The organism is Limnothrix sp. FACHB-1083 (genome assembly GCF_014696485.1).
Classification (GTDB): Bacteria; Cyanobacteriota; Cyanobacteriia; order CACIAM-69d; family CACIAM-69d; genus CACIAM-69d.
This window is the reverse complement of the sequence record NZ_JACJQD010000007.1, coordinates 172,861-230,531: the sequence shown is the minus strand read 5'-3', so window position 1 is coordinate 230,531 and position 57,671 is coordinate 172,861. Positions and strand designations below refer to the sequence as shown.

The following is a 57,671-nucleotide window of genomic DNA, read 5'->3' as shown; positions in this document are numbered from 1 at the left end:
CGTTAATAGCTGGTATAGCGTCGCACCCAAAGCGTAGTAATCAGCTCGATAGTCAATGCCACGATTCATGCGCCCAGTTTGTTCGGGAGCCAGGTAGGCTAAAGTTCCCTCTAGAATGTTGGGATTTTGAATTTCTTGAGTTTCCTTGGGTAGCAAAGAAGCAATACTAAAGTCAATTAACTTTACTTCTTTCGATGCGGAATCAATCAGAATATTGGCGGGTTTAATATCTTTATGAATAACACGCTGCTGATGCAGATCGTGCAAAATGGTGGTCAATTGTAATGCAATCTTGAGCACTTCGACCCAATTAAGCCTGTGCTGCTGTAGGTATTGATTGAGAGACAATCCTCCCCAATCTTCCATCACGAGTACATAGCCATTACCGAAAGGCTGAAGAGTTAGGGGATGAATAATGCCAGACAGATTGAGGTTTTTGGCGATCGCGTATTGATTCCGAAATTGCACCAGTTCACCAAAGGTGGGATAGTCCGACAGCAGGATTTTCAACACCACCGATCGCTGATCACCATCCTGGACAGCTCGATAGACGGCCGTTCGCGATCCTCTGTAGAGCTGCTCGGTGATTGTGTAGCCCGGAATATTGGGTATTGACTGTTCGGATACTCGAGTGGCAGTGGTCATAAGTGATACCAGGAGATCGGCTCAATCCATTCAAGACGCACGACAAATCCTCAAGCACTCGGCACTGCCAGGATATTGATTTAGTGTCTTAGGGCACTTAAGAGATCACTCAACGATCACTCAGCAATGCGGCTCTATAAATTTTGCGTAAAATCAGGAAAATCTCGGGAATAGCAGAAAAGTGCTGCGCAGAAACTTTCCCAGCACTCAGCACTGACAAGGCACTGATCCAATGTCATGGGGTACCAAGGAGATTACCCAGCAGTATAGCTCTACAAATTTTGCGTAAAATCGGGAAAATCTAGGAAATTACAGGAAAATTCCGAAAAAAAATCCAACTTGTTGGAGCAGGGAAGCGCTAATTGCTCAACACTGAGGCGAGAGGCTGAGGCTGCTGCTCAAAGAAGCGAATGCTGGTGGGCGTGCGGTTTTTGAGATCGGGGGCGTAGCGGGCTAGGTGGCGCACTACCCGATCGTTGACCCACAAAATGATGGGAAATCGAAACTGATGAGTAAAGGCGTTGAAGGCCCGATTGGTGGCCACCAACAGATCATCCAGTTCTTCTAGGGTTTCCAGCCCGGTAACCACCAGAGCTTGAGGTGGGTGTTGGCGACAGAGATTCTGGATGGGTGACAAGAGCGATCGGGCGGAGGTGGGCAACTGCAAGCACCCGACCTCCAAGGACAGCATCTCGCGTAAGCGATTAGTGGCACAACGCTGAACCGTTGGATCGTTGCAGTGCGCCAGAATCAGGGCAAATTCTCCCTGCTGGTGCAACAGAGTTCTGGCCAAAATGGCAACAGATCGCTCATTGGCGTTGGCGAGACCGCCTGGAACTTTGGGGCCCATGGCTTAACGCTCCTCTTTGGGAACAGTCGCATGACTGCTACGTATTGCGCCTGGGTGGATGGGTTAGGCCCAGGCGGCGATCATCTGGGAGTTAGCGGTTTTGTTGCTGCCAAGCTTGAAACCAATCGGTTTCTTCAAGGGAAGGGTTGATGCCAAACCACCGTCCCTGGGCATCGCGGTACTCGTAAACAATTTGAGTCCGCAGCAGCATTTGGTAGCTGTCCTCGCCACGCACACTTTGTTCGCGGACAACCTGGAAAAGGCGCTCTCGCTCAATGTCATCGATCGACAGGGTGAGATCGTCCCGACTGTCGCGAATGGCGCGCTCCAAGTTCGCCCGAGCAAAGGGAGGGTCTTCCTGCTGTAGGCAGCGATAGAGTAATCCTAACAGGCTTCGGGGGTGACCACCACTGACCCGACAAAGACGATTTAGGGTTTCCAAGTCTTCAAAAACTTCGCTGACATGGCTGAGTGCTTCGGTGGGAGAAAGGTTTGGAAAAGCCCTCGCCAAAACAGCCGATCGCAAGGCTTCCATGCCTGGTTCAAAGGGTTCCCCATTCCGAGTCCGCACCGGAATCATTGACAATACTTTGGGAGCCAAACCGCCGCCTAAGCGGTTTTTCATCGCTTCGTATTCGTCAGCAAACATTAACGAAAGGGGAACGGTGTAGACCAAATGGCAATTAATTCGCCGGAGCTGAGCACCGCGATCGATAAATAAATATTCCGGTTGCCGTCGCCCGATCGAGGGTAAGGTGCGGCTATCCACCCGATCAAGGTTATCCACAATCACCACTAGGCCCTTCTTGCCGCGCCGCAGCAATTCTTGGGTGGCCCGCTGAATAATTTCCTCGTTAATGGCCCGCAGAATTCCCTCCGTTCGCGGTTCCAGATATTGCCGCAATTGGCTGCGTAGTTTGGGATTGTCCTGGGTTTTGGCGGTAATTTTGGCAATTCCTAGGGAAACCTCCGCCTGAGCACCCAGTTCGATCGGGGTTTGCAGAAAATCTGAAACCTCTTGGAACAAATTGGCAAAATAGCTGGGTTTCAACTTAATGCCGACGGCATCTAAGTTTTCGCTGACCTGGCGAGTAATGGCCAACAAAATATCACTAATATCCACATCGGCCATGTCTAAGTCTTGGGTAGACTCGAAATAGACCACATGGAAATTCTCTTGCTCCAGTTCAGCTTTCAACCGCAAGAGTTCCGTGGATTTTCCACAGCCAATGTGTCCCGTAAAAAGCTGACAAGTGGGCACATCGGGAGAAATTCGGACGATCGTCCGTTTCAGCTCACCGATGATATTGCCACCGCGCACATTCGAGAAATCAATATAGTATTTTCGATCTTCCGGCTTGGCGAGATCGAGCGTATAGGAAGGATTACAGGCCTTAAAGAAGCGGGATATATCGTCAATTGCCATGGTACTGAGAAATATCGGCCAAAGAAAACAGCAACAATCGACTTGGACTAGGGCTACGATGCAACCATCATGACCAACCTAGCGATCAAAGTACAGGGACACCGGCATTCACCCTGAAATCTATTCCTGAAATCTTGTCCTGAAATCTTGAAATTGATTGAAGTTGTGCAGTTTGTCCTGGGTTGCTGCTGCGGTGGGCATGGCGAGCAGCGGCAACTATTCTAAAGGGCCCCATTTTGAATTGGGGTTGGGGGTCTTGGCCACTGAAGCTCAGGAGAAATCAGCAATCCCTTGCAGGAAGCCATTATTCAGGACACTATTCCAGACGCTATTACATAAAACAGATCAGTTAAATGGGCCAGATGTTTAACGGGCCAGATGACGGGCCGGATCCAGACCTGGATCCGCTTGTTCCCTTGTCTCGCCGCCACTTGGATCTGCGGCGATCGCACCTTCGCCGTCGTCGCCACTGGAAAATTGCGCGGCGGAGTTGGCGCTTGGTGGCGGTGGGGTTGGTGGCGATCGCGACGGCCAGCTTGGTTACGTCTGCCCCTTGGGTGATTCGGGGGCCCGAACAGGTGGACGTGCTGGGCAATCGGATGCTGAGCGATGACCACGTGCGATCGCTCCTGGGTATCAGCTATCCCCAATCTTTGTGGAAACTCCAGCCCCAAGTGATTGCCGCCAGTTTGCGGGCCAGGGGCCCCGTGGCCCATGCGGAAGTCACTCGCCAACTGTTGCCGCCCAAGTTGGTGGTGCAGGTCACGGAGCTGTTTCCGGTGGCTGTGATTGAGTCCACGGTTCCGGTGCAACGGGCTGGCGGCAACCCACGCGCCCAAATCGGTCTGATGGACAGCCAGGGCACTTGGATTGAGCTAGAGCGCTACCAAGCCATGCGCCCTGTTCCCCAATTGCCCGTGCTCAAGGCGATCGGGGACTATGGCACGATCCAACGGGAATGGGCTTTTATCTACCGTTGGCTGAGTCTGTCGCCCGTGGCCGTGCAGGTGGTGGATTGGCGCAACCCCCGATCGATCCGTTTGCAAACGGAATTGGGGCCCGTGGAATTGGGAACCTATGGGCGCGATCGCTGGGCCCAGCAAATGGCCCTCCTGGCGCGGATGCGATCGCTCCCGCAACAACTTGATCCCAGGCAAATTGATCACATTGATTTTCGGGATTTGGAGCGACCCGCCATCCAAATGCGATCCACCACTCTGGACAAGGGAGCACAACAACAGCTAAAACCACCCTAGTAACACTGTTGTTGCCTGAGCACATTGCCTGAGCACATTGCCTGAGCATTCCACCCGTTGATCGGATTTCCGCCTCAGCAACTTCCCCACACTCGTTTACGCCCCGGCCCCCTTGATCCAACAGCCGCCAGATTGCTGAGATAACTTTTTTCCAGCAACTTTCAGCAACTTACCCTATAGTTGTCTACAAATTCTGTAAATTCTGTCGGTTGGACAATCTAACCTTCGACCCTTTTAGCTTGCCAATCCCATGACGCTTAATGACCGCCTGGGGCCTGCCCAAGACAACCCAACCGCCTACGACTCCGCCGAGTACCCCCGTGGAGCCAGCGGAGCCTATGGAAGTGCTGGCCTGCCCCTCAGCAATATCGGTAGCGGCTTTAAGAATAATGGAGATGGCGGGATGCAGCCCGGTGAAACTGCCAAAGGAAGCGAGATCGTGCCAGGAAGCATCGCCCGTATTAAGGTCATTGGCGTAGGTGGTGGCGGCGGCAACGCTGTGAACCGCATGATTGCCAGCCAAATTTCCGGCATCGAGTTTTGGTCCATCAACACCGATGCCCAGGCCCTGACCCAATCGGCGGCCCAAAACCGCTTGCAAATTGGTCAAAAGCTAACCAAGGGGCTGGGGGCTGGCGGCAACCGCACCATTGGCAAAAGCGCCGCTGAAGAGTCCCGGGAAGAAATTGCCAACCTGGTGCAAAACACAGAATTGGTCTTCATTACGGCCGGCATGGGCGGCGGCACTGGAACCGGGGCCGCCCCGATCGTGGCGGAAATGGCGAAAGAAGCCGGTGCGCTGACGGTGGCAGTGGTGACCCGGCCCTTTAAGTTTGAAGGGCGGCGGCGGATGGCCCAAGCCGAAGAAGGCATTGCGGAACTGCAAGCCCAGGTGGACACCACGATCATCATCCCTAACGATCGCCTGCTGGCCGCCATTCCAGAACAAACCCCCGTCCAAGAAGCCTTCCAGTTTGCCGATGACGTGTTGCGGCAAGGGGTTCAGGGAATCTCTGATATCATCACCATTCCCGGTTTGGTGAATGTGGACTTTGCCGATGTGCGGGCGGTGATGGCCGATGCCGGTTCGGCGCTGATGGGCATTGGTATTGGTTCCGGTAAATCCCGGGCCCGCGATGCGGCCAATGCGGCTATTTCCTCCCCGCTGCTCGAAGCCAGCATTGAAGGGGCCAAGGGCGTGGTCTTGAATATTACGGGTGGTCGCGATCTAACCCTCCATGAGGTGAATGCGGCCGCTGAAGCGATCTATGAAGTGGTTGACCCGAACGCCAACATCATCTTCGGCGCGGTGATTGATGAGCGACTGCAAGGGGAAATTTGCGTCACGGTCATTGCAACGGGCTTTTCGGCAGATTTGCCCCCCAGTCCGGCGGCGGGCCGCTTGGGCACTGGTTTACCGCGATCGACCCCCAAGCCCCTCCCAAACCCCACGGGCGACCAAAAGGGCAACAGCATGTTGGGTGGGCTAGATATTCCCGAGTTCCTGCAACGGCGGCGGAATCCCTAGGCTCCCCGATCCCACCCGATCTTGATCGTCCTAGATCATCTAGACCATGAGCCAGGGATTGCAGCCCCCGATCGCCTTGACCATTGCCGGTTCCGATAGCGGCGGTGGCGCGGGAATTCAAGCCGATTTAAAAACCTTCGCCATGCACTGTGTTCACGGTGCTTGTGCTTTAACCTGCGTGACAGCCCAAAACACCTTGGGGGTCACCAGGGTTGACCCATTGGCTCCGGCGGCGGTGGTGGCCCAAATTAATGCGGTGGCGATCGATTTAGGCATCGCAGCGGCCAAAACGGGCATGTTGCTGAATCGAGATATTATTTCGGCCGTGGTCGATCGGCTCACGGCCGACCCGTTACCGGCCTTGGTTGTGGATCCGGTGATGGTGTCCCGCACGGGGGCGCAGTTGATTGATGATGACGCGGTGGCACTGATGCGCGATCGGCTGTTGCCCTTGGCAACGGTGGCCACGCCCAATTGCTATGAGGCGCAATTGTTGGCCGGACGGGCGATCGAGTCCTTGGCGGATTTGATCGCGGCGGCGAAAACCATTTGGCAGTTGGGGCCCCAGGCGGTGGTGGTGAAGGGGGGCGGTTTGCCGGGAGATTTACGGGGCGTGGATGTGTGGTTTGCGGGCGATGAACCGGTGGTGTTGCGAACGGAAACCGTGGACACCCCCCACACCCACGGCACGGGCTGTAGTTTGTCTGCGGCGATCGCGGCGAACTTGGCCTTGGGACAAGCCCCCTTGGCGGCAACCCAGGCAGCCAAAACCTACGTCACGCAAGCATTGCGCCATGCTCTGGCGATCGGGCAAGGCCAGGGGCCGATCGGGCACTTTTTCCCATTGTTAAACGGTTGATTGAACGGTTGATCGCCCCTGCATCGCACCCCGTGAATTCCTGACTACCGATCTCCAACCACCAATCCCCCACCGCGATCGCACCCTCATTCCCCAATCCTGGAAGTTTTGAGCAGTAAATTGCCCGAACGCGCTGAATTTTCACCAATCTCAGCACCCTAGCGGGCGTGGGCAGATTTGACGACCGATCATCGGCCAGTTTCGCAGGCGACAATCAGCCCCTCCCCAGTCCGGAAGTCTGCTGCTTCGGTAGGAAGAGGAAAAAAGATGGTGACGATCGCTACGACCGGTGGTGAAAACACGGAAATTGGGCGATCGGGGACAGGCTGCTGCATGACTGAGATCGGTCTCCGTTTGCGATCGCCGTCGCCATCTGTGATTGCTAACCGAGTGAAACTAGAGATATCACAAGCATGATGGGCGATCGAGCAATGATGAGCACGCATTCCCCCAAATCTGGCCAGCGTCCAGAGGACAACGTGCGGGCGATCGCCGACGCGTTGGCCGTCTATCTCGCTTGGTCGTTTCGCAACAGTGTGACGCAGGTCAAAAAAACAACAACCGCTACCCCGGAAGTGCCCGCTGCGGGGCGGTCAGCTTCGGATTCCCAACCATCAACCACGGTCGAAGCCATGGCCAACCAACCGCCAGCCGACTTGGCCGACTCTGGGGCCTTGCCGGCCACTCCGGAGAAGGCTGAGGATGACTCAGTGAATTTACGGAGATTGACCCAGTTCGCGCAACCGGGCCCGGACGCGATCGAGCCGATCCTTTCCTCTGAGTCATCTTCTGAGTCACGGCCGACGGCTGAACTGCGGGCGGAAACGGAACCCTCCCGTCAATTGCCAGGGTTGACTGCGGCCATGACCACCACGGAAACCATGACCAGCGGCGTGAATTTCCAAAGTGAGCGATCGAGCACTACCGCTCCGACTCAAGGATCGCCAGACTCCGATTGGGTAGATTTTTGGGCCGATCCTTGGGATACGGCTCTGGAACCGGGCATGGGTTAAACCGGTTCTCACTCGATCGCCTAGCGACAACCTTCACGGCTGACCTTCACAGCCAAACCATTCTGACCAACTAGTAGCATGACAGGCTGAATACATTGGGTCAAAGTTGCGGAGCCAGTCGTGGTAACAAGGGGCTTAAGCCCCTTGCTAATTAACGATCAGGCGACGGTAACAGCCATGTGATTTAACCCAGCGAATTAAGGCAGCCATGCTAATAGGGCGAATTTTCTGAACCGACCGCCCTAAACCAGCCAGCCCGTTTCGTCATCATTACTCTTGCGCGGGTCGATCGGGCCCGAGACCGAACGGCGCGGCGGCAATCGGCGCGGGGTCGGTGCATTGGGACGAGTCAGGGGCTTCGGCAGGTTGCGATCGTTCATCGGGTCGATCGGGGCGGGGGCAACCGGCGGAGCCAAATTCAAAATGCGGGGCTTGCTGCGGCGCTCCGGCACAATCGGGGCTGCCAACTTAGCCGGCAATTGTGGTGGTGTGCTGGCGGGGAGGCTACGGCTAGCGATCGCCGGGGCCGCAGGTTCCGCTTGTTGGGCTAACCACAACCGCAACCCATCCTCGATCGCATTTCCAGGTGCATCGGTCAGTTCCAACACCCGATTGATCAAGGTCGGATCCAAGAAAACCGTATATTGCTCGCGATGTTGGCTGGACTGACCGGATGGGGCGGATGGTGCAGACATGGAAAGCGTAGCGATCGGGTGGGCAAATAACTAAATCCATTGTCGCCTGTTTTGGGGCCGATCGCCCATTGACCTGGGGCCCAACCAATCCCGAGTGGACGATCAGCGGGTCAACCTCGCTCGGGCAGACGACAGCCACCGATCGGCCGCTAGCAGGCAGGCAACCAACAAGCCATGGGGCGGAAATTGGCTTAGCCAATTGGCCTGGCAGGATTCGGCAAAAAATTGACAAAAAAAAGGAGAGTCGTTGCGGACTCTCCCAGTCATCAGGGTGCATCTACTTAGCACAGTATAACAGCAGAAGGGCGAGGGGTGTCACCCCCTTTTTTGAAATTTTGATGAACTCTTGGAAATCCAGCCGGCCGATCGCCTAGCCATTCAGCAACTCCTCCAGCAATTGGTTCGTGAGCTTCGGATCCACGCGGCCGCCGCTCTTCTTCATCAGTTGCCCCACAAAGAAGCCCTTCAGCTTGGTTTTTCCAGCGCGATATTGTTCCAGTTCCGCCGGATGGGCCGCCAAAACCTCTTCGATCAGGGTCTTGATCGCCCCTTGGTCAGAAATTTGCACCAACCCTTTGCGATCGACCAGGGCCTTGGGCGAGCCACCTTCCGTTAGCAGCTCCGGCAGAATGTCCTTGGCGATTTTGCCGCTGATGGTTCCATTCACAATTAACCCCACCAACTCCGCCAACTCCGCCGGTTTCAGGGCCAAGTTTTCGATCGACTGTTTTTCGTTCTTCAGCCAAGCGGCAATATCGCCCATGATCCAGTTCGCCGCCTGTTTCACATCACCCCCAGCGGTCACCGTGGCTTCAAAATATTCCGCCACCGCCCGCTCATCGGTCAGCACCTGGGCATCGTAGGCCGACAGCCCCAGCTCCGTTTCATAGCGATGGCGCTTTTGGGCAGGTAACTCCGGTAACTCCTCACGCCAAGATTCCCGTTGCTCTTCCGACACCACGATCGGGGTGAGATCCGGCTCTGGGAAATAGCGATAGTCGCTGGAGCCTTCCTTAGAGCGCATGGAAATGGTGCGTTGGCTGCCCTCTTCCCAAAGACGGGTTTCTTGGACGATCGGCTCGCCGGTTTCGATCGCCTCAATTTGGCGCTCAATTTCGTACTCGATCGCCCGCTGAATCGCGTTGAACGAGTTCATATTTTTGATTTCAACCTTCGTGCCAAAGGCCTTTTGGCCCACCGGCCGCACCGACACATTCACATCACAGCGCAGGGAACCCTCCTGCATGTTGCCGTCACTGATGCCCAAATAGCGCACAATTCGGCGCAGTTCCTTGGCATATTCCGCCGCCTCTTGGCCCGTGCGAATATCCGGCTCCGAAACGATTTCCACCAGCGGCACACCGGCTCGGTTGTAGTCCACCAGGGAATAGGCTGACCCGGCCAGGCGATCGGCCCCCGCATGAACCAACTTGCCCGCGTCTTCTTCCATGTGCAAACGGGTGATGCCAATCCGTTTGCGGGTGGCGTTTCCTTGCTTGTCCACAATTTCAATTTCCAGCCAGCCATGCTCCGCGATCGGCAGGTCGTATTGGGAAATTTGATAATTTTTGGGCAAGTCGGGATAGAAATATTGCTTGCGATCGAACTTGCTGTAGGGGGCGATCTGACAATTGAGCGCCAAGCCCGCCTTCACCGCATATTCCAACACCTTTTGATTCAGCACCGGCAGCGTGCCCGGCAACCCCAAGCACACCGGATCCACATGGGTGTTGGGATCGGCTCCAAACTCCGTGGAACTGCTACAGAAAATTTTGCTTTCCGTGCTCAGTTGGCAGTGGGTCTCGAGACCAATGACGGCTTCGTATTCGGTCTTGGCAGGCGCGGCAACGGTCATATGCTTGGCTGAACTTGCTGTGAGTGACGGATGAGAAGTTAATAAACCGAAAGTGCATGAACCAGAGTTGAATGAACCCAGAGGAACTGAGTCCGGCTGAATCAGAAGACCGATTCAGTAGACCGATTCAGTGTCCATGGCCCATGGCCCGTCCAGTATTCCTACTGTGGGTCTTTGAGCGCGATCGGCCTAGAATCCCGAAAGGGCCCCAGTTGGCATGATTGAAAGGGTGAATCAACCGTTGAGCCAGTGGCCAAATCAACTAGCCAGACCATCACCCGATCAAAAACCCGATCAGAGCGCTCGGACTTCATTCTATCGCTAGCGATCGCCCGGCCCCGGTTGGAAGCAAAACTTTTGACGGTTGCCCGGGCCATCGACCGGGCGCTTGACCTAGCAATTTTGACTGGCTTTTTGACTGGAATTCATTTCCAGGATTCAACAACTCAAGGATTCAATAACGGAAGGTGGCCGTGCAACGCAAGGGGCAAATCCTGATTGGGCTGTTGGGGGTGTTGGCGGTTGCGGGGCTGGGTCTGGAGTGGTGGCTGCGTAGTGACCCGATTTTGAGGGCAGCGCGATCGGCCTATGACCAAGCCAACTGTGCTGCCGCAATCCCTCGGTTTCAGCAGGTGGCTGATCGATCCGCTCCGGACGATCGAGACCCAACGGCTGTGGAAAGTCGCTATCGGCTAGCGGAATGTCAGCTTTATCAAACCGCTGAACAGGCCCAAAAGGCTCGCCAATTGAACAAGGCGTTTGGAGCCTATGTGCAATTTGCCAAGATTTATCCCCACAGTGCGCTGATTGGCGCGGTGCGGGCTAATGTGCGCCGAATTTTGGATCGCACCAGTCCGGGCAGCCTGGCCAGTCCGGAAGCTTGCCGAGGGTTAACCATTCTGCTCGATCGGGCCGTGGTCAGTGCCGAACACCCCAGCGCACCGCTGTTGTTGTTGACCTGTGGGCGGCTGTTTACCCAACGGGCTGAATATGCCCGGGCTGTCCATACCTATGTGGCTCTGGAAATTCACTATCCCGATCATCCCGTGATGGAACTGTTTCCGGAGGAGCTGGCCCAATTGCTGCGGTTGGGGCAATTTTCGGAATCTTCGGTGCGCAATATCTATCAGGTGATTGAGCAACGGGATTTGGATCGACTGAATTGGACAGCCCGCCCGGAACCGGATACGGACTGGATGATGGCGAATCCGCGCTCTTGGGAATTGGTGCAACAGTGGCTGGCCAATCCGGAATCTTGGCTGATTCTGGGAGGCGGGGCGGTGGGTTTGGGGTTAGGGCTGGCGGCCAGTCGCTGGTGGCGGCACCGATCGCCCCGGCCCCGGCGATCGGTTTCCCGGCGATCGCCCGTGCGAGTCACCCAAGAACGGCCTACGGGGTTTCGATTTGATGGGGGTCAATATCGCCTGACCCGGCAACAGCTCAACCAAATCAAGGCGGAACCCAGCCAGACCATTCCCAAAACCCAACCTCAGCAGGCCGATCGCCCTACGCCCTCCCCGTCTACCTCGTCCACCGCTTCCTCGTCGCGATCCACGTCCTCTCGATCAACTCCACCCCCATCAGCCCCATCCCGATCGCGGCGCGATCGCCCGGCGGCCAAGCGGCCGCCCCGCCCAGACCCCAAGCCCAAGCCCCCCAAAAGTCGCGGCCCCAGCCGGGCCCTGGAAGCGCAACTGTTGCTGTTAGTGCAAAACCAGCGATCGACCGCTGAACGCTTGGTGGCCTTTGAGCGATCGCGGATGCCGGGTAAGTCGGAGGATTGGTACTGGCAAGCGGCGATCGATCGGCTCATTCGCGATCGGCGCTAATCAATTGCTGCTAATCAGTTGTTCCTAACCAATCGTTGCTAACCCAACCAGGAATCTTCAGGGTTGAACCGGGCGATCGCGATTGGCCAACCACCAACCCAGCCCAATGCCCAGAAAGCTACAAACCAAATCCACCCCGCTAAAGGTGCGATTGGGGGACAGGCTTTGTAACCATTCTTCCGCCGCCGTCCAAATTGCAAAGCCCAAGGGAAACAGAGGCCAAGCGCGACCGCCCAGGCGGATGGTTTTCCAGCGGCTGAAGCGGTGGCCCAGGTAGCTGCCCATGGCATAGAGGATGATGTGGCCGGGGATGTCGTAGTGGGGAATTTTGCCTAAAAAACTGGGTAGATTTCCCGTGTAGGCCAGCCAAAGAATGCCGCAAAACAACAGGCCATAGAAGGGAGCCAGCCATCGCATCCAATCCACATGGGGCGATCGGGCGGCGGGCGTGGGGTCGGGTTCGCTGGGGCGATCGAGCGGTGACATAGATGGAGTTAAGGGTCTGGAATAGGCGGCAAAGGATCCGGCAGCGATCGCACCCGCAGGTCTTGATAAAACTCCGTTTGATCCAATTCCACCTTCGATTGGGATGCCAGCAGCAGCAACGCCCAAAAGGCCCCTGCCCGATCGCTCTTGGTGGGTTGGTCACTGAGCAGCTCACCTTGACCCATTGACCCATGATGCGCGATCGTCAGCGGAATTGCCTGGGGGCCCGTGCGGGGGACTTGAGCGACCAATTCATCAAAACTCAGCCATCGATCGCCAAAGGGGCGCAAAAATGCCGCCAAGGCCTCCGAAACTTCCCCCAGATTTTCTTGGTGCGCCAACTGCTGCACCGCGCGCATTTTTTGGCGGCGGTTGGGGCGGCGGGTTTTGCGGGGGCGGGCCGGTTGGGTGGCCAACAGGCTGGCCACCTGCTGCAATTGCTCAATCATGTCGCCCAAGGACACGCGCCGCTGGCCGGTTTGGGGAGCCACGCCGCGCCGCTTCAGGCATTGTTCCAAATGCAGGGGCAACCGACCACGGGCGATCGCCTCAATGGCAGATTCCGCTTCTTCTTCCCAATCATCGCCCTCCGTCAGCGGTGGAAATTCGGCCAGGGTCAACCGGTTCGCCTTAATCAACACCAACAGGGCCGCCGAAACAAAGGCCTGAGCCGATCGAGACAGATGCACATCGTAGGCCGCCTTACCCATTTGGCCCGCCACCGGTTCGATCGCCCGTTGCAGTTGATCCAAGTACCGATCCAACACCTCCACGGCCCGCACATCCCACGGGTCGATCGACCCCTGTTCCGCCATTTCAATCAATGAGGCGATCGTTTCTTGGATGACTAAGCCAGCCATAGGCGACGGTAAAGAAGGGGCGTGGAAATAGTTGGGTTAGCGTGCTGGGGTTGGGAACCCTAGTGGCATGACAGGCTCAATTCGTTAGGGCAATGTTGCGGAGTCAGTTGCAATAACAAGGGGCTTAAGCCCCTTGCTGCCTAACGATTCGGTAACAGTAACAGTCCACTCACGTTAACAGTCATTTGACTTCACCTGTGAAAATAAACTTGCCGTGCTACTAGGCTAAAAAAAACGAGTTGCAAAACTAGTGATGACCCAGGGATTCCCGATTGGATTGTTGCAACCACTCGATCGTTCGGCGACAGCCTTCCTCAAAGGACACCGGAGCACGATAACCCAAGCGGGTTTCCGCCTCTGTTAAGGGTAAATGCCATTGGCAGCGGTAGAGAGCCGAAAGCTCCTGATTCAAAGGCGACAACACCGGGCGCGGCCGCTGGCCGCTGGCTCGTTTGCGTTGGGCTTGCAAACCCGATAGCAGTGTCCCCACCAGGCGCATTCCCCGCAGTGTTTCCCGCAACTCTTCCTTCACACTGGGGCGAAAGGCTTCGATGTTGACGTTGGGCAGTTGATCAAAGGATTGACCGAGGGCGGCCGCGATCGGGCGGTAAAGGTCAGCCCAGGTCACCACTTCCTGATCCCCAATGAAAAAGGCCGCGCGATCGACCTTGGCCGCTTCGGCCGCCAGCGCAATCCCATGAACTAAGTTATCCACATAGACACTGTTGCAAATGCCGCGCCCATAGTCCGCTTGGTAAGCCACGCCATCGGTGACCGCATTGGCGAAAGCCTCGATCCAAGTGGACTTGGGGCCCCAAACAATCCCGGGGCGGATGATGACTAATTCGGTTTTGGTCTGTGCTCGATCGGCCTGTAAGCGCCACTCTGCCCTCACCTTGGCGTTGTTGTAGGCGATCGGGTAGTTGTCCCGCAGGGGGCTTTTTTCCGTGGTGCCGGGGGCCGGCGCTTGGCCATGCACCACGGCACTGCTGAGATAGATAAATCGTTTCACCTCAGCATCGGCGGCCGCCTGGTAAACCACGGGCGCGTTTTTGCGCACAAAACTGGGACTACCGGCCAGGCAATAGACCGCCGCTTGGCAACCCGTCAGGGCTTGGGCCAGGGAAGTCGGTTTGGTGGCATCAGCGATCCGGGCGATCGCCCCTTCCGGCACGCGCTTGGGCACCGATCGCCCGATCGCCACCACCGTGAAGTTCGGATCCTGCGCCAGCATCTCCACGACCCGCTGGCCAATAAACCCGCTGGCCCCAATTACGCCCAAGGTTACGGTCATCGTTGCCCACTCACTCCATAGCTCGGAAAATTTGGATTGGGAAATGGGGACAGTGATCGAAAATCTCGAAATCGAAAGTATCAAAATCGAAAATATCGAAAATGATGTTCTAGTCCCGCTCCGTGCGTACCCATTCCGTCTGTCGCCGCTTCAGGAATCCCAAATAAATCGGCACTTTTTGCAGCACATAGATCGGAATCATCAGCAACATTCGGGCTGACAGAAACGGCCGCCCCACTCGCCACCAAGCCAGGCCGATCGCCCCAAACAAGACCAACCCCAACACCCCCATCCCGATTGCAGGTTGCCAACGCCCCACCAGGGCCCCCACACCGGTCACCGCGATCGCCGCACCCACCCAAATCATCACCAAAAACGACAGGGGCGGCACTAGCAAATCCAACCCCATCACCAGCAGGGGGCCATTACCGGTGCGAATGGCACGCCCCAACAACGGCGGCACAACGGAAGTCATCGTTTGCAAGTGACCATGCTCCCAACGGGTGCGTTGGCTGGTGGCGGCGCTTTCGGCCTGGGGCAACCGACCGGTCACGGGCGCGTCGGGACAAAACAACGGCGGCGAGCCGGCCACCGTCAGATCAATGCCCATTTGCATATCCTCCACCAGATTGCCGCTGGCCAGGGGCAGTTGGGCGATCGTCTGCCAAGGAAATGCCATCCCCGTTCCATTTAACAGACAGGGCAACCCCAACCGCCGCAATCCCTCCGATCGGGCAAAATTTTTGACCGCAAAGGCAAAGGCCGAAACCCGCCGCGCCGCGCTGGGCGATGGCGGCAGTTCCATCAAATAGCGTCCTTGCACCGGGCGATTGTGCTTCAGCGCCCACTGCCCCAAGCGATCTAGGCTGCCCGGCTCCAGGGTGCAATCCGCATCCACAATCACCACCACCTCCGGCGGCTCCTGGGCCAACACCCGCACCCCAAAATCGAGAGCATAGCCCTTGCCCCGCTGCTCGGTGTTGAAGCGCTCCGCCACATCTGCACCGGCCGATCGAGCCAGTTCCGCCGTGGCATCGGTGCAGTTATCCGCCACCACCAGGAGCCGATCGCCCGGTTGCAACTGGGGCTGAATGGCTTGGATGGTTGTCCCGATCGAGGCCGCCTCATTGTGAGCCGGAATCAGCACCGCCACCCTGGGCCGTCGCCAGCCCGCCGTGGAGGGCGATCGGCCAAAACCCGGCAACAGCCCTCCCACCAAACACTCGATCGCCAACATCGCGATCGGCAACGACACCAGACCCGTCACCCCCCACAGGGCCCACTCCACCCCCAAGGCGACCTCAACCACCCCAGATTCAAGCAGCAGCGGCGGCATCGGTTGCCAGATTGAGAAGCAGTTAGCCATAGGTCGATCGCCTGAGAAATAAAGAGTCTTGTGGTGATTAGTTGAGCGAATCGCCTTCGCCACCCCCAAGGGCCAACTCAGAGCCTCATGAGCGCCAGATTCGCGCCAAATCTGCGCCAAATAGGTCAATCACCATCACTTTACCTAGCTGAAATATCAGTCGCAATACTCGTCAAAACACCCTTAATCGGCTCCATTCTGCCTAAAACCACAGGGCTTGCAAAGGGCTGCAGTCAAGAATTGCCAGATTAGGAGAACTTCCCCATTATCTCCAATTGGCTTAATTCAACCCCAATTCAGACTCGATTCAGCTGGGGAAATTCACTAGTCAGTTTTTTAAAGACTTTTTGAATGATTGATCGAAAAACGATGGTCTTGATGCCCTCAATCACGGTGGGCATTATGATAGCTTCATAAGGATCCGGGGTGCAAGCCAACATTGGGCAAGGCCATTACAGCTATTAATTGGGCATCGCGATTAGGCCCTGGATGAAACAGGCAAATTGGATCGTTCAACTGAGCCATTGAATTCGGCCATTAGACCAATTTTGACCTAATGGGGAAATTAACCCTGAGGCTGTTCCCCAAGGGTGGATGAATATCACGAGTGCAGCGAGTGTATTTGACCAGATATCTGGAGCGATCAGCATTTTTGTCTTTCGAGCCACTGATTATCCATCTCTCATCACTGCACAATCACTCTGAGTGTCACATCTCAATAACTACCTATTTTGGAGAGGCTGCCATGACCTCGATCGCACCCAAGGTTCCGATTCTGAACATTACGCTCGACAACATTTCCCAACAGAAGTTGTTGGCAAATTTGAAACGGGGCGGTTGGGTAACCACGCCCAATATTGATCATTTGGTTAAAACTCGGAGAGATGAGGTTTTTGACACGATCTATCACAAAGCCGATTACTTGGTTTGTGATAGCCAGGTTTTGATTTTTGTAGCCAAGCTGATGGGCCACCACATCACTGACAAAATCTCGGGATCCGATTTCTTTCCGGTTTTTTATGAATACTATGCCTATGACCCAGAGATGACTATTTTTCTGCTGGGGGCCATGGAGGGAGTGGCCGAAAAGGCTCGCCATTTAATCAATGAAAAGGTGGGCCGCGAAATGGTCACGGGGGTTTATTCACCACCTTTTGGCTTTGAGCGCGACCCGGTGGAATGCGCCAAGATTGTTGACTTGATTAATCAATCACGGGCTAATGTTCTGCTGGTGGGAGTTGGCGCACCCAAGCAAGAAAAGTGGTTTTATCGCCATCGCCATTTGCTGAAACATGTGACGGTGGCCTTTGGCTTCGGGGCGACGATCGACTTTGAGGCGGGCAATGTGCCCCGATCGCCCCGCTGGATGAGCCATGTGGGTTTGGAGTGGCTATTTCGGTTGTCCTGTGAGCCAAAGCGTCTTTGGCGGCGTTATTTGGTGGAGAGTTTGCCGTTTTTTATGGATTTGGGGGCGGCCCTGTTGGGTCGCTACCGACTGCACCGACCGATCGGGATCTTGCTGCAAGAGGCGGGATTTTTAACCGAAGGGCAATTGCAGGAGCTAATTGAGTGGTATGAACTACGCCAGCCACTACCCCTAGAACAAATTCTGTTAGCCAAGGGCGTGGTGCAGCCACCGGTTTTGCAGTTTTTTGAAACGGTTTTGCCACGGTTGGGCGAGCGATCGGGGGTGGATCTCCAGTCGCGATCGGCGATCGTCCAGCTCTGCGAACAGGCTGGATTGTTGACCCCTCAACAACTCCGGGAGTTGGAAGCCGGTGACAGCCCATCACCAGAATTAGTGGCGATCCAGCGAGGGTGGTTGAGCGCCCAAATGGTGCGGCTGTTGCAATTGGCAATCCCGTCCGGCGGCCTGACCCTGAAGCCCGAGGCGGCCCTTTACCGAGCTGGGTTGATTGATTTTGATTGGATTGCGGCGGCTCGGGCCTATCAACGCAATCCCCAGTGGCTAACGTTGGGCGAGTTGGCGGTGGCTCGGGGCTTAATTTCCCATCGTCTCCTGGTGTTTATGCAGGAACACCAAGCAGAACTGTCAGCCTTACCTGATCCCCAGGCCCTGCGCGATCGGTTGGCGGTGGCGGGACTGGCCGCCCCCAATGGTTTGAAGAGGACAGCTTAGCGGCCAGGGCCGTTGAGATATTCGATCGTCCCTCGGGCGATCGCCCAGGCCATTTGCGATCGCCAAGTGGGATTGGTCAGCAGGGCCGCATCTTGTCGGCCCGTCACAAAACCGGTTTCCACCAAAATTGAGGGCATTCGACTGTTACGCAGCACATAGAACCGAGCCGTGCGCACCCCGCGATTGCGCATGAACGGAAAGGCGCGCATGATGCTTTGTTGCACCGCCTGGGCCAACTGGCCACCGGACTGGTGGTAGTAGGTTTCCACGCCACTCACGTCCGGGCGATTAATACCCGCTGAGTTGGCATGGACACTAATAAACACGGTGGCATTAATGCGGTTAGCCAACTGGGTGCGCCCATCCAAGCTGATGAAGGTGTCGTCATCGCGGGTCAAAACCACGTCGGCCCCTTGGCGACGCAGCAGAGCCGCCAGTTGCAGACCAATATCCAAAACCGCTTGCTTTTCTTGTAGCCCCCCAATCCCGATCGCCCCGGGATCGCGACCGCCATGGCCCGGATCCACCACAATGCGCACCCGCCGATTCAACATCGGCAAACCGCCCAGGCGAGGATCGGGGTAATCGTTCACCCAGCCAGGCGATTGGCCAGAGTTGTCCGGTTGACGGGGCCAAGGCCGCGGCGGCAAAGGGTTGGCCGTGGGCGGGTTGGCAGCGGGGGGATTCACGGCGGTGGTGCTGCCGATCGGTTGGGCAATCACCAAGCTCTCTTCGGCGCGAGCCTGCCAATCGGGGCTGCTCGGATCCACCACCAACAAAATTCTTACCCGAGGCGGATACCCACCTCGTTGGGGAGTGACGATCAGACGGGTTACGCCCGCTCGGCCGCCCACGAGTCGATCGACCCCATTGGCGATCGAAGCGTTATCTAACCAAATTTCGATCTGTCGGCGATCGGGGCTGCGGTTCACCGTAATACCAGGAGTTCCGCCGCTCACCCGCAGGGCCAATCCGCCCTCAGACAGTTCCACCCCCTCCACTTGAGCGATCGGGGAATTGCCGCCCGATCGTTCCAAAACCTCTCGCAATGCGCCGGGAATCCAAGGACGATCGGAACCGTTGGAATTATTGGGGCTATTGGGAGGCGTGGGTTGTGGGCGATTCCGCTGGCCAGGAAGCACAAGCTGCTGGGGAGGCTGCTGGGCAAGTGGTTCTCCGCCCAGTTCCACCGTCCATTGGGTCGGAGACAAGCTGCGCACCCGCACCCGATCGGGATCAATGCGATAGCCCGGTTGGAATTCGATCGCGATGCGGGTGGTGTTCCGATCGGGCTGGCCCACGCGCACCGCTCGCACCATACCCCCAAACCGCTGTTCCTGAACCGGTTGGGCCAAGGTGGTGTCTGGCAGGTCAATGGCCAGGCGATCGGGCCCCGACACAATTTGGGCCCGGGGCTGCACCCCTTCATCGGTCGTGAAGCTCAATTGATTGCGTGCCGGATCAAACCGCCAATTCAGCAGTTGCCCGGCCTGGGCTGGCAACGCTGCCACCAACGATCCCAGCAGCCCCAACAGCCCGACGGCTGCCATTTGCTTTCCGGGGGCCGACTTCCGGCCATCGCCAAACAAACGCAAAGCAACCAAAATTGATCTCCAACAAACCAAAACTGCCGGGCTGATTGGGCGATCGACATTGGCCCGTCTTGGGTGTCACTTCAGACCCATGCGATCGCGCCCCCTTGCCGAATGCAGTTTAGCGCCCAGGCGAAATTTTGACCAAATTTGCTCGTTAGAGATCTACAAACGCAGCAGCAAATTCGGCCCGTGGGTGTCTGTCCCGCAAGTCATCAGCAGCCCAAATCGTTCCGCCAACTCTTTTACTCGGGCGGTTTGATCGGGGCTAGGAGTCCAAGGATTGGGATTGTTATAGGCATAGTAAGCCTCTACCCCATCAATCCCTAGGGTTGCCGCCGCCATAACCAGGGGCTTGGCATCCAGGCGATAGCGAGCGGGGTGAGCCAGCACGGCAATGCCCCCCGCTTGTTGGATGGCATGAATCACTCGATCGGCGTAGTAATACTCATCGCGCACGGGTCGCCCTTGCAAATAGGGCTGAATCACATCAGCGCTGATATCAAAGGCATAGCCCAGGATATGCACCTCGGTTCCCAGCAACCCTGCATTAATTTCAACCCCCGTCCACAAATGGGGAACCACCAGCTCAGGGTTCACCGACTTAGCCAATTGCAGCGCCTTCGCCGCAGCGAGATAGCCATTCACACTGTGGTGATCGGTAATGGCAAAGCCTTTGAGACCAATTTGCAGGGCCTGGTTAATCAAATCGGTGGGGCTGAGGCGGCCATCGGAGGCCGTTGTGTGCATGTGAAAGTTGTAGTGACGCGGGCAACTCGTCGGAGTCAAAGATTGGAATACGTCCCGCAGCAGCGCCTGGTCTTCAGCCGTCACCGAAGCTGTCACCGACAGCGGACTCAAGCCACGGGTAACGCGAGCTGTCATAGCGACACTCCCAAAGAATGGAGAAAAATGGCTTCACCAATCTTAAACAATTTTTAAAGACTTTCTGTTGCAATTCGTCCTGTGCCATGCATTCGTCATAAATGGTCTTTGGTCAAAAAAGAAACCCTCTAGAATTTTGATGGTTTTAAATGCAAATCAAACTACTTTTTGATGATCCCAAACTTTTAGAAAGTTTTTAAAAAGTTTGAGAAAAAGGCAAAAAAATTCCCGGCCAATCCTCACGCCTACCGTGGGTCTGTTTGAGGTGGGGATCGGCCGGGCCAAAACTGCCTCAACTCTGGGATCAGGAGAGTTGGCAGAGTTAGCAAAAATCAATCATCAATTGATGGCAGTTTGGGTGATGGCGGTTTGGATGATGGCGGTTTGGGTCGCCACTTCACCCGATCGGGTGCTGAGGGAGCTGAGATTGGTGCGCGGCTGCAAGAGACGGGGAGCGCGATCGAGCATCAATTCTCGGCTGAGACCCTCGCGAGCATCATCCCGGTTCAGCAAACTGCAAATCAGCTCGCCGGGCCCATGGGGGTCGAACACATGGCGGATGCCATCCAGCCCGACCCAAATTCGGCGGCGGCAGTTGTAGGCCGATCGGGGCCGTTCCACCCCATCCACCGCCACCGTGGCCCGAAACTCCCAGTGTTTCTTGGCACTGCGCTGAATTTTCAGAATGCAAATTTGCTGACCATGCCAGGGCCGACAAAAATCCGCCGCTTGGGCTGCCGGAGTTTCCAGCCCCCAAATCAGCCCCCCCAGCAAGCCCCCCAACAGCAGGAACCCAGCCAGCACCAAACCGACCCGCCAGTTTTCAAGCCAACGCTTTTGGATCAATCGCCCCTTTGCCACTAGAGCACACCCTTGGAACTGGGAATTTTGCCAGCACGACGCGGATCCACCTCGATCGCCATGCGCATCGCTCGGGCAAAGGCCTTGAACGTGGCTTCGATGATGTGGTGCGAGTTGATGCCATCCAGTTGGCGAATGTGCAAGGTCATTTGCGAGTGATTCACCACCGCCACGAAGAATTCCCGCACCAATTGGGTGTCGTAGGTTCCCACCCGTTCCGTGGGGATTTGCAGCCCATAGCTCAAGTGGGGCCGGCCGGAAAAGTCCAACGCCACCTGCACCAAGGCCTCGTCCAAGGGGGCGACAAAGTGCCCAAACCGGACGATGCCCTTGCGATCGCCCAAGGCCTGATGCAGCGCTTGGCCGAGGGTAATGCCCACATCTTCGTTGGTGTGGTGATCATCAATATGCACATCCCCAGTGGCTTGGATATCCAAATCAATCAGCCCATGGGAGGCAATTTGATCAAGCATGTGATCCAAAAAAGGCACGCCGGTTTGGGCAGAGCAACGGCCCGTTCCATCCAAATTCAAACCGACATGAACATCGGTTTCGCCGGTTTTGCGGCTGACGCGGGCGGTGCGATCGGGCGTGAGGATAACGGGGCGATCGAGCATCGGCTCGGTGATTGGCTCGGCAATTGGCTCGGTGGTTTGCATGATTTGAGGAACGATCGGAGGGCAAACGGCAACAGGGGCGATCGGGCAAAGGGGGGGCAGACAAGGGCGATCGCCCGTCTAGCCCCCATGGGTTATGGGTTACGAATCCCAGGATGAATCTCAGGCTGTGGAGAATGGGGGCCAGCAGCTACATTCCACAGCTACATTCCAACGATGTTGTAGCCCGCGTCCACGTAAATCACCTGGCCCGTAATCCCGCTAGACAAATCGCTGCACAAAAAGGCCGCCGTATTGCCCACTTCCACTTGGGTGACTGTGCGGCGCAGAGGGGCCGTTTCTTCCACGTGGTGAATCATGTCCAAAATGCCGCCCACCGCCGAAGAAGCCAGCGTCCGAATGGGGCCCGCCGAAATGGCATTCACCCGAATTCCCTTTTCACCCAATTCCGTGGACAAGTAGCGCACGCTGGCTTCCAAGGCCGCCTTGGCCACGCCCATCACGTTGTAGTTCGGCACGGCCCGCACGCTGCCCAGGTAGCTGAGGGTGATGATGCTGCCGTTGTCGTTCAGCAGGGGCTTGGCTGCTGCTGCCAACTTGGTCAGGGAATAGGCGCTGATGTCTAAAGCGCGGGCAAAGCCTTCGCGGGACGTGTTGCTGAAATCTCCGGTCAGTTCTTCCTTGCCAGCAAAGGCCAGGCAGTGGATCAAGATGTCAAAGTTGCTCCACTTGCTCTGGATGGTGGTGAAGGTTTCGGCCACCTGGGCATCGTCCTGCACATTGCAGGGCACCAGGAAGGTGGGGTTGAGGGGTTCAATCAACTCGGCCACTTTCTTTTCGGCCTTGCCCTTGTCATCGGGGAGATAGGTGGCGGCAATTTCGGCCCCGGCCGCGTGGAGCTGTTGGGCAATGCCCCAGGCGATCGAGCGGTTGTTGGCAATCCCCGTAACGAGGGCTTTTTTTCCAGAGAGGTTGAGCAGCATAGGTGTTCTAAATTTCAGCAACAGAATCTCAAATCACAAAATCCCAACACCAACTCAAGATCCCAACACCAACTCAAAATCCCAATCACCGAGTCCCGAGGGCGTTTCCCTTGGCGATCGGGTCAGCGATCGGGCGCGCGGGGCTTGATGGGGCAGTGGTGGGTTGCAAAGTTGCCATTCAATGGGGATTGGCAGCCCGTTGTTGACTCAAACCGTATCAGAGGCTACAACGAGCGAATTACAATGTTCGAGATTGTAGTGCTGCGAAGGTGACCTGAATCAGTTTAGACCGGTCAGGGGCTTCTGAAAGACCTTCGCGGGTTTTGAGTTTTGGGCTTGGCGATCGCGAACCTAATCGATTGAGATCGGGTTTTGTATCCACCTCTCAAAAAATCAAATCCGAAAAAAATGCGCGAATCGATCGCGCTTGGTATAACGTTTCTCAGTAGTTCGGCAGTTCGGCGCAGCGAGATGCCCTTATCAGTAGACAAGCCTTTAGCCGTTGTTTTCCGCCAACTGAGCGGAGATTCTTTCTCACCGCCCACTGAGCGGTTTGATCGGGGCAAAACGATTTTTTTCCCGGGTGATCCGGCTGAACGGGTTTACTTTTTGGTGAAAGGGGCCGTGAAACTCTCCCGTGTCTACGAGGCCGGCGAGGAAATTACTGTGGCCCTGCTGCGCGAAAACACGGTTTTTGGGGTGTTGTCGCTCCTGACGGGCAATCGATCAGATCGCTTCTATCACGCCGTGGCCTTCACGCCCGTGGAGTTGCTGTCGGTGCCGATCGATCGGGTGGAAAAGGCCCTCAAGGATGATCCCGACTTGGCCATGGTGATGCTCCAGGGATTATCATCGCGAATTTTGCAAACGGAGATGATGATCGAAACCCTGGCCCACCGCGACATGGGATCTCGGTTGGTGAGCTTTTTGCTGATTCTGTGCCGGGATTTTGGGGTTCCCAGCTCCGATGGGATCACGATCGATCTGAAGCTCTCTCACCAAGCCATTGCCGAGGCGATCGGGTCCACGCGGGTCACGGTGACTCGGCTACTTGGGGATTTGCGCGATCGCAAGGCCATCTCAATCCACAAAAAGAAAATTACGGTACACAACCCCGTGAGCCTGGGGAACCAGTTTACCTAACCATCCAACGTCCTCGCCCAAACTATCATTGCAAAGGCCTAGATTGTTGGGCAAAGGCCGCTTAAGGAGCGATCGCACAGAGGGCGATGACGATCGGGTATGTACTAATTTTGCTAGCCACCTTGGTGTTAGGTGGGGCGATTGCCACCATGGGCGATCGGCTCGGCACCCGCGTGGGCAAAGCTCGCCTCAGCCTGTTCAACCTGCGACCGCGCCAAACGGCCACCCTCGTCACGATCGTGACCGGCAGCCTGATTTCCGCCTCCACCTTGGGCCTGTTGTTCTTGGCGGGCATTTTTGAACTTGAGGAAATTCAAACGCGCCTGGGGCGGGCCCGGCGGGAACTGGATCAAGCCCGCGTCCAACAGGATCAGGCCCGCGCTGAACTGAGCCAAATCAACCGATCGCTGCAAGCCTCCCTGGCCAGGCAAGCCCAAACCCAAAATCGCCTCAATGTGGCCCAAAAGCGTCTGCTCCAGGCCGATAAACAATTCCGACTTGCCAAGGCCCAACTCACCCAGGTTTCCCGCCGGGCACGGCAACTGCTGAGCGACATCAAAACCCTCCAGGGCGAGCGGCTCAGCCTGCAAAGCGACCTGCAACGCCTTGGGGGAGAAAATCGCCAACTTCAGGGGGATCGATCGCGCCTTTTGGATGAGCGATCAGCCCTCGATCGCCAGAATCAAACCCTAATTGCCCAAAACCGCGATCGCACCGTCCAAATCCGCGATCGGGAACAGCGGCTCAAGGACGTGGAATCCCGACTGCAAGATGCCAACCAGCGGTTTCAGTCGGCCCAATCGGAGCTGCAATCCTTAGAAGTTTCCGTTCGGCGGCTGGAGCGAGAATCCCAGACCCTGCGGGAAGGAAACGTGGCCCTGCGGCGGGGCGAAGTGTTGGCGGCCGGCATTTTGCGAATTCCCTCGCCCGAAATGACCCAAGCGGCGATCGAGCGGTTGTTAGTGGCCGCCAACCGCGCCGCCCTCGAACGAACCCAGCCGGGCATCGGAGCCAATCAACAGGCCATTTCTCTCTCGCGGGGAGAGGTGGAGCAGGTGATCTCTCAAGTGCGCGATGGTCGCGAATATTACGTGAAAGTAATTTCCACCGCCAACTATCTGACCGGCGAAGAACCGCCCATCCGCGTCGTTTTGGATGTGGCGCTGAATCAAATTCTCTTTACCCGTCGCGAAACCCTGGCGATGTCTTCCCTGGATCCTGCCAACCTGTCGCAACCGGAACTGCGCGATCGCCTGGAACTCGCCTTGGGCCAAGCCCTGTTTCGGGCCCAGCGAGCGGGAGTCGCCGCCGATGGCTTCCGGGTGGAAAATGTGCCGGGCTTGATCCAATTTGTGCGCTGGCTGGAGTCTCAAACCCAACCCGTCGAGGTGCGGGTGATTGCAGCCCGCGACATTTACACCGCCGGCCCCCTATCCCTGTCCTTTGTGGCGGTTCGCAATGGCCAGGTGCTCTACGAAATTGAACCACCCCCAAACACCCCGATTGAATCCCGTCGATCGACTCGCCCCAGGCGCATCGGGTAAGGAAATCTTGCGCGTTGGCCGGCCCGCGTCAATGGGGCGCGATCGGGTAGGGGCGTAACGGCGTAACAACGACGAGCGATTTGGCGATCGAGACCATCTAGCCTATTCCAGATCGAGATGATCCAATGTTTCGATCGCTAGGCTCACTTGGGCCTGTCGATCGCGCAGGAACCGATCGCACTGTTGCAGGCGATCGACCGCAGTGGTGAATTGATCAAAAGCTTGATCCAAATCCAAGTCGCCCGTTTCCAGTTGCCGCACGATCGTTTCCACCTCGGCCATGGCCGTTTCGTAATGCCAATCGGGGGCGGTTTCAGGAGGGCTGGGTTGGGCTTTAGCGCGGGGCATGATCAAAAAGCAATAGCGAGCAGGTAACAGATCACAATCATAGACAAGGGGTTGAAACCCCTTGACCCCAACGATATCGCATTCTGCTGAGGCGGTCAGGGTGGAGGCGGGCGGGTGGCGATCGCGCCTTGCGGGAATTCTTGCGGGAATTCTTGCGGGAATTGTAGTCACGGGCCGGGAGTTTTAAACTGACGATCGCTCCCTATGCCCAACTCACCAATGATTTCCGCCCAAGAAGCCGAAGCGATCGCCCTACGGATCACGCCACCGCTCACTGACACTGAATCGATCGCCAGCGTGGCGGCCCTGGGTCGGGTGTTGGCGGAACCGGTGCGATCGTGCTTGGACTTTCCCCACTGGGACAACTCCGCCATGGACGGCTACGCGGTGCGCCAAGCTGACCTAGCCCAAGGGCCAACGGAATTGCAGGTGATTGAAACGATTCCGGCTGGGGTGGCTCCGCAACAAACCTTGGGCCCCGGCCAGGCAGCGCGAATTTTCACCGGGGCAATGATGCCGCCGGGGGCCAATGCGATCGCCATTCAAGAGGACACGGAACCGGCTGGGCCCGATCGGGTGAAAGTGTTGAGCCAGCCGGCCGTTGGGGAATTTGTGCGGGCAAAAGGGATGTTTTGCCGATCGGGCGATCAGATTTTGCCTGCGGGGTTAGCGATCGGGCCCGCTGAATTGGCGGTGTTGGCGGCGGCTCAGTGCGATCGGGTCGCGGTGGTGCGACGGCCGCGGGTGGCGGTGTTTTCCACGGGTGATGAACTGGGCACGATCGACCAACCCCTACAACCGGGGCAAATTGTCGATTCCAATCAATACGCCCTGATCGCCTTTTTGCAACAAATGGGCGTGGAACCGATCACCCTTGGGGTGGTACGGGACGATCGCGCCGCTTTGAAAGCCGCCGTTGAGCAGGCGATCGACCAAGCGGATCTGGTGCTGTCCACGGGGGGCGTGTCCGTGGGGGATTATGACTATGTGGATGCGGTTTTGGCAGAGTTGGGCGGCGAAATACACGTCAAATCCGTGGCCGTGCGGCCCGGGAAGCCGCTGACCCTGGCCACCTTTGGCCCCAAGGTCTATGTGGGCTTGCCGGGAAATCCCGTTTCGGCCCTGGTGGGTTGTTGGCGATTTGTGGCTCCCATGCTGCGGAAGCTATCGGGGCGATCGGGCCCCCACGGGGTGCAGTGGCTGACGGCGCGATCGGCTCAGGATCTGCAAGGGGCCGGGCGGCGAGAAACTTACCTTTGGGGGTCGTTGCAGATCATCGAAGGGCAACTGGTCTTTAGCCAGGCTAAAGGCAGCCACAGTTCTGGCAACCTGATCAACCTAGCAGGAACCACCGCCCTGGCCAAAGTTCCCCAAGGAACCAGCGAAATCTCCGCCCACAGCGAAATTCAAGTGCTGCTGCTTGGCGGAGCCGTTGGGTGATCCCTTGACTGAACCCGATGGGCCTCCCCTGCCATCCCCATTGGTTGGATCACTCGTTAAAACGTTGGATCACTCGTTAAAACGTTGGATCACTCGTTAAAACGTTGGATCACTAATTGGTGTAATTCCACCGGGCCCGATATCCCCGATTATCCAAATGGGTAAAGGAGGAGCCATAGCCCAAACCACCGGGCCACCAAGGATCCAAAATCCGTTGGGCCGCACGCGGCGACAACCCCGCCACCACAAAGTCCACACCATAGCCGCGAATGTGGGTTGAGTTGCGGGCCCCGCCCACGGCCCGGTTCACGGCCGGGGGCCGATACCAGCTCGTGATGGTGATGGTGCGATTGCCCAGCCGAGCCCGCACCTCTTGCATTCGTCGGGCCATGGCAATGATGTTTTGGGTGATGGTGGAATTTTCGGGAATCCGCGTGCCATCTTTGGTGGCTTCACCCCAACTAAAGTTACCGCGAGGAATAATCGGGTCACGAGTCCAGACCGTACCCAGACCGGGCACTTGAATCCGCCGTCCCCGATCGGGCACAGGAGCAGGGGTAGGAACCGGGGTTGGCGTGGGCGCAGGCACAGGAGCAGGCACAGGAGCAGGCTGAGGATCCCGAGGCGAGGGATAGTCATCCACATTCAGCAAGGTGATGTGGCCTTCAAAAATGAACCATTCAAGCCGGTTATTGATGGGTTTCACCAGCCGAATCCGCAGGTGATCACCCACATCCTCGTAGCTGCGAATTTGGAATTCTCCGGGGGACAGGGCCACCTTTTCTGCATTTCCCAAGCTGCTGGACTGCAAGGGGCGGGTTTTGAGGAAGGTACTGGTTTTCACCAACATGGTGGCCGGTTCCAAAAAGTCTGCATGGCCCCGGTAAACAAACCATTCCCGTCGATCGCGGATTGGCTCCACGGTCAGGATTCGATAGTGGGTTCCTTGCTCGATCGAGTCAATCAGCGACAGTTCCCCGGCGGGCATGGCGGCCACTTCGTTTCGCGGCAGGGCGCTAGCCTGAACCGGTTGACTTTTGAGGACGGTGTTCTGTTTTAGGATCATCACCTGCCATTGCATGGTGCGCAGATCCGTTTCCAGGGAGCCGATCGCGGCCTGCTGGGTTTCTAAACCGCGCCACAGTTGCACCAACCGAGTCAAAGCGCCCTGTTGATTTGGGGTTGCTCGGTAGGCGGCTGGCAACCGCCGCAGAAAAGAAAGCAATTCCCGATCGAGCTGGGCGGCGGCGGTGCTAGCTTCGGGGGCCGCCGGATTCGCAAACACAATCGGATTCACCCCCAAGCTGGTGAGGGCCGCGTTGCGATTGTCCAAATCTCGCCACATGCGGACGGTTTCGGTGGCCGCATTGCGCTGAGTGCCGCTGCCCGCATAGAACTCCGGAACCCGCAGCACAAAGGCCAGCAGGGCCGGATCGTAATTACGGGGCAACAGGCTTAAGTTGCTGTCGCTGAGTGAGGCGATCGCCGATTGGCGTGAATCCAGTTGCCGCCAAATTTGCACCAACCGCAACAGGGCCTCTCGCTGGTGCGGAAAGCCGGAATAGTTGGGCGACAAACGCTGGATGAAGGTGACCAAGGCCGTGTCCAGGGCCGCATCGGTGTAGTTCAAGGCGGGCAACCCCAAGGAAACCAAGGTGTCTTCCCGGGTGGCCAGGCCGCGCCAAATGCGGGTCGCTTCAATCAGGGCTTCCCGTTGATGCACGTAGCCTTGATAGAACTGGGGCAGACGCTCGATCGTGTCGAGCAGGGCCCGATCGATGGTGAAGGTGCTGCCGGTGAGGGCGGTGTTGGCGGGAGCAATCTGGGTCGATCGCTCCAAGGTGCAAAATTGGCGATAGGCGGCCGTCAGCCGATCGAGCGAGCAACCAGCCAGAATTGGCCCGCCAATGGTTTTGTCTTCAAACCCCCGAGCCAACACAGCCAACACTTCAGGGCTATATTGTCCAGCGTTCACCTGCCAAATTCGATCGGCCTTCCAACCGGATTGGATCAAAGAATCCGTTAACCGTCGCACCAACAGGGCCGCTTCCATCACCTGATCCGGCAGGCTGTCCACCTGTTCTTGATCCGCACTGGTTAAGCCCAACCCCCTTTCCCCTTCTGGGGTTGGCTGATCATGGGCTTCCTGGAGCGCGGGCAAAATGGGCATATGAATTCCCGCTCGCTGGGCAGCCAGGTGAAACAGATGCGCGTCCCGATCAAGTGCGGTGGTAGCCATGGGTCCAGCCAATCCGTTAAATACGTTTAAATACGTTTGCAGGGTTTAGACGGTCTGAGGGAGCGTTGAAGGCCGAATCAGAATTTGTTCAGACAATTCAGACCATGGGGCGATCGCGCCACTTGCGGCCAAAACATTCCCCACTGTACATTGCGATATTTGCAAACGGGTCGATCGCTATGCCCCTGTCTCCTCAGTCCTCGCTGGCGGCGATGGCCGCTGCCCTTGCTCCCGGCCTTCGGGCGATCGCCACCGATATGGACGGCACCTTGACCCGATCGGGTCGATTTTCCAGTCACCTGTTTCTAGCCTTGGAGCGCTTGCAACAGGCCGGAATTCCCGTCCTGATCGTCACCGGGCGATCGGCCGGTTGGGTTAGCGCCCTGGTGGAATACCTGCCGATCGCAGGGGCGATCGCGGAAAACGGCGGTCTGCTCTATCGGCGCGATCGACCCGAGGGACAATGGCTAGTGGACGTAACCGACCCGATCGCCCATCGCGATGCCTTGGCCGATGTCTTTGGCATCCTCCAAACGGAATTTCATCATCATTTTCCCCACCTGCGCCCGGCCCCCGATAACCGCTTTCGAATCACCGATTGGACTTTTGATCTGGCAGATTTGCCGGGCATCGATCGCCAAACCCTATCGGCCATGGGGGAATCGCTGGCGGCCTTGGGCTGGGGATTTACCTACAGTGCCGTGCAAGCCCACATCAAGCTCCCAGAACAAAACAAGGCTGCGGGACTCCAACGGGCGATCGAACTGTTGTGGCCCGGTTGTTCCCTCGATCAAGTCCTGACGATCGGGGACAGCCCCAATGATGAAAGCCTATTTGACCCGACCCTTTTTCCCCGCTCCGTCGGCGTGGCCAACGTGCGTTCCTACCTCAGCGAGCTGCTCCATCAACCGGCGCACATCACTCCCAGCGCTGAGGGAGAAGGTTTCTGCGAACTAGTGGCCGCCATTCTCGCTCATTGGGCCGACTGAGCCTCTATGTTCAAAGAATTTTCTCAAAGATCCAGCAATTCTCTCCCCTTCAATAGCTTGAGCAACTGGGTACGATTTTTCCAACGTTCAACTCTGCCATCTCTGTAAATTTTGGCAATGAAGGGTGCTTGGTTGCCCTGGCTGAACCGTTCCAATTTGGGTAACACCTCAACAAATAAGGCAGCCATTTGCTGACGGTTCAAGTTGCCTGACACCAAAATGAAAACCCTTGCTTCAGCACGGGCGATCGCCCCCAGTTCCAGCTTATTGGTTCCAATCGCCTCATCTTTAGTCAGCACGACCCAACCCCGATCGCCCACCACCGTCAACCACTCTGGGTCAGGGGTATTTTGGGCAAAAAAATTGCCATGATGCTCAACTTGAGCACCCACTTCCCTGAGGGCCTTGGCCACCGACTTTCCGAGGCACCAATCAATGAAGAAAATAGGGTGATCGGCTGGAGTCACGCGGCACGGTTTTGAGCTTCAAACTGAATGGCAGCCTTAATTTGTGCAGGAGAGCAATCAAACTCATCTGCTACATCGTCGATCGAGTCACCCGCATCAATCAGGCTAACAATGGCAGCGGTAGGCACTCCCTGACCTGCAATGACCGGCTTACCAAACCGAATGGATGGGTCGAGGAAAATAATTTTGTCAGTGCCTGGCTCAGGAACCCACTCAATGATGGGAAAAAATCGGTTAGCGATTCCCTCTGCGTTCCACTCAATGCGGGTCAGCAGGTGTTTCAAGGTTTCGCGCATGGCAAGCTGGCCTGATCGGGAAACATTAACCAGCCGATCCACTTGATCCACAAACAAATCAACCCCATCGGTTTGAAACCGTCTCATCACCAATGGGTGAGCCGTGTCAAACTGCTGGCTCATGTAATCTAGGGCATTGCGAACTTTATCAAGCTTGACCTGATGGGTTTCACGAATAATTCGCAAAACATGAGCCTCTACCAGGTTTGTGAACGAGAGCTGGGGCAGCGCTAAATCGGGCCGCTGAATCAGTGGCTCAAACGCTTGCTGACCAATCTGGGTGGCATAGGAACGCCCCTTAAGCCAAGAGCGCAGAGTCACAACTGGGATGCGCAAATACCGCGCAGCATCCGTCACCGAATACGCTGGGGTGTTATAGATATCGTCATCCCACTTCACCATGTGTTGCCCAAAACAGTTTTGCTGACCAAGCGTTATCGGATTTTTGCTGAAGACTGAGGCAGCACCTAACCAGGGCTAATTAATCACAATGATGCCATTGCAGTGATCAGGAAACTCGATCAAGCAATCTGAGCGATTTGTCTAAGGGATTTGTTGGTTACCTGAAATCGCAGTGTTGCAGAAACTAAGCGGGTGATGGGACTCGAACCCACGACATTCAGCTTGGGAAGCTGACGTTCTACCACTGAACTACACCCGCGCGGTTGTTACTTTACCCCAATTGCTTGCCTTTGAGCTACTGAATCAACCTCTAGCCAGCCCTCAAGCAAGGGGGATTGGTGGGCTGATTCTCGGCTTGGGGGCCCGGAATTTTGAGCGCGGATAGTATTCTAGCACTGGACTTTCTCGCGCGATCGCCCCTGGAGCTTCGGTTATGACTGCCGCCGCCACGACCTTTGATGGGCCCACCCTGTTGAAGCAACTGCTCGATCGAGCCTCCCTGTCCCAAGCTCAGGCCGCCCAACTGATGCAAGCTTGGTTGGATGATGGGCTGGCTCCGGCCCTGTCGGGCGCAATTTTGGCTGCTCTCCAGGCCAAGGGGGTAACGGCTGATGAGCTGGCTGGGATGGCCCAGGTTTTGCTGAGCCAATCGGTGAGCGTGACGGGCGATCCGCTGCCCAGCCCCTCGATCGACACTTGCGGCACGGGTGGCGACGGGGCTTCCACCTTCAACATTTCCACGGCCGTCGCCTTTGTGGCCGCCGCCGCTGGGGTCACGGTGGTGAAGCATGGGAACCGGGCCGCTTCCAGCAAGTCGGGATCCGCCGATGTGCTGGAGGCGCTGGGAATTCGCCTCGGTGCAGATCCTGCCCAAATCCAAGCGGCGGCGCATCAGGTGGGGATCACGTTTCTGTTTGCGCCCGGTTGGCATCCAGCCATGAAAGCCGTCGCGCCCATTCGCCAAGCCCTGAAGGTGCGCACCGTGTTTAACCTGTTGGGGCCCCTGGTGAATCCCCTGCGGCCCACGGGCCAGGTGATCGGTACTTTCAAAAGCGATTTGATTGAGGTGATGGCCGGGGCCCTGAATCGGCTGGGCACTCAGCGGGCGATCGTCCTCCATGGGCGCGAAGGTTTGGATGAAGGGGGGTTGGCGGATGTGACCGATCTGGCTGTGTTGGCCGATGGGGCGATCGCCCGCTTTGAGTTGGATCCGGTGGCGGCCGGCTGTGCGGCCGCGCCCACGGCTGCCTTGGTGGGTGGTGATCCCAACGAAAATGCCGAAATTTTGCGCCAAGTGCTTCAGGGTCAAGGCTCGATCGCCCAGCGGGATGCCGTGGCCCTGAATGCATCCCTGGCCCTCCAAGTTGCCGGGGCGATCGCTGAGCCGATCGGGTCGCCGGAAGCCTGTGCTGTTGGTGTGGCTCGGGCCAAGGAAATCCTGGCGAGCGGGGCCGCCTGGGAAAAGCTGGTGGCCCTACGAGAATTCCTAAAGGCCTAAAGCTGCCGAGGATCAGGGGGTGATCGGGCGGGATTAGGGCTGATTTTTGGCGGTTCTTTCTCCTTCCCGATCGCAACCCGTTGGCATAATTGCGAGATTTCCAGCAAGTTTGTGCCAAAAAACAATGCCAATCTGGAAATTTAATTTGTGAAGATTCGGTTAATGACTGCTTTCAAAAAAAGATTAATCTAAAGACTATCTCCCTTCAGGGCCCAGACGCTTTTTCCATTAGTATGATAGAAAGGCTAGGCTAATTCAGATAGCATCGCGCTCAACTCAACTTAAAATTCAAAAGAATTCAAAATTTGGGAATTGACAAGCACCACAGCCTCAACCCATTTGACCAATTGAGAGTAACCATTCATGGGTTCAACCATGATCAGCCTTACAATCAATTCAATTCCTGTTTTTTTTTGTTTAATTTGATACACACTGAAAGCATAATAAATCATTCTTTTTCAGAATTATTTAATTTGAATATTTTTAATTATTGGTCGATCTTGAATCATTCTAGTCATTTTCTCGAATAGTTGATCTGATTTTTCTTGAAACCATGGCTGGAAACTATGATCCGAGATAACTACCTAGAGTTCTGATTTCAGTTGTCCTGCCTAGTAATGAAATTTGGCTAATAGCACCTGTCCCAAGGAGAAAGGTTTGTGATGCAACGTTGGAAGTGGGTTTGGCTGAGTGGAGCGTTGCTAGCGGGGCTAGGGATCATGGATTTCGGGTCTCAATCCTTGGCGAATCAATCGCTGTTCCAATACACCATGCAGGCTTGGGCATCACTGCCATTCAACGGGGGAACGGGGGGGGGTAGTGAACCCATTCCCCGAATTTTGGTGGATCAGTTTGGCTATCGACCTCAGGATCCCAAAGTGGCGGTGATTGCTTCTCCGCAGCGGGGTGAAAATGCCAACCGAGCCTTCACGCCGGGATCGGTTTATGAAGTTCGAAATACCTCGACTAATGCGGTGGTTTTTTCGGGTGCTCTTACCCCTTGGAATGGGGGCCAAATCCACGGTCAATCGGGCGATCGGGCCTGGCATTTTGATTTTTCGACCGTGAAACAATCGGGAACCTATGTGGTGGTCGATCGGGAACGGGGCGAGCAATCATTTCCCTTTCAAATTCAGGCCAATGTTTACCAAAAAAACCTGGTAACCGCCACACGTGTGTTTTATTACCAGCGGGCCGGTTTCAACAAAACGGGTTCTGTGGCTGGGAAGTGGCAAGATGGGGCGGCTTTTTTGGGCCCCAATCAGGATTCTCAAGCTCGATCGGTCAGTGCCAAGGATGATCCCGCCACGGCCCGCGATTTGCGAGGGGGATGGTTTGATGCAGGTGATACGAACAAATACAGCACCTTTGCGGGCCCCGTGGTGAATCAACTGCTGACGGCCTACGAAGAAAACCCCCGAGCCTTCACCGATCGGTTCAACATTCCCGAATCGGGCAACGGCATCCCCGACCTCATCGATGAGATTAAGTGGGAAGTGGATTGGCTGAAGCGAATGCAAGAAGCCGATGGCGGCGTGTTGATCAAGGTGGGCGTGCTAGATCACAATGCGGCCGATCGCCCCAGCCAAGATCGTCGCCCCCGATATTACGGGCCCAAATGCTCTTCCTCCACGATCGCCACGGCGGCCGCCTTTGCCCATGCGGCCCGAGTCTATCGGCAGTTTCCCGCCCTGCAAGGGGAGTCCCGAGATTTGGAACAGCGGGCCATTCGGGCTTGGAACTGGTTTCAGCAAAATCCCCTCAAGACCGATTGCGACACCCAGGAAATTAAAGCCGGGGATGCCGATCGCCCCGTGACCGAGCAACAGGGCAATGCTGCCGCCGCCGCTGTTCACCTGTTTGCCCTCACCGGCAACCCCGACTACAGCACCCAACTTGCAAAATATCTCACCGCTTCCCAGCCTTGGAACGACAACGTTTGGGGTCGGTATCGGGCCCACGAAGGCGATGCGCTGCTGCTCTATACCCGCTTGCCCAACGCAGATGCCGCCTTGGTCAAGCAAATTCGCGATCGATTCGTGAATATGGTGCGCACCCAAACCCAGGCCTACGGCTTGCGCATGGATCTGGATCCCTATCGGGTGTCACTGCCCGATGAGCAATATCACTGGGGCAGCAACCAAGTTCAGGCCAACTATGGCAACAGCAACCGAGATGCAATTCGCTATGGCGCAGTGCCCGATCGCAACACCAGCCTACAAGCCCGGGCCATGGCCCACCTGCACTACCTCCATGGCGTGAATCCCTTGGGGTTTGTTTACCTAACCAACATGGGCAGTCTGGGAGCCGAGCGATCGGTCACCAGCATGTATCACGAATGGTTGGGGCGTGGTGAGTATGAGCGCGTTGTCCCCGGAAAACCGGGCCCGGCTCCCGGATATTTGGTGGGCGGGCCCAACCGCGACTACACCGGCAACCAAGAATCCGTCAAACAACAGCCCATCCAAAAGCGCTATCTCGACTCACCCACCGGCTGGCCGGTGAATAGTTGGGAACTCACGGAGCCAGCCATTTACTATCAAGCGGCCTACGTTCGTTTGCTGGCCAGTATTACCAGTCCGTAATCTTTTCCAGAGGTTTTGTGTAGCGACGGTGTTAGTTTGGGTGCAATTTTCCACTCCTTTCCACTCTTCACTCACTAGCTCCTATGCCCAACCTTCAAGGAGTCCTGCAACGTCTGCGCACCACTCTGGGGAAATCCTCGGTGCAAGACAATCTCTGGATGATTGCCGCCAGGGTGATTAGCGTGGCGATCCAGGCGCTGTACTTCATTTTTGTGGCGCGGTTTTTAGGATCCAAAGAGTATGGCGAACTGATCGGGGTGTTGTCCTTGGTGGCCATGCTTTCGCCTTTCATTGGGGTTGGTTATGCCCACTTGTTGATGCGGACGGTTTCGCGCGATCGCAGCAGTTTCCGCACCGAGTGGGGGAAGTCCCTATTCGTTTGGGGCTGGTCTTCCCTGCTGGGCATTGGGTTGGTGATGTTGCTGGCGAGTCGAATTTGGGGCAGCCAAGTTTCCCCCTGGTTGGTGCTGTGGATGGCCCTGGGGGACTATTGGGGCGTTTGTCTGCTGGAATTTAGCAGTTCGGCGTTTTTATCGGTGGGGGTGGCGGCTCGCCCAGCCCAGCTCAAGGTGCTTTTCAGTGCCGTGAAGTTTTTGGCAGTGGGGGCCCTGTGGCTGGTTCCCGACTGGCGATCGGCAGAAACCTGGTCGATTTTTTACTGCATTGCGTCAGTGTTGCCGGCCCTTGTGGCCTTTGTGTTGGCTAGTCGGCAGGCGGGCTGGCCCCTGTGGCCCAAGCCCAATTGCGAGTGGGAACTGGGTCAAGGGTTTTACTTTTCGATTGCCGGTTCCGCTGAAACGATTAATGCCAATGCGGATAAAACCCTGCTCTCTAGCTTGGTGAATGAAGAGGCTGCCGGGATCTATGGGGCGGGCTATCGGTTTGTGGATGTGGGCTACCAGCCGATCTTGGCCATTGGCGCGGCGAATTATGCTCGCTTTTTCCAGGCGGGTACTAATGGCATTGACGGCAGTATTCAGTTTGCCAAGCGCCTGTTTCCGCTGATCGCGGGCTACGGGGTACTGGGGGGATTGGGGATGTTTTTCTTTGCCCCGGTGGTGGAGTGGATTTTGGGGTCGGAATATCGCGAGGCGATCGGGGTGTTGCGTTGGTTCGCCCCCGTGCATTTGATCTTGGGAATGCAGTATTTAGCGGCCGATTGCCTCACCTCTTCGGGCCACCAGGGGCAACGGAGCTTAATTCAAGTCACCGCTGCCATTTTGAATGTGGTGCTGAACCTAATCTTGATTCCGTCCTATTCCTGGACGGGGGCCATTTGGGCAACGCTGGCTTCGGAAACGTTCAAGATGGTGGGGCTGTGGGGAGCGGCGGCCTTTTTCTGGCGGCGCGAGTTGGCCATGAAGACCAAGGGTTAATCAACGGGTTAATCGACAGTTAGGAGTTGGTTGCTGTGCAAGCCGATTGATTTTCGGACTTGCCAAGCATTCATCGTGGTGGGCGCAAGGGACTGAAACCCATTGTCTTGGTCGATCGATCCCACTCTAGGACGGAACCAAGGTAACCATGGCATAGCGATCGGGGGAAAGATATTTTTGCGCCACCCGTTGCACGTCTTCGGGGCCCACGGCCTGGATCCGATCGGGATAAACCGTTGCTTCGGGCAGTTGATCCAACAGGCCGTAGTAGCCATAGAGACTGGCGAGTTGGTTGGGGGTTTCCGTGGCGAAAATATAGTCGCTGCACAGAAGACGCTGGGCCCGCTTCAGCTCGATCGGGTTAATGGGGTGATCGCGCAGCAGGGCCAGATGATCACAAATGCAGGCCTCCACCACGCCCACATCCCGCACATCTAGCCAAGCGCCGATCGTGAGTAAGCTGGCATCCCGTTGGGCACTGGCTTCGCAGTCGATCGCCAAAACCCATTGCCGGTCTTCGCGCAAATCGCTGACCAAGCGCGAGGTGCGCCCAATGCCGAGAACGGTGGCCAGCACTTCCAAAGCATAGGTGTCGCCAATGTCTTGCAAGCTGGGCCCCGTCCAGGCCATCATCACCCGAGCTTGTTCAAGATAGGGCCGGTGCAGTTCTTGGCGATGGACGGCGGCAATCGGCGGAGTTTGCCCGATCGGCTGGGGAGGACAGGCTTGGGGCTGACCAAAGGCCGCAAAGGCCGATTCCATCAAGTGACGGGCGCGATCGGGCGGCAACCCTCCCACCAGGGCCACCACCAGATTTTCCGGTTGGTAGTGACAGGCATGGAACCGCCGCATCTCAGCGGGCGATCGCTTCATTAAGGATTCTTCGCTGCCCAAGACCGATCGCCCATAGGCATGGTCGGGATAGACCCGCGACAGCAGCATCTGAAATCCCACCCAATCGGGGCTGTCATAGGCCTGGCGGATTTCTTCGAGCACCACCGATCGCTCCAGCTCAAATTCCTGGTCGGGAATCGTCGCATTCAGCAACAACTCCGCCAAGTGGGGCAGGGTGGCTTCCGCATGTTCCACCGCCGTGGTCACAAAATAATGGGCATAATCGTGACTGGTGGCGGCGTTGGTGGCTCCGCCGCGACTCTCGATCGCCCGGTCAAATTCCCCGGGGCCCAACCGGTCAGTACCCTTAAAAATCATGTGTTCTAGGAAGTGCGCCATCCCATCCCAGGCGATCGGTTCAGCCACAGCCCCCGCCTTCACCCACACATCCATGGTCACCACCGGGCTAACGGGCACATAGTGATAAACCACCCGCAAACCATTGGCCAATTGCCACAGTTCCGGCTGTTGACGGTTGGGGCGAGGAACTTGCTCAGTTCTCCAAGGACTCTGTACCATCCGATCGCCACTCCTAAAACACAACTGGGATCCGCCATCGTAGCCAGCACCTTTTATCAGGAACCGATCGATTCGCTACAAAATCCCAGTTCTCTAGTTTGGCAGGCGATCGCTGTCCCAGACCAGGGCTGAATGCTCACCTGTCATCACCCGTAACCAATGCCATTGAATGATAGGAGCGGTGTAGGAATTGCAGACAATCTTCAGGCGCTAGACCTGTTCTAACCGATTGCAGCCGCGATTTTGAGAGATTGAATCATTGGTTTAAAGTTATGCTTTGGATTGTTGAGATTTGAGTGAATTTATTAAATTCCAAGCGAAAATTCCCAGTCAAACTTTAAGGAAATTCAAATTCCACTCGATCCTCGTCCAAGACCTGTTCAAGACCCGTTTCAGACAGCAACCACCGCTAACTATTGCTGATATGCCGGATTTTGATTCCCCCGCTCCTGAACCAACAGAAATCAAAGCCTCAGGGGCCGATCGCCCGGCTGATGGGCCCTCGTCGGGGGCGATCGAGCCGCCGGAAGTCATGCCACCGGACATGATTCCAGAAGGCGCAACGGGCCAGGATGCGGAGCCGTCTTCAGCGTCGATCGGGGAGTCGCCCCGCGAGCCGCAGCGCCCGCGGTTGTGGACCAATGCTTGGCAATCGGCAAAGGATCGGCTGACGGGCTTGAATTTGCCGAATTTACCCAGTTTGCCCAACCTGCCCAACTTGCCGACGGAATTACCCAATTTGCCTCGTAATTGGTCGGTTAATTTGCCGAATTTACCTAATCTGCCGAACTTGCCAAATTTGCCAAAAAATTTGCCGAATCTACCAAAGAATTTGTCGGATCTATCTGCCGCCCTAGGTCATCTCAAGCCCGGCGAAACCCTGGCCCAGGGGGTGCAATCCCTGACCCAATGGTTTAGCGTCAGTGACGATCGGGTGGCGGCGGTGTTGGCGGAAGTGCGGGCCCAACTGCCCACCACAGAAGTAACCCTGTTGGGAAAACCCCAGGCGGGCAAAAGCTCGATCGTCCGAGGGCTAACGGGAGTTTCGGTGGAAATTGTGGGCCAAGGCTTTCGGCCCCACACGCAACACACGGCACGCTATGCCTATCCCTCCGATGAGTTGCCGCTGCTGATTTTTACGGACACGGTGGGTTTAGGGGATGCGGAACGGGACAGCCAGGCGATCGCCCAAGCCCTGCTGACGGATTTTGACGAGGATCCCGATCGGGCCAGGATTTTGATCCTCACGGTGAAGATCAATGACTTTGCCACCGAAACCCTGCGGCAAGTGGTCGCCACCCTGCGCCAACGCTATCCCGCCGTGCCTTGCTTGTTGGCGGTCACCTGTTTGCATGAGGTTTATCCGGCAACGGTTGAAGATCACCCGGCAGATCCTCTGGGCTTGGAGGCGGTGGGCCGGCCCTTTGCGGCATTGCAGGAAGCCTTTGCGGGCCTGTTCGATCGCGCTGTGCTATTGGATTTCACCCGCGAGGAGGATGACTATCACCCCACTTTTTATGGTTTGGAAGCCTTGCGCGATGCCCTGGCGGATTTGCTGCCGGAAGCCGAAGCCCGCACCATCCATCAATTGTTGGATTCGGTTTTGGACGGGGAGCCGGGCCGCCAAATCAGCAACCTCTATCGGGATGTGGGGCGGCGCTATGTGTTGGCCTTTGCGGCGGCCGCGGCGGCAGTTGAGGCCGTGCCCTTGCCCTTTGCATCGATGCCGGTGCTAACGGCGCTGCAAGTTTCCATGGTTGGCCTGTTGGGACAGCTCTATGGCCAAAAACTCACTCGATCGCAAGTGGGCGGTATCATCAGCACGATCGCGGGCGGATTTTTGGCCCAGGCGATCGGGCGGGAGTTGGTGAAATTTGTCCCCGGTTTTGGCAGTGCGATCGCCGCTTCCTGGGCGGCGGCCTATACCCTGGCCTTGGGAGAGGGAGCCTGTGTCTATTTCGGAGACTTAATGGGCGGCCGCAAACCGGATCCCGATCGAATCCAGGCCGCCATGAAAGCCACGTTCGATCGGGCCTTCGATCGCTCCCGCCTTGACCCGCCCGATCCGGAACCCACCGACGCACCCAACCCACCACCAGCCCCCTAGGGTCGATCGCCCTTTGCTGGTTAATTGCGAGTTTATGATTCTTGCGGATTGTCCGGGCCGGCAAGCCACCTAGCCCAACGATTCCATCACGATCGCTTCGTCACCCTTTCTCCATGACTGCCACCTTTTCCCCCGCCATCCCGCCCACGGCCGTTGTGGCCAGCGAGGCTTGGAGCTATCAACCCCCTGCCGAGGCGATCGGGGCAGAGCGAATTTTGGTGAAACCCAATTTGGGCTATCCCGTGGGGCCACCGGTCACCGTGGGCGATCGAGTCTTGGCCACTGTTTTGCAAACCTTGCGATCGGTTGCTCCCCAAGCGGAAATCTTGATTGTGGAAGGTGTATGCTCGCCGGTTTCCCTCGCGGAAATTGCCCAGCGGCGCGGTCTGCATCGGTTATTGGATCAGGGCATGGCCCTGGTTGATGCGGACAGCCTGCCCTTGGCGGAATACGAGAATCAATCGCCCTTACCCGTGCGCTTTCGTTCCATGTGGGCCCCGGCCCTGTTGCGGGAGGTGGACTGTCGAATCTCGATCGGGGCCCTCAAACGCACCCATTTGAAAGAGGCTCCCCTCATTTCCGCCTCCCTTAAAAATCTCTACGGTCTCTTTCCGCGCGATCGCTACAAAGCACGCAGCCCCCACTCCCGTGGCCAGCTCCATCGCCCCTCTGTGCCGCAGGTTTTGCAGGATGTTTATTTCTGCATTGGCCATCTGTTTAACGGGGCGGTGGTAGATGGCACGGTCAAATATTTCAGCCCCGACTATCGACCCGATCGAGGGCAAACCCTACCGCTCGATCGGGTCTTTTTTGGCAGTGATTTAATTGCAGTCGATCGGCTCGCTTGCCAAACCGGCCAAGAACCGCTGCCCGATTACTTGGCCGCCATCGATCGGCTCAGAACCCAAAGGGATATCCCCTAGATTTTTCGCCAGCGTTCTCGACTCAAGAACATGCCCCGACCATTCCGAGCGCGACAGGTTAAGCCGGTGGTTTTGGCTTCGCAACGAAATCCATTTCGCTCCCAAACCTGGTTGTAATTCAATCGAGGATATGGGCCCGCGATCGTGTCTCCCACACAAAGCACCTCGGTCTGGCCGTTGGCATTCAGCAAGATTTCATGACCCCAATCCAAATTACAATCGGCGGGCTGCGGGGGCAGTGGCCGCAACCCCGACTGCACATGACAGCGCAAATAGCCCTGGCCGCCATCCATCCAAGAGCCACAGATAATGTTACCGCTGGGTAACACAAACCCTTGAATCCCGGAATCAGCCTGCATAGGATGAACCTGAACCGTGCCCCAACTGAGGCCAGCCACCGCCGCCGGAATTAACCATCGAGAAAGTCGCGAAAGAGAATCCATCAGTTTCTACAGTTCCTAATGCCTTTTGCCCTGTTCTCGTCGCGAGCCAAGTAACAGCCGTTGGGCCGTTTCGCCGCAACACAACCCGATGCTAGCCGATGGTGAACAATGAGGAAATGTATATCACGCTACAAACCGGGTATAATACCGAGCACCATGAGTGACCCCAAGCCCTATGTTTACTGATCTGCTGCCATTGTCTCTGCATGTGGATGCAGCCCTTTTGGCAAGTTCAGGCCTGTGGTCATTCGCTCTCTATTTGGCGTTGCCGGCCGTGAGCGATCGGCTGATGGATCTCTTGATTCGCTGGTTTGACTTTGCCGAGCGATCGCTCTATTTTTCCACGGAAGAATTTGAAAAAACTCGGACTGTTCGCGAATCCCAAAACGCTTTTTATGCCTCCATTTTCAGTGTCATTCCCTTTCTCGGGTTTGGCTTTTTGGTGCATTTGTTCTTGTCCCAGGCGATCGGGACAGTGGCCACACTGGGCCTATCAGGCTTAGCCAGCGCCACGGCCGGCGTTTGGGAAACGATGAAGCCGAAAAACAGCAACCAGAAGTAAGGTCAAAATAAGAGAGAAAATAGAGAGAAAACAGAGAGAAAGGTAATTTAAAAATAAATGAAAATAAAAACGTAAAAATAAAAACGTAATTGAACATGAAACAGCAAGATCAACAACACCCACAAGAAATGGTCGATCGCAACTTGGTGCAAGCCATTTTGACCAGCGATCCCACCGATTTTTATGTTTGTGAATTAGCCAGGTTAAGAATTCGCTATCGCAACTTTCCGGGAGCCAGACAAATTCAAGCCGACCTGGACAAAGCCCTCAGCCGCTGGGGTTTTGATGAGGAGTCACTCTATCAAAAAACTCGCGAATTGCACGCCCAAGGCAATATTTATCAGGTCAATAGCCGTCGTCGTGATGAAGAAGATTGGAGTTAAAACCTCATCAATGGGGCTGTCAATACCTATCAATACAAGGGTGTCTGAAAAGCCTAAATTGCTACCTTACGAGTCTGACCAAACAACAAAGACAAGGGGCTTAAGTCCCTTGCCCCAACGACGGTTCGTGCTTGATCCACGTTAAAAAATACCTTGTAGACATCCTCTAATTCAGTCTTGATCAGCAATTGCGATCTGAAAATCTAAAAAACTGCCTCGGGAGAGCACGGAAAACTCCCGAAGCAGCATCTGGGTCGTCTGGCTTTGCTCACAGAATCCTAGGCTGCATTGAGCCGAGCTGATCTGTAAGGGAAGGATTGATCTACATCCAAAAAAAAGGGAAACGGCTTAGGCCGCGCTGCTTCCGATCGTCACAGAGAACAGCAACAACGCCGCAATCAAGAGCGACATGCCCGCCAACAAACCGATCGCCGTGGGCCAATCGGCCTGGCGCATAAAGGTTTCCCAATTGAACAAACCAAACTGCACATCCATGGGTTTTGGCAAGCGATCGCGATACTCTTCGCCATAGCGAGCCGTGTGCGCAAAGGTCACTGCACCGCTCGATCGCTGAGGCAAAATCCGCCGCCGTTGATAGGGAACCGTGTCCCGTCCAAAGTGGGTTTGATATTCCTCGCTGTTGAGCAACGAGTCAATGAACCCATTCAAACCTTCGGTGGCCAAAACGATCGACCAAGACAGTTTTTCCCGATCGTTATAAACCTCGCGACCCAAAATTCGCTGCACACACATCTGCACAAAGCGATAATTATTATTGGTGTCGTAATTGCGCGTGCGAAACACTTCGGAAGTGGCCAGGCCGCGAATGAAGTCTTGCACCGAAATTTGACCACAGCGCAGTTGAGATTCCAGCGCCAAAAGACGGCTGCTGGCCGTTAGCTGTTGCTCATTAAAAATTTGCCGATAGGCCGCGCGAATCACCTCATCAATCTCATTGGTGATGAGACGCAAACCACCTTGATTTACAACTTCAAAACCATCCACTCGCTGGTTTTGAGAAGTCAGGGGGTAATCCAGAAGGGGAAGTGCCATAAACCAATCACTCTTTCAGTTTCAATTCCGGATTTATAGAAGCTCGGTGGCTCCTGGTTGGAAGCCAAAGCCGAAGCCAAAGCTGAAGCCAAATTTTTGGAATCTGCTCAGTTTTGCTGAAGAACTGCTCTGGAAATTGGAATCAAAAGATTGTTCAATCCAGAGCAGATTGGCACTAGCAGGGAAGGAGATTTTAAAGAAGGCAACCGAATAGATTAATCCATCAAATTGCCAACAATGTTGAACAACATTCTTCTGAGGTTTAAACCACAACCTGCTTCAGCATAGGTTAGGGCATGAGTAATTAAGCTTAGTCATTTGAGAAAAGTAGGATTCCGCAATTCTTCTCAACTCCAAAGGCGGTTTTTTGCAAGTATTTGTAAGCTTTTCTCAGAGATTGAAGATTCAACAAATTTGATCTTCTTTGGAAATTGCAAAATCTCAATCGGTTCGCGCTTAATTTGCGCTTGATCGCCAATGATTCTGTTCTCGATCGCCTGTTAATCCAAAATCTCTGAAAATGAGAGTATGTAAAAAAATGTAATCTCCATGAGGAGCGATCGAACCCATCCGGGGCCGGTTTGGGTGCAGTCCCCGATCGATTGCTGGAGCTTTTGATTTGGCTGTTGATTTTGGTTCCGAGCTTTGAGCCGGTTTTTGAGTCCCTGGTTTTTGAGGCCCTAAGGATTGCAGAAGGGGCAGTAGGTGGGATCCGCAGTGGTTTCGCCTTGGGGAAAGGGATCGTCCTGTTGGTGGCCGCAGCGATCGCAAATGGAGCGATGCAGGCGAATCAGCGGCGTGGGCAACCCACATTCACCACAGGGCAATCCCGGCAGCCGCTGCGTGACCCAAAACCCCGGCCAGTGACAAACAGGACAGGTCGATCGCGCCTTGGCCACCAGGTTTTCCGTGGCTTGGGCAATCACCTGCATTCGCATGGGGTTGTGCATGGCTCGCATATCCGTTTCCACCCACAGGGAACCATCGGCCGATCGGGTCAGGGCCTCGGTGACGGCCGCCGCCAGGGCCGAGCGATCGCGCAGGCCCTTCGTCACCCCCTGAAGGTTTTGGGGTTCGCCCCAACCCACCACCAGCCCGTGATCGGGAAAGCCGATGGTTTCAGCAAATTTTTCCACTTCCGCCCAACTGCGAACCCGTCCTTGGCGATAGTTGGTTTTTAGGGAAATGGCCTCACCGACTAACTCCAGCCCCAGGGATTGATCAATCAGCAGCACCAATTCCCGGTTAGCCGCCGCGAAGGGAACGCTGGGATGGGGGCCAAAGGAACCCTCACTGGCTAGGGCGATCGACCCACCAGTTAGCGCCAAGGCCGCCAGGGCCTTAGCCCGGGCCGTGGCAAGCTGATCGCCGGGTCGATCGACTTCTCGGGTAAAGGTGCCAAACCGATCCGTATCCAGTTCCGACGGCACGATCGAGCGCAGGCCCCAGGTTTGCTCCAAAATCGGCGCAATCACCTGTTCCTTGCCATGCATCGTGGCGATCGTGATGGTTTCCCCTTCCCAAGCGTCCGTCAGGTTCATTGTTCCCCAAAAACCGATGCCCTCAAGTTCCTAACTGGCAATTGTGGGGTGGAAGAAGAAGGCCAAACCCAGCACCAAATAGGCTGCCAACAACAGCAACCCCTCCAGCCAGTTGGATTCCCCGTCGGAGCTGATGGAGTTGGCGATCAACACCGAAACGGCCACGGCCACCAGCTCAAAGGGTTGGAAGTTCAAATCCATGGGTTGCCCAAAAAACCAACCGGCAATCACCAACACCGGAGCCACAAACAGGGCAATTTGCAAGCTGGAACCCATGGCCACCGAAACGGACAAGTCCATTTTGTTTTTCATGGCTACGGTAACGGCGGTGGCGTGCTCTGCCGCGTTGCCAATAATCGGCAACAAAATCACCCCGGTGAACAGTTCCGTCAGTCCCAATTGTTCGGTGGCAATTTCCAGGGAATGCACCAATAATTCCGACTCGATCGCCACAAAAATCGTGGCCGCCAACAACACCCCCACCCAGAGGGGCAGGTTTGGCCGGTGCGCTTCCCCTTCGCCGGCCGATTCGTCGCTGGCTTCCGGATCGGGCACGTCCCCTTCTGCCACGGCCACATCGTAGAGATAGCTGTGGGTTTTCATGGAAAACAGCAGGGTCATCACATAGACCAAAATCAAGACCACCGCCACCGCCGTCGAAAGCTTTTGCAAGACGCTCTCGGCAATGCCCACGGAGGTGAAGTTCACCGCTGTGGGTAGCAGCATGGCAATCACGGCCAGGTTCATGGACGAGGCATTCATGCGGGCAATGACGGGCTGGAAGGTTTGCTCCTTAAAGCGCAAGCCACCCAACAACATCGACAGCCCCATGACCAGCAACAGGTTACCGATGATTGAACCGGTCAAGCTGGCTTTCACAACGCCAACGTAGCCCTCTTTGAGCGCAACCAAGGCCACAATCAATTCGGTGGCGTTTCCAAAGGTGGCGTTCAGCAATCCCCCCAGGGAGGGGCCGACCAGCCCGGCGAGTTCTTCGGTGGCATGGCCCATCCAGGCGGCGAGGGGCACGATCGCCAAGCAAGCGGTGATGAACACCACCAGCGGACTCCAGTGCAACCATTCCGCCGCGATCGAGACGGGAATAAACCCCAAAAGGATGAGGAAGACGAGATCTTTTTTGCTCATTCTTTTTTGTGTTTGTTTGCTTTTTGCGTTTTCTGCTGGGGGACTTCAGTTAGGGGAGCCAGCGAGGACGGGCCCCAGGCAGTGGTAACGCCTGCGGGGTCAATTTGGCAAAGGTTCCATCGGGATTTTGGGCCACGGGCAGCAACCAAAGTTGGCTGTGCTCGATTTTATTGCCATCACTCGCTTCGGGTCGGCGGGCAGCTTCGGGGTCGGTGGTCGATCGATCCGCACGGTTGCTCCGTCCTGACTCCCGATCGCCCTGGGTGGTTTCTTCTTCGCCTGATTCGGCCTGATCAGCGCGATCGCCCTTGGCCTTTGCCTTGGTGTCGATTTGGTCAAACAACAGGGCTGCACCATCCGGCGATAGATCAAGGGCAATATCGAGCTGCTCCGGCAACAGCAACAGGGGCGACAGGGCCTTGGTTTTTAGGTCAAAGGCTCCGATATAGGGCTGTTCGCGGTAGTTTTCATCCTCAACCCGTTGGGTAACCAAGGCGTAGAGCACACGGTTATCGGGGGTGAATTCAGCACGCAAAATCGATCCCTGAATTCGGGCCAGTTCCGTTTCGCCGCTGGGGGTGACCACAAAGAGCGATCGGGTAAAGTCACCGTTGAATTTCACCAGGGCCGCCGCTGAACCGTCGCTGGCAAATCCCAACACGGTTCCAAACTTGGGCAAAAAGTCCAGGGGTTGAATTTCCCGCCGGTAGCGATCGTTGTTGCCCGGATCGACGTTGGGTAGGGGCAAAATGGCCACCCCTTGCCCCTGGGTAATGGCGATCGATTGGCTGTCGGGCGTAATCACAAACTCGCCGCCGCCCTGGCTCTCCAACTTTTGGGGCGTTTGCCGATCGCGCAGTAGCCACAGACTGACATTGCTGGCATTTTTGCGCTCCGCCCGTTGCACCAGGGCCGCCGAACCGTCGGGGGCCAAGTCAAATTTCAAGTTTTGATAATCCCGGTTATCCAAGACTGGCATCACCTCGCCAGCCGGTTCGGGCGCTTGGTTGGTGACGCTCAAGCCTGTGGTGACCGTATAAAACTGCTGTTCGAGCAGGCTGGGGCTGTCGGTTTTTTCCAGGGTGCTGGTTTCGGTGGCAGAAAACAGGATCCGATCGCGGTTGGGATAGGGCTTGAAGTCGTTCACCAACAGGTTCGGCGGGGTGAGGATGGTTTTCCGCTGCTGGGTCAGTTCATACAGGATCAGGCGGCCGGCTTCCTCGCCTTCGGTGCCAATGTAAGCAAAAACCCGATCGCGCGATCGAAATGCCGCTGAGAAGGATTCCGCCGGTTTGCTGTCTTCGCGGGTGTCGCGGGCCCCGGCTCCCAACTGGAGCTGAAAGCTAGTGCCATAGGGTGCTGGGCGATCGAGCGTGAAGGCCATGCGAGTTCCGGCCCAGCTAACTTTCCCTTCTAGAGGAGGATCCAGTTTTAAATTAGCCTCCACACTGTCTCGATTCATCGGCCGATTGAAGGCCAACACAAAGGCGCGATCGTCCGCCCCAATGGTGCGATCGGCCCATGAGAAATCGCGCACCCGCGCCGCCGATCGATCACCCAGCACCAACAAAGCCGCGATCGCCACCACCAAAGCCGCGATCACCAGCCAGGCGGCTCGGTCAATGGGTTGCCATTGGGGATTGCCCTTGGGGCTGTTTTGCCATCGATGTTGCACGGATCGCCACATACCCAATCAGAAATTCCTCAGTTGATTGCACCGGATTGCGCCTTTGCTGCCGCCCGATCGCCCCTAAAAATCACGCCCAAGGGTCACGCCCAAAACTCATCTAGAACTCATAGGGATTTTTGGGAACCGGAATCGGGCGCATTGTTTGTGGCGCAATGCTCAACACTCGCTCGCCCTTGATTTCATCCACTGCCATTCGCCCCTGAATTTCTAGCCAAGTATCAGGGGGATAGTCCGGCATATTGGCCGGCCGGCGCACGGGCAGCCCGATCGGGTAAGCATCCGCCGCACAGCAGGTGATCGTAAATCGCGAAATCCAAAACACATCTGCCGGATAGCCCTCCACCTTGGTGACAAAACCGCTGATGTTCACCGGTTGGTTTCGGTAGGCTTCCGGTTCGGGATAAACCTCCAAAGTCCGCACCCACTCAATCAGCGATCGCTGTTCTGGGCGCTTGTTGCTGCGAAAGGCCTTGGGCGCACGGGCGATCGCGGTGGTGGGGTCGCCAATGCCCCGTTGCAAAGCTTTGTGGCTGGTGAGGGGCTGCGGCGCAATCCAAAACCCCCCGATCGCCGCCAACAGCAATAACAGCGTTGCCCACCCCTTGGGCAGCAAACTGATGTGTTGTTCTGAGTCAGGATCCGCCGCCAACGACAATCGCCGCCGCAACAACCGCCCAGATTGCACCAAATTAATCGCCAGACTGGCCGCCGCCATCAGCAACAAAAACCCCGTGACCACCACCAAGCCGTGATAGGCGGGATGGATCAGCAGGGCCAAGCGGCCACCGTGCCAGTAGTGCAACATCAGCGCTCCCCACGCTGCGATCGCTGCCACATCGACCCAAGGCAGCCAGTTCGATCGACTTGGTTGTGACAACACGGCCGAAGCAGCTCCCATTGGAGCCGTCGCGCTAAGGAATGGCTTCATTGTACGGGGTGGTTTTGACCCCAACCTAGCGTTCCCGTGGTCATGCCGTCGCTCAAATGCCCAGTGAATCAGCTTTTCAGCCCCCTGCGGCCTCCATTCTGAGCCAATGACCACCGAAAGATTCAGAAGGGGCGCGAGACGGCCCCACGGCCCAAAAAGTTCCGAGGGCAAGACAATGCAACAAGCGGCTAAAACCCACCCAAATTCGGCTGCTGTCCCCTTTACCGTTAAACACAGGCTTGATCGTTTATGGCTGGTTTTGTTGATAGTTGCATGGGTGGTTTTGTTGATATTTTTTCGGGTGATTGCTTGGGGAACTTCATGAATGGTTTCACAGAAAATTTCATGAACTATTTCGTGCTGTTTCACTGAGCCATTCACTGATGTTGACAAAAAAACAACAGCAGGACTAACAACCCAAATTTGGCCAATGCGCCTTGAATTTATTTCAATGGCTAATGATAGTTCATGATGGTTAATGGTGACCTTTCGGCTAGCAAGTTACGGCAACCAACGTGATGGGGAGATCATGCCCCATGGCTCCACCAAAATCGCCTCAAGATCCGCTGACATCACCACCAAGCACCTAAGCGCCAACTGTAATGCTGCTGGCAAAAACCCAAAAAAATCCTTGCAATTCCTGAATTTCGCCCCCAGAGTCGAGAGACTGAGCCTGGAGGTTTGTGGCTAATTCAGAGTGATGCCAAACAATCAAAAAACAGTTCATCCATCGTGACATCTCCCCAGGAGACACAATGGAGGCTCAACCATTCAATCAGGAGATGATTCCTATGAACCGTTCTGTGAACCGCACCTGTACTGCATTGGCAGCATTTTTGTTAGGGTTAGGAGTGGCCCATGGGGGCGCGATCGAGCCAGCCATGGCCCAAAGTTCCTGCCGCTGGGAAGGGGGCCAGTTGCGCTGTGATGATGGCAGCCGATCGGACAGCGATCGCAACCGGAATCGAGACCGCGATCGGGATGATTATCGCTACTACGATCGCAACGAAGAACGGTATCGCGACGACTACGACAACGATCGCAACAACTATCGAGGCGATCGACAGGACTTGGAAGATCGGATCGATCGGCTCTATCGCGAAGTGTTGGGCCGGCCCGCCGATCGCAACGGACTGCGTACCTATGTGGATCGGGTGCGCGATCGCAACTGGTCGCTGCAACGGGTGCGGGACGAATTAGCCAACAGCCGCGAGGCCGAATCCGCCATCGATCGCGCCTATCAAGAAATTTTGGGTCGCCGAGCCGACAACCGAGGAATGCGCACCTACCTCGAACGGCTGCGGGGGGGCTGGTCAATCCAGCGCGTTCGGGAAGCCCTCATGAACAGCCGCGAGCGGCGATAACACCCAGCTCAGCTCCACTTGCCCGGGTCATCTCGGCATTGCTGGACGGTTCCTGACCCATTCCTAAAGACCACCCATTCCTGAACAGAGGACAGATTCTTCACCATGGCTCGGACGGATATTGACTATCTCGATCTCACCAACAACAGCGAAACCATCTCCCTCGCAGCCGGCCAGCAGGGCCGCCTGGGTGTGCGGGCCCTCGCAGGCAACGATTACATCAACGGTTCCAGCGACAACGACACCCTCTATGGCAACAGCGACAACGACACCCTGATCGGCAACGAAGGTAGCGATGTGCTCTTTGGGGGCCAGGGCTTTGATTTTGTGATTGGTCGCGATGGGGATGACCTGCTCACGGGCAACCTGGGCAACGACCAACTAGAAGGCGGCGCAGGACGCGACACCCTCCGTGGCGGTCGCGACAACGATATTCTCTACGGCCAAGAGGGCGATGATCTGCTGGCCGGCGACTTGGGCATCGACACCCTGATCGGCGGCACCGGGCGCGATACCTTCGTCCTGGCGGTTGATGATGCCACCACAACCATTGCGAACGCCGATGTGATTGTGGATTTTGACTTCAACAGTGGAGATTTCATCGCGATCAGTCGTCAGGTAGACCTATTTTTTGATAATTCCCTCGACTACTCGCGGATTGTGGGTTTTGGCAGTCCCGATGTGAAGGATGTGTTGATTCGTGTGGGCGGAGCTGTGGGGCCAATCATCGGAGTTGTGGTGGATGCGACTGATCGCCAAGTGGCCCAAGCCTTTGCTGAAGGGCCACGGGTTCTGTAGCCCGCTGCCAATTGAGGGCTGATCAAAGGGTTGATCAATTCGTTGCTACGGCGATCGCACCAAAATCTGGCGATCGCACTAAACCAAAAGCGCCCCGCTACGAGTTCGTAGCGGGGCGGTCTTTAGGGTTTCAGATTTCGAGACTTTTGAGGGGTCTCTTCTTCAGTTCGCTCTGACTTGGTGTTCAGATGATTTGGTGGCGGGGAGCGGATTTGAACCACTGACCTTCGGGTTATGAGCCCGACGAGCTACCAGACTGCTCTACCCCGCGGCGCGAATTCAAATATAACCGGAAGCCCTAGAAAAAGCAACTACTTTCTGAAAATTTTCTCCCGCGCCACCCACAAGGGCCCAAAGGGAGGCTGAAAAAGCTGAAAAAAACGTTGAGCGAACGGTTTGAGCAAACGGTTCAACCAGACCCAGCCTTAGCCGCGATCGGCTCCATTCGCCCACCGGTCAACTGAGCGATCGCCCCAACCGCCGGTCAAAACATGTCGAGATCGTCTACCTGCACAATTTCGCCATTGAACAATTGCGCCAAGCTGCGGGCACTGCGGGCCACCAAGTCATCGGGCCCCGGTGGCGGAGGTGGCCCCGCTGGCGAAGGGGGCGAAACGGATTGGGGAGAAGCGGCGGGGGGCGGTTGGGGCGATCGCACAGGGCGATCGGGGGCGGGGGGCCGGGCCGGGGCCGGCAGGGGATTCGCAGCGGGAGCTGTGGGCAACAGGGCTGGGGATGCGGTGGGCGGGGGAGCCACCCTAGTCGCGATCCCACCAAACCCGCCCGCCGTTGGGTTCGCGGCCGTAGTCGGCATCGGATTCAGGTTCCGGGCTGGGTTCGGGGGCGGGGGGGGCGTTCCCCTGGGTGGATTTTTTGGGAAGGACGCGGGCGCGCTGGTCTGGGGGGGCATCACCACATTGGCCCGAATCGCAACCGTGACGCTCCGTTGCAGGTGCTGCTGAAAGGCCGTTTCGATCGCCTTGGTGCGGGACTCAAACTTGGCAACCCAACTGGGCGGAATCCCCACGACGGCGTTTTGACCATCAAAGGACAGCAGTTGCCCCATCTGCGACAACATCATCTTGGTGGCCGGGGGTTGCACATGAACCAAGATCGCTTGCCACAGTTGATCCAGCTCCGCAGAAGCGGGAACCGGCGCGATCGGGCTGGGTTCCGGTGCAAAGGTTTCATCGGGCCCAGCGCTGACCGGGGCCGGCTCGGGAACGGGAGTGGGCACGGGGGCCGGTTGGGAAACAGCGGCCACCGGAGCGATCGCCGCCGGAACCGTTGTTGCGCTTGGGGGAGTTGCGGTGGGGGTGCTTGTTGCGATCGGGGCTGGAGCCACACCTCCCATGGACTGCAACAAACCAATCAACTGCATCAGCGTGGCTGGATTCGTTTGGGCCCATTGGGTCACGCCCTGGGCAAATTGGGCGATCGCCCCCGGATCTAGCCCCAACTGGGCCAACAGAGCCGAGAGCGGATCGCTCGACGCAGGAACCGAGACGGGCGCGATCGGGGCCGGCACAGGAGCCGGAAGCGAAATCGGGGCGATCGGGCGAGGCGGCATCGGAGCCACTGACCCAACAGCCCCCACCGGAGCCACCGCCCCCGGCAACAGCCCCATCAAAGTCACCTCCAACCACAACCGAGGCTGGGTGGAGTTTTTCAGCAGCGATTCGCCGGTTTTGAGGTACTGCTGCCCATGCAAGATCCAGCTCAGTTCCTGACTGCGGGCAAATTCACAGAGTTGCTGCCAAGTTGGCTCCGTCAGGGCCACCAAATCACCCCGATCGGGCGCAGTCTTCGCAATCAGCAGATCTCGATAGAAACTCGCCAAATTTTGCAGCACGATCGTCGGTTCCCGCCCCCGATCCATCAGCCGCCGCAAACAATCCACCGCCCCTTCCGCATCACCCGCCGCCAAGCTGGACACCAAAGCCAGCAAATCTCGCTCCGGCACAGCCCCCACCAGATCCCAAACGGCCTCCACCGTCACCCCCGTGGGAACCAGACTCAGTTGATCCAGCAGGCTTTCCGCATCGCGCAAGCCCCCCTGTGCAATTTGGGCCACCAGGGTTAATGCTTCCGGCACAATCTCGATCGACTCCTGTTGGGCGATCGTCCCCAAATGGCTCACCATATCCACCAGGGGAATCCGCCGAAAGTCAAACCGCTGACAGCGAGAAATAATCGTCGGCAAAACCCGCTGCGGATCCGTCGTGGCCAACACAAACACCACATGGGCCGGCGGTTCCTCCAGGGTTTTCAGCAGCGCATTGAACGCTGCGCCCGACAGCATATGCACCTCGTCCAGCACATAAACCTTGTAGCGGCATTGCACCGGGGCAAATTGGGCCCGCTCAATCAGCTCCCGGATGTTGTCAACCCCCGTATTGCTGGCTGCGTCAATTTCCACCACATCCAGCGCCCGCCCCTGTGTAATTTCCACGCAAGTTTGGCAATGGCCGCAGGGTTCCGCTGTGGGCCCCTCGCTGCTCAGGCAGTTGAGCGATTTCGCCAAAATCCGAGCGCTGGAGGTTTTGCCCGTTCCCCGAGGCCCCGCAAACAGGTAAGCCGGCGCAATTCGATTTTGCTGAAGCGCGTTGGTCAGCGTTTGGGCGATCGCCTGTTGGCCCACCAAGTCGGCAAACCGTTGTGGGCGATATTTGTGGTGCAGCGGTTCGTAGGGCATGGCTAGGAGCGGGTCAATGAAGCGACCAGACAGCCATCTTATAAAACAACCGCTGTGAAAATCGCCTCCTGCCAGATTCCGTCCCCTGTGGCAATGGTGGGAGAAGCGGCATTCAACCGCTGACGGTCTCAGGGTTTGGCTTGGGCGCTCTCCTCATCGCTTGACACGAATCGACCCTCGGAGAGCTTGCGGATCGAAGGGCGCATGGCGATGTGGCCCCACAAGAATCGATTTTTCCGCGCCGGGTAGGGGCGTACCGCTGTACGCCCTCCACCAGGGGTGATCGCTTGACACGAATCGACCCTCGGAGATCTTGCGGATCGGAGGGCGCATGGCGATGCGCCCTCCTACGGGTGGGGTGGGGTGCTGAGTTCTTGCAGTAGGGATTGGGTGAGGGGGTGATCGGAGAGTTCGGCGGCGCGATCGGCTTCGATGGCGGTTTGCACGAGGTGACGGAAATTTCCCAAAACGGTTTGGGTGTTGGGATGGTCTTGACCGAGTTTTTCTAGAAAAATCTCCAAGCAGCGCCGGTAGAGGGGTTCCGCGGCCTCGTACCGTCCCTGGGATTTGTAGAGTAATGCCAAGTTGTTGAGGCTTTGGGCAGTGTCGGGATGGTCGGCTCCCAGCACTCGCTCTTTGATTTCCAGCGCTCGCCGTAAGAGGGGTTCCGCCGCCTCGTACCGTCCCTGGGATGAGTAGAGTAATGCCAAGTTGTTGAGGCTACCGGCGGTGTCGGGATGGTCGGCTCCCAGCACTCGCTCCCAAATTTCCAGCGCTCGCCGGTAGAGAGGTTCCGCTGCCTCGTACCGTCCCTGGGATCGATAGAGTTCTGCCAAGTTGTTGAGGCTGGCGGCGGTGTCGGGATGGTCGGCTCCCAGCACTCGCTCTTGGATTTCCAGCGCTCGCCGGTAGAGGGGTTCCGCTGCCTCGTACTGTCCCTGGGAATAGTAGAGTGCTGCCAAGTTGTTGAGGCTGGTGGCCAGGTTTTTCGATGGCTCCTGAGTGTCGTAAATGGCGATCGCCCGTTGGAAATAGTCCTCAGCGGGGATCGCTTCCCCCGTCCCCCGGCCTGCTTTGTAGCGATCGGCATAGCGATCGCCCAACTGTCGCAGCAGATCGGCCACGGCCAGGCTGGTCGGCCCCAATTCAGCTTCGGCAGCGGCCAAAGAAGCTTCTAGATCGGCGATCGATAGCCCCACCGGATCGGCAATGTCCGAGGGCAGCAACTCAAGGCGATCAGGGCGGATCTCCGATGAATTAGCCGTCTCCTGAGCCACCACCGCAAACAAAAACACGCCATCCCGCCAGCTCCAAAAGTCCGGGGCCTTTTTGGGCAGTTCTGGCCAAACCTGCGATGGCAACCACAAAACAATCGGGAGCGCCAACTCCCGCAAGGCTTCCCGCGTCCATTGCAAATAGCCCAGGAACTTCTCGATCGGCTCGGGGCCCGTCAGCCCCAGCGACTCCGCCCCCAACACCGTCACCAGGCTGGGCAATGCCGACCCCGCCTCCGCCAAGGCCAGGCTGACGGCACGGTGCAAGCTGGGGTCTTGGGCATCCAGCCGGGCCCGCAGGGGTTGCGCCTGGCCCGCCAACTCGGATTCGTAGCGCTCAATCCAGGCCAACCGTTGGCGATCGTGGTCGCACCGGGCCAACAAAACCTGCAATTGCCCCAGTCCCATTTCCAAGGAGGCAACGAGGCGATCGTAGGTGCGATCGTTTTCGGGGGTGATTTCTGAGCGATCGTCAGGGTTCATCCGCCAATCCGCTGCTCAATTCGCAACTGATCAATCAACAAAGGATGCACATCGTACCAACTTTCTTTGTTGCGATATTCGATCACATACAAGCTGTGCAGGAGATTCAAAAACTCATCAGCTTTTGGATCATCGGGCTGATAGTTGAAATAGGTTTGCTCCAGAATTTCGCGATCGGATTTTCCGAGGGTAATCGACATTTCATTGCGGAGCGAATCCAACGCCTCTTGCAAAATAGTCTGATCGATTTGAGCTTGGCTAATGTCTGCGCCCCGCCGTTGTTGCACACGCAACTCAACCCGCATCAGGCGACAACATTCCTTGGCAATCCGAATCAATTCCCGATTGACCCCGCCACTATAAAGCACAATTTTTTCGGCAACTCCCTCAGCAAACAGGTCTGGCACGACCCGGCGATGGAGAATCTGCAATAGCGTTTGGAACTTATCGGGCACGGGCTGCCCATCGGGCCGGTGACTGTCGTTTTTGGCAAACAACTTCAGCACGGGCATCACATAGATATTGGTGCTGGTTTCGGTTTCCAGATGGCTTTTGAGGCGAGTGTCCCGAATGGTGGCGATCGGGATTGTGTAGATCACAATGAAGTTTGGCTCTAGCAGGGACTTCAAATTTCGGTAGAAAATCTCATCAATTTGCGTCAACTCTAGTTTGTCTAGATCATCAATAATCGCCAGAATGGGTTGACCGCTAGCCAGCCGAATTTCGGTAGCAATGTTATTGATCGTATCAATTAGATCACGCAGATCCTTGGAAAATTCAGTTTTGATTTCCTCCCGCATTTTGGCATCGGTCTTCAGCTTGGTTTTGAGCAAGCCAAATAGATCGAAGCCCACTTCTGCCTCGCCACTCACTGATGCTTCTTCAATGTGGGTGCGGGTTTTAAACCAGTTGCGAAAGGCGTTGATCTTGCTGGGGGAAATCGCGATTTTCTCGGCTTCTGCCTTGGCCATCAACTGCACGGCCATGGTGAACAAAATATTGATGTGATTGATTGAGTAGCTTTCAATCAAATCAGCAATTGAGAAAAAAACGGTGAAATAGCGATCGCGCATCATCTTGGCGAATTCCGCCAGCACCGTCGATTTGCCGCAGCCGCGATGGCCCGCAAAGATGAATTGATTGTCTGACTCGGTGCTGTCTTCCACGAGCTGCTCCAGTTCCGCCAAGCAGCGATCGTTGTAGCTCACCCCAAAGTTTTTCCAATCTTGGTCGGCCACCAGGGGTTGAAGCTGCAAGTTTTGGAAGGCTTTCTGGAAGGCCTCGGAACGGGCAAGGCTGGCCGAAGATGCTTCAGACATGGGAAACCACAGACGAAATAACGGGCGAGAGACCGGGCGATCTGCTCTCGGGTCAATCACCCCAGCCGATGGGGGCGATCGTCGCCATTGTGCCACAGGGGTGCTGGTCAGAATTAGCCTGCTTTATCCTCACCATGGGCTTGGGTCAATCATAGCCCGCACCGGTTGCTGAGTTCTTGCGG

The 57,671-nt window shown here is 56.5% G+C and carries 48 protein-coding genes and 2 tRNA genes (1 of these 50 running past the window's edge); 19 read left to right on the top strand and 31 right to left on the bottom strand.

The features are described from left to right. From H6F46_RS11160 to H6F46_RS11150, 3 genes are all read right to left on the bottom strand, one after another. Nucleotides 1–645 carry the start of an AAA family ATPase gene (locus H6F46_RS11160; protein ID WP_190405001.1) on the bottom strand. 5,613 nt of this gene lie to the left of the window's left edge, so 645 of the gene's 6,258 nt are visible here — the first part of the coding sequence; its start codon is at nucleotides 643–645; the stop codon falls past the left edge of the window. A gap of 358 nt (nucleotides 646–1,003) precedes the next feature. Then, nucleotides 1,004–1,495, bottom strand: a complete 492-nt coding sequence (locus H6F46_RS11155) for a hypothetical protein (RefSeq protein ID WP_190355182.1) — start codon at nucleotides 1,493–1,495, stop codon at nucleotides 1,004–1,006. A 91-nt stretch (nucleotides 1,496–1,586) separates the two neighbouring features. Continuing rightward, nucleotides 1,587–2,921, bottom strand: a complete 1,335-nt coding sequence (locus H6F46_RS11150; protein ID WP_099533550.1) for a P-loop NTPase fold protein — start codon at nucleotides 2,919–2,921, stop codon at nucleotides 1,587–1,589. A 362-nt stretch (nucleotides 2,922–3,283) separates the two neighbouring features. On the opposite strand from H6F46_RS11150, the gene H6F46_RS11145 reads away from it, so the two are divergent. From H6F46_RS11145 to thiD, 3 genes are all read left to right on the top strand, one after another. Next, nucleotides 3,284–4,177 carry a cell division protein FtsQ/DivIB gene (locus H6F46_RS11145; protein WP_190355183.1) on the top strand — a complete coding sequence of 298 codons (894 nt, stop codon included), beginning with the start codon at nucleotides 3,284–3,286 and terminating at the stop codon, nucleotides 4,175–4,177. Nucleotides 4,178–4,427: 250 nt separating this feature from the next. Continuing rightward, entirely contained in the window at nucleotides 4,428–5,705 is a 1,278-nt protein-coding gene (gene ftsZ, locus H6F46_RS11140; RefSeq protein WP_099533548.1) for a cell division protein FtsZ, read from the top strand. Nucleotides 5,706–5,751: 46 nt separating this feature from the next. Continuing rightward, nucleotides 5,752–6,564, top strand: a complete 813-nt coding sequence (thiD, locus tag H6F46_RS11135) for a bifunctional hydroxymethylpyrimidine kinase/phosphomethylpyrimidine kinase (protein WP_190355184.1) — start codon at nucleotides 5,752–5,754, stop codon at nucleotides 6,562–6,564. A gap of 188 nt (nucleotides 6,565–6,752) precedes the next feature. On the opposite strand, the gene H6F46_RS11130 is transcribed toward thiD, so the two are convergent. Beyond that, complete coding sequence (locus H6F46_RS11130; RefSeq protein WP_190355185.1) at nucleotides 6,753–6,899, bottom strand: hypothetical protein; 147 nt, start codon at nucleotides 6,897–6,899, stop codon at nucleotides 6,753–6,755. Nucleotides 6,900–6,995: 96 nt separating this feature from the next. Between H6F46_RS11130 and H6F46_RS11125 the strand changes: the two genes are divergently transcribed. Further along, a complete protein-coding gene (locus H6F46_RS11125; RefSeq protein WP_206753587.1) occupies nucleotides 6,996–7,577 on the top strand; it encodes a hypothetical protein in 582 nt (193 codons plus the stop codon). Nucleotides 7,578–7,819: 242 nt separating this feature from the next. Here the strand turns inward: H6F46_RS11125 and H6F46_RS11120 are convergent, their stop codons facing one another. Both H6F46_RS11120 and gatB read right to left on the bottom strand, forming a co-directional pair. Next, nucleotides 7,820–8,272, bottom strand: coding sequence for a hypothetical protein (locus tag H6F46_RS11120; RefSeq protein ID WP_143473035.1), 453 nt, complete (start codon nucleotides 8,270–8,272; stop codon nucleotides 7,820–7,822). Nucleotides 8,273–8,642: 370 nt separating this feature from the next. Further along, entirely contained in the window at nucleotides 8,643–10,127 is a 1,485-nt protein-coding gene (gene gatB, locus H6F46_RS11115; RefSeq protein WP_190355187.1) for an Asp-tRNA(Asn)/Glu-tRNA(Gln) amidotransferase subunit GatB, read from the bottom strand. Nucleotides 10,128–10,594: 467 nt separating this feature from the next. On the opposite strand from gatB, the gene H6F46_RS11110 reads away from it, so the two are divergent. Beyond that, nucleotides 10,595–11,956 (top strand): tol-pal system YbgF family protein, encoded by a 1,362-nt coding sequence (locus H6F46_RS11110; protein ID WP_190355188.1) that lies wholly within the window; start codon nucleotides 10,595–10,597, stop codon nucleotides 11,954–11,956. Between the two features lie 57 nt (nucleotides 11,957–12,013). On the opposite strand, the gene H6F46_RS11105 is transcribed toward H6F46_RS11110, so the two are convergent. The 4 genes from H6F46_RS11105 to H6F46_RS11090 all read right to left on the bottom strand — a co-directional run bounded on the left by H6F46_RS11105 (nucleotide 12,014) and on the right by H6F46_RS11090 (nucleotide 15,962). Then, nucleotides 12,014–12,442: a hypothetical protein gene (locus H6F46_RS11105; RefSeq protein ID WP_242027900.1), complete on the bottom strand. Its 429-nt coding sequence runs from the start codon at nucleotides 12,440–12,442 to the stop codon at nucleotides 12,014–12,016. A gap of 8 nt (nucleotides 12,443–12,450) precedes the next feature. Next, nucleotides 12,451–13,302, bottom strand: a complete 852-nt coding sequence (locus H6F46_RS11100; RefSeq protein ID WP_190355189.1) for a segregation/condensation protein A — start codon at nucleotides 13,300–13,302, stop codon at nucleotides 12,451–12,453. A 247-nt stretch (nucleotides 13,303–13,549) separates the two neighbouring features. Further along, the gene (locus H6F46_RS11095) at nucleotides 13,550–14,596 is read right to left on the bottom strand and encodes an NAD(P)-dependent oxidoreductase (RefSeq protein ID WP_099533540.1); all 1,047 of its coding nucleotides are present in this window, start codon (nucleotides 14,594–14,596) and stop codon (nucleotides 13,550–13,552) included. A 109-nt stretch (nucleotides 14,597–14,705) separates the two neighbouring features. Next, nucleotides 14,706–15,962 carry a glycosyltransferase family 2 protein gene (locus tag H6F46_RS11090; protein ID WP_242027899.1) on the bottom strand — a complete coding sequence of 419 codons (1,257 nt, stop codon included), beginning with the start codon at nucleotides 15,960–15,962 and terminating at the stop codon, nucleotides 14,706–14,708. Between the two features lie 745 nt (nucleotides 15,963–16,707). Here H6F46_RS11090 and H6F46_RS11085 point away from each other — a divergent pair. Further along, nucleotides 16,708–18,102, top strand: coding sequence for a WecB/TagA/CpsF family glycosyltransferase (locus H6F46_RS11085; protein WP_190355190.1), 1,395 nt, complete (start codon nucleotides 16,708–16,710; stop codon nucleotides 18,100–18,102). Here H6F46_RS11085 and H6F46_RS11080 read toward each other — a convergent pair. The 5 genes from H6F46_RS11080 to fabI form a co-directional block, all read right to left on the bottom strand. Next, nucleotides 18,099–19,706: an N-acetylmuramoyl-L-alanine amidase gene (locus H6F46_RS11080; RefSeq protein ID WP_190355191.1), complete on the bottom strand. Its 1,608-nt coding sequence runs from the start codon at nucleotides 19,704–19,706 to the stop codon at nucleotides 18,099–18,101. The two genes, H6F46_RS11085 and H6F46_RS11080, sit on opposite strands and share 4 nt — an antisense overlap. Before the next feature lie 153 nt (nucleotides 19,707–19,859). Continuing rightward, nucleotides 19,860–20,579 (bottom strand): PHP domain-containing protein, encoded by a 720-nt coding sequence (locus H6F46_RS11075; protein ID WP_190355192.1) that lies wholly within the window; start codon nucleotides 20,577–20,579, stop codon nucleotides 19,860–19,862. Between the two features lie 339 nt (nucleotides 20,580–20,918). After that, nucleotides 20,919–21,440: a hypothetical protein gene (locus H6F46_RS11070; RefSeq protein ID WP_190355193.1), complete on the bottom strand. Its 522-nt coding sequence runs from the start codon at nucleotides 21,438–21,440 to the stop codon at nucleotides 20,919–20,921. Next, nucleotides 21,440–22,057 carry an imidazoleglycerol-phosphate dehydratase HisB gene (gene hisB / locus H6F46_RS11065; RefSeq protein ID WP_099533559.1) on the bottom strand — a complete coding sequence of 206 codons (618 nt, stop codon included), beginning with the start codon at nucleotides 22,055–22,057 and terminating at the stop codon, nucleotides 21,440–21,442. The genes H6F46_RS11070 and hisB overlap by 1 nt, the downstream gene beginning before the upstream one ends. Before the next feature lie 203 nt (nucleotides 22,058–22,260). Next, nucleotides 22,261–23,037, bottom strand: coding sequence for an enoyl-ACP reductase FabI (gene fabI / locus H6F46_RS11060; RefSeq protein WP_190355293.1), 777 nt, complete (start codon nucleotides 23,035–23,037; stop codon nucleotides 22,261–22,263). A 474-nt stretch (nucleotides 23,038–23,511) separates the two neighbouring features. Here fabI and ntcA point away from each other — a divergent pair, with 474 nt between their 5' ends. Continuing rightward, nucleotides 23,512–24,183: a global nitrogen regulator NtcA gene (gene ntcA / locus H6F46_RS11055; RefSeq protein ID WP_099533558.1), complete on the top strand. Its 672-nt coding sequence runs from the start codon at nucleotides 23,512–23,514 to the stop codon at nucleotides 24,181–24,183. Between the two features lie 86 nt (nucleotides 24,184–24,269). Next, nucleotides 24,270–25,727: a DUF3084 domain-containing protein gene (locus tag H6F46_RS11050; RefSeq protein WP_190355195.1), complete on the top strand. Its 1,458-nt coding sequence runs from the start codon at nucleotides 24,270–24,272 to the stop codon at nucleotides 25,725–25,727. Nucleotides 25,728–25,829: 102 nt separating this feature from the next. Here H6F46_RS11050 and xseB read toward each other — a convergent pair whose 3' ends face one another. Continuing rightward, a complete protein-coding gene (xseB, locus tag H6F46_RS11045; RefSeq protein WP_190355294.1) occupies nucleotides 25,830–26,075 on the bottom strand; it encodes an exodeoxyribonuclease VII small subunit in 246 nt (81 codons plus the stop codon). Nucleotides 26,076–26,294: 219 nt separating this feature from the next. Here xseB and glp point away from each other — a divergent pair, with 219 nt between their 5' ends. Next, entirely contained in the window at nucleotides 26,295–27,515 is a 1,221-nt protein-coding gene (gene glp, locus H6F46_RS11040; RefSeq protein WP_190355295.1) for a gephyrin-like molybdotransferase Glp, read from the top strand. Between the two features lie 112 nt (nucleotides 27,516–27,627). Here the strand turns inward: glp and H6F46_RS19710 are convergent, their stop codons facing one another. Further along, on the bottom strand, nucleotides 27,628–29,754 hold the full coding sequence (locus tag H6F46_RS19710) for a D-Ala-D-Ala carboxypeptidase family metallohydrolase (RefSeq protein ID WP_190355196.1): 2,127 nt from the start codon (nucleotides 29,752–29,754) through the stop codon (nucleotides 27,628–27,630). Nucleotides 29,755–29,933: 179 nt separating this feature from the next. On the opposite strand from H6F46_RS19710, the gene H6F46_RS11030 reads away from it, so the two are divergent. Continuing rightward, a complete protein-coding gene (locus H6F46_RS11030; RefSeq protein WP_190355197.1) occupies nucleotides 29,934–30,743 on the top strand; it encodes an HAD family hydrolase in 810 nt (269 codons plus the stop codon). Nucleotides 30,744–30,766: 23 nt separating this feature from the next. Here H6F46_RS11030 and H6F46_RS11025 read toward each other — a convergent pair whose 3' ends face one another. The 3 genes from H6F46_RS11025 to H6F46_RS11015 all read right to left on the bottom strand — a co-directional run bounded on the left by H6F46_RS11025 (nucleotide 30,767) and on the right by H6F46_RS11015 (nucleotide 32,167). Next, entirely contained in the window at nucleotides 30,767–31,210 is a 444-nt protein-coding gene (locus H6F46_RS11025; protein WP_190355198.1) for a DUF5615 family PIN-like protein, read from the bottom strand. After that, nucleotides 31,207–31,908 (bottom strand): DUF433 domain-containing protein, encoded by a 702-nt coding sequence (locus tag H6F46_RS11020; RefSeq protein ID WP_190355199.1) that lies wholly within the window; start codon nucleotides 31,906–31,908, stop codon nucleotides 31,207–31,209. Before H6F46_RS11020 ends, H6F46_RS11025 begins: the two co-directional genes overlap by 4 nt. Before the next feature lie 187 nt (nucleotides 31,909–32,095). Continuing rightward, a tRNA-Gly gene (locus tag H6F46_RS11015) sits at nucleotides 32,096–32,167 on the bottom strand. A 174-nt stretch (nucleotides 32,168–32,341) separates the two neighbouring features. Here H6F46_RS11015 and trpD point away from each other — a divergent pair. The 3 genes from trpD to H6F46_RS11000 all read left to right on the top strand — a co-directional run bounded on the left by trpD (nucleotide 32,342) and on the right by H6F46_RS11000 (nucleotide 37,367). Further along, nucleotides 32,342–33,406: an anthranilate phosphoribosyltransferase gene (gene trpD / locus H6F46_RS11010; protein ID WP_190355200.1), complete on the top strand. Its 1,065-nt coding sequence runs from the start codon at nucleotides 32,342–32,344 to the stop codon at nucleotides 33,404–33,406. Between the two features lie 662 nt (nucleotides 33,407–34,068). After that, entirely contained in the window at nucleotides 34,069–35,991 is a 1,923-nt protein-coding gene (locus H6F46_RS11005) for a glycoside hydrolase family 9 protein (protein WP_190355201.1), read from the top strand. 83 nt (nucleotides 35,992–36,074) lie between these two features. Further along, nucleotides 36,075–37,367, top strand: a complete 1,293-nt coding sequence (locus H6F46_RS11000) for a polysaccharide biosynthesis C-terminal domain-containing protein (RefSeq protein ID WP_190355202.1) — start codon at nucleotides 36,075–36,077, stop codon at nucleotides 37,365–37,367. Nucleotides 37,368–37,493: 126 nt separating this feature from the next. Here H6F46_RS11000 and H6F46_RS10995 read toward each other — a convergent pair whose 3' ends face one another. Then, nucleotides 37,494–38,780, bottom strand: coding sequence for a pitrilysin family protein (locus H6F46_RS10995; protein ID WP_190355203.1), 1,287 nt, complete (start codon nucleotides 38,778–38,780; stop codon nucleotides 37,494–37,496). Between the two features lie 424 nt (nucleotides 38,781–39,204). Here H6F46_RS10995 and H6F46_RS10990 point away from each other — a divergent pair, with 424 nt between their 5' ends. Then, nucleotides 39,205–40,887 (top strand): GTPase family protein, encoded by a 1,683-nt coding sequence (locus H6F46_RS10990; protein ID WP_242027897.1) that lies wholly within the window; start codon nucleotides 39,205–39,207, stop codon nucleotides 40,885–40,887. Between the two features lie 113 nt (nucleotides 40,888–41,000). Next, nucleotides 41,001–41,810, top strand: coding sequence for a DUF362 domain-containing protein (locus H6F46_RS10985; RefSeq protein ID WP_190355204.1), 810 nt, complete (start codon nucleotides 41,001–41,003; stop codon nucleotides 41,808–41,810). Here the strand turns inward: H6F46_RS10985 and H6F46_RS10980 are convergent. Then, nucleotides 41,807–42,253, bottom strand: a complete 447-nt coding sequence (locus H6F46_RS10980) for a DUF6636 domain-containing protein (protein WP_190355205.1) — start codon at nucleotides 42,251–42,253, stop codon at nucleotides 41,807–41,809. The genes H6F46_RS10985 and H6F46_RS10980 overlap by 4 nt on opposite strands. Nucleotides 42,254–42,428: 175 nt before the next feature. Here H6F46_RS10980 and H6F46_RS10975 point away from each other — a divergent pair, with 175 nt between their 5' ends. Continuing rightward, nucleotides 42,429–42,815 carry a hypothetical protein gene (locus H6F46_RS10975; RefSeq protein WP_190355206.1) on the top strand — a complete coding sequence of 129 codons (387 nt, stop codon included), beginning with the start codon at nucleotides 42,429–42,431 and terminating at the stop codon, nucleotides 42,813–42,815. Between the two features lie 89 nt (nucleotides 42,816–42,904). Continuing rightward, the gene (locus tag H6F46_RS10970) at nucleotides 42,905–43,198 is read left to right on the top strand and encodes a DUF3288 family protein (RefSeq protein WP_099534356.1); all 294 of its coding nucleotides are present in this window, start codon (nucleotides 42,905–42,907) and stop codon (nucleotides 43,196–43,198) included. Between the two features lie 348 nt (nucleotides 43,199–43,546). Here H6F46_RS10970 and H6F46_RS10965 read toward each other — a convergent pair whose 3' ends face one another. The 5 genes from H6F46_RS10965 to H6F46_RS10945 all read right to left on the bottom strand — a co-directional run bounded on the left by H6F46_RS10965 (nucleotide 43,547) and on the right by H6F46_RS10945 (nucleotide 49,508). Continuing rightward, nucleotides 43,547–44,251 (bottom strand): phycobilisome rod-core linker polypeptide, encoded by a 705-nt coding sequence (locus tag H6F46_RS10965; protein WP_190355207.1) that lies wholly within the window; start codon nucleotides 44,249–44,251, stop codon nucleotides 43,547–43,549. 680 nt (nucleotides 44,252–44,931) lie between these two features. Continuing rightward, nucleotides 44,932–45,792 carry a DUF6671 family protein gene (locus H6F46_RS10960; protein ID WP_190355208.1) on the bottom strand — a complete coding sequence of 287 codons (861 nt, stop codon included), beginning with the start codon at nucleotides 45,790–45,792 and terminating at the stop codon, nucleotides 44,932–44,934. 30 nt (nucleotides 45,793–45,822) lie between these two features. After that, a complete protein-coding gene (gene cax, locus H6F46_RS10955) occupies nucleotides 45,823–46,938 on the bottom strand; it encodes a calcium/proton exchanger (protein ID WP_190355209.1) in 1,116 nt (371 codons plus the stop codon). A 49-nt stretch (nucleotides 46,939–46,987) separates the two neighbouring features. After that, nucleotides 46,988–48,613: an Ig-like domain-containing protein gene (locus H6F46_RS10950; RefSeq protein ID WP_206753586.1), complete on the bottom strand. Its 1,626-nt coding sequence runs from the start codon at nucleotides 48,611–48,613 to the stop codon at nucleotides 46,988–46,990. 112 nt (nucleotides 48,614–48,725) lie between these two features. Further along, nucleotides 48,726–49,508, bottom strand: a complete 783-nt coding sequence (locus H6F46_RS10945) for a TIGR03943 family protein (protein WP_199291510.1) — start codon at nucleotides 49,506–49,508, stop codon at nucleotides 48,726–48,728. A gap of 839 nt (nucleotides 49,509–50,347) precedes the next feature. Between H6F46_RS10945 and H6F46_RS10940 the strand changes: the two genes are divergently transcribed. Both H6F46_RS10940 and H6F46_RS10935 read left to right on the top strand, forming a co-directional pair. Then, nucleotides 50,348–50,920, top strand: coding sequence for a DUF4214 domain-containing protein (locus H6F46_RS10940; protein WP_190355211.1), 573 nt, complete (start codon nucleotides 50,348–50,350; stop codon nucleotides 50,918–50,920). A gap of 105 nt (nucleotides 50,921–51,025) precedes the next feature. Then, nucleotides 51,026–51,718: a calcium-binding protein gene (locus tag H6F46_RS10935; protein WP_190355212.1), complete on the top strand. Its 693-nt coding sequence runs from the start codon at nucleotides 51,026–51,028 to the stop codon at nucleotides 51,716–51,718. A 194-nt stretch (nucleotides 51,719–51,912) separates the two neighbouring features. Here H6F46_RS10935 and H6F46_RS10930 read toward each other — a convergent pair. The 4 genes from H6F46_RS10930 to H6F46_RS10915 form a co-directional block, all read right to left on the bottom strand. Then, a tRNA-Met gene (locus H6F46_RS10930) sits at nucleotides 51,913–51,989 on the bottom strand. Nucleotides 51,990–52,202: 213 nt separating this feature from the next. Continuing rightward, the gene (locus H6F46_RS10925) at nucleotides 52,203–54,413 is read right to left on the bottom strand and encodes a DNA polymerase III subunit gamma/tau (RefSeq protein WP_190355213.1); all 2,211 of its coding nucleotides are present in this window, start codon (nucleotides 54,411–54,413) and stop codon (nucleotides 52,203–52,205) included. 347 nt (nucleotides 54,414–54,760) lie between these two features. After that, nucleotides 54,761–56,170 carry a tetratricopeptide repeat protein gene (locus H6F46_RS10920; protein WP_199291509.1) on the bottom strand — a complete coding sequence of 470 codons (1,410 nt, stop codon included), beginning with the start codon at nucleotides 56,168–56,170 and terminating at the stop codon, nucleotides 54,761–54,763. Next, a complete protein-coding gene (locus tag H6F46_RS10915; protein ID WP_190355214.1) occupies nucleotides 56,167–57,489 on the bottom strand; it encodes a P-loop NTPase fold protein in 1,323 nt (440 codons plus the stop codon). The genes H6F46_RS10920 and H6F46_RS10915 overlap by 4 nt, the downstream gene beginning before the upstream one ends. Between the last annotated feature and the right edge of the window lie 182 nt (nucleotides 57,490–57,671).

Bases quoted from the DNA above. Each gene is read 5' to 3' on its own strand.
- H6F46_RS11155 (WP_190355182.1), bottom strand. From the start codon at position 1,495: ATGGGCCCCAAAGTTCCAGGCGGTCTCGCCAACGCCAATGAGCGATCT.
- H6F46_RS11150 (WP_099533550.1), bottom strand. From the start codon at position 2,921: ATGGCAATTGACGATATATCCCGCTTCTTTAAGGCCTGTAATCCTTCC.
- H6F46_RS11145 (WP_190355183.1), top strand. From the start codon at position 3,284: ATGTTTAACGGGCCAGATGACGGGCCGGATCCAGACCTGGATCCGCTT.
- ftsZ (WP_099533548.1), top strand. From the start codon at position 4,428: ATGACGCTTAATGACCGCCTGGGGCCTGCCCAAGACAACCCAACCGCC.
- thiD (WP_190355184.1), top strand. From the start codon at position 5,752: ATGAGCCAGGGATTGCAGCCCCCGATCGCCTTGACCATTGCCGGTTCC.
- H6F46_RS11130 (WP_190355185.1), bottom strand. From the start codon at position 6,899: ATGCAGCAGCCTGTCCCCGATCGCCCAATTTCCGTGTTTTCACCACCG.
- H6F46_RS11125 (WP_206753587.1), top strand. From the start codon at position 6,996: ATGATGAGCACGCATTCCCCCAAATCTGGCCAGCGTCCAGAGGACAAC.
- H6F46_RS11120 (WP_143473035.1), bottom strand. From the start codon at position 8,272: ATGTCTGCACCATCCGCCCCATCCGGTCAGTCCAGCCAACATCGCGAG.
- gatB (WP_190355187.1), bottom strand. From the start codon at position 10,127: ATGACCGTTGCCGCGCCTGCCAAGACCGAATACGAAGCCGTCATTGGT.
- H6F46_RS11105 (WP_242027900.1), bottom strand. From the start codon at position 12,442: ATGTCACCGCTCGATCGCCCCAGCGAACCCGACCCCACGCCCGCCGCC.
- H6F46_RS11100 (WP_190355189.1), bottom strand. From the start codon at position 13,302: ATGGCTGGCTTAGTCATCCAAGAAACGATCGCCTCATTGATTGAAATG.
- H6F46_RS11095 (WP_099533540.1), bottom strand. From the start codon at position 14,596: ATGACCGTAACCTTGGGCGTAATTGGGGCCAGCGGGTTTATTGGCCAG.
- H6F46_RS11090 (WP_242027899.1), bottom strand. From the start codon at position 15,962: ATGGCTAACTGCTTCTCAATCTGGCAACCGATGCCGCCGCTGCTGCTT.
- H6F46_RS11085 (WP_190355190.1), top strand. From the start codon at position 16,708: ATGACCTCGATCGCACCCAAGGTTCCGATTCTGAACATTACGCTCGAC.
- H6F46_RS11075 (WP_190355192.1), bottom strand. From the start codon at position 20,579: ATGACAGCTCGCGTTACCCGTGGCTTGAGTCCGCTGTCGGTGACAGCT.
- hisB (WP_099533559.1), bottom strand. From the start codon at position 22,057: ATGCTCGATCGCCCCGTTATCCTCACGCCCGATCGCACCGCCCGCGTC.
- ntcA (WP_099533558.1), top strand. From the start codon at position 23,512: ATGCCCTTATCAGTAGACAAGCCTTTAGCCGTTGTTTTCCGCCAACTG.
- H6F46_RS11050 (WP_190355195.1), top strand. From the start codon at position 24,270: ATGACGATCGGGTATGTACTAATTTTGCTAGCCACCTTGGTGTTAGGT.
- xseB (WP_190355294.1), bottom strand. From the start codon at position 26,075: ATGCCCCGCGCTAAAGCCCAACCCAGCCCTCCTGAAACCGCCCCCGAT.
- glp (WP_190355295.1), top strand. From the start codon at position 26,295: ATGATTTCCGCCCAAGAAGCCGAAGCGATCGCCCTACGGATCACGCCA.
- H6F46_RS19710 (WP_190355196.1), bottom strand. From the start codon at position 29,754: ATGGCTACCACCGCACTTGATCGGGACGCGCATCTGTTTCACCTGGCT.
- H6F46_RS11030 (WP_190355197.1), top strand. From the start codon at position 29,934: ATGCCCCTGTCTCCTCAGTCCTCGCTGGCGGCGATGGCCGCTGCCCTT.
- H6F46_RS11020 (WP_190355199.1), bottom strand. From the start codon at position 31,908: ATGGTGAAGTGGGATGACGATATCTATAACACCCCAGCGTATTCGGTG.
- trpD (WP_190355200.1), top strand. From the start codon at position 32,342: ATGACTGCCGCCGCCACGACCTTTGATGGGCCCACCCTGTTGAAGCAA.
- H6F46_RS11005 (WP_190355201.1), top strand. From the start codon at position 34,069: ATGCAACGTTGGAAGTGGGTTTGGCTGAGTGGAGCGTTGCTAGCGGGG.
- H6F46_RS11000 (WP_190355202.1), top strand. From the start codon at position 36,075: ATGCCCAACCTTCAAGGAGTCCTGCAACGTCTGCGCACCACTCTGGGG.
- H6F46_RS10995 (WP_190355203.1), bottom strand. From the start codon at position 38,780: ATGGTACAGAGTCCTTGGAGAACTGAGCAAGTTCCTCGCCCCAACCGT.
- H6F46_RS10990 (WP_242027897.1), top strand. From the start codon at position 39,205: ATGCCGGATTTTGATTCCCCCGCTCCTGAACCAACAGAAATCAAAGCC.
- H6F46_RS10985 (WP_190355204.1), top strand. From the start codon at position 41,001: ATGACTGCCACCTTTTCCCCCGCCATCCCGCCCACGGCCGTTGTGGCC.
- H6F46_RS10980 (WP_190355205.1), bottom strand. From the start codon at position 42,253: ATGGATTCTCTTTCGCGACTTTCTCGATGGTTAATTCCGGCGGCGGTG.
- H6F46_RS10975 (WP_190355206.1), top strand. From the start codon at position 42,429: ATGTTTACTGATCTGCTGCCATTGTCTCTGCATGTGGATGCAGCCCTT.
- H6F46_RS10965 (WP_190355207.1), bottom strand. From the start codon at position 44,251: ATGGCACTTCCCCTTCTGGATTACCCCCTGACTTCTCAAAACCAGCGA.
- H6F46_RS10960 (WP_190355208.1), bottom strand. From the start codon at position 45,792: ATGAACCTGACGGACGCTTGGGAAGGGGAAACCATCACGATCGCCACG.
- cax (WP_190355209.1), bottom strand. From the start codon at position 46,938: ATGAGCAAAAAAGATCTCGTCTTCCTCATCCTTTTGGGGTTTATTCCC.
- H6F46_RS10940 (WP_190355211.1), top strand. From the start codon at position 50,348: ATGAACCGTTCTGTGAACCGCACCTGTACTGCATTGGCAGCATTTTTG.
- H6F46_RS10935 (WP_190355212.1), top strand. From the start codon at position 51,026: ATGGCTCGGACGGATATTGACTATCTCGATCTCACCAACAACAGCGAA.
- H6F46_RS10925 (WP_190355213.1), bottom strand. From the start codon at position 54,413: ATGCCCTACGAACCGCTGCACCACAAATATCGCCCACAACGGTTTGCC.
- H6F46_RS10920 (WP_199291509.1), bottom strand. From the start codon at position 56,170: ATGAACCCTGACGATCGCTCAGAAATCACCCCCGAAAACGATCGCACC.
- H6F46_RS10915 (WP_190355214.1), bottom strand. From the start codon at position 57,489: ATGTCTGAAGCATCTTCGGCCAGCCTTGCCCGTTCCGAGGCCTTCCAG.